The 57,263-nt window shown below is 64.1% G+C and carries 47 protein-coding genes, 1 tRNA gene and 2 pseudogenes (2 of these 50 running past the window's edge); 23 read left to right on the top strand and 27 right to left on the bottom strand.

Features of this window, described 5'->3' with window-relative positions; translation table 11 throughout:
* The 7 genes from atpB to rho all read right to left on the bottom strand — a co-directional run.
* On the bottom strand, positions 1–443 hold the 5' portion of the coding sequence (gene atpB, locus CFOUR_RS04680) for a F0F1 ATP synthase subunit A (RefSeq protein WP_085956616.1). 352 nt of this gene lie to the left of the window's left edge; only the first 443 of its 795 coding nucleotides appear in the window; the start codon lies at positions 441–443; the stop codon falls past the left edge of the window.
* 357 nt (positions 444–800) lie between these two features.
* Positions 801–1,199: a Cg1360 family ATP-synthase-associated protein gene (locus tag CFOUR_RS04675; RefSeq protein ID WP_085956617.1), complete on the bottom strand. Its 399-nt coding sequence runs from the start codon at positions 1,197–1,199 to the stop codon at positions 801–803.
* A gap of 19 nt (positions 1,200–1,218) precedes the next feature.
* Positions 1,219–2,385, bottom strand: a complete 1,167-nt coding sequence (locus CFOUR_RS04670; protein ID WP_085956618.1) for an MraY family glycosyltransferase — start codon at positions 2,383–2,385, stop codon at positions 1,219–1,221.
* A gap of 6 nt (positions 2,386–2,391) precedes the next feature.
* A complete protein-coding gene (locus CFOUR_RS04665; protein WP_085956619.1) occupies positions 2,392–3,048 on the bottom strand; it encodes an L-threonylcarbamoyladenylate synthase in 657 nt (218 codons plus the stop codon).
* Between the two features lie 25 nt (positions 3,049–3,073).
* Positions 3,074–3,910, bottom strand: a complete 837-nt coding sequence (prmC, locus tag CFOUR_RS04660) for a peptide chain release factor N(5)-glutamine methyltransferase (RefSeq protein ID WP_085956620.1) — start codon at positions 3,908–3,910, stop codon at positions 3,074–3,076.
* Positions 3,897–4,976 carry a peptide chain release factor 1 gene (gene prfA, locus CFOUR_RS04655; RefSeq protein WP_085956621.1) on the bottom strand — a complete coding sequence of 360 codons (1,080 nt, stop codon included), beginning with the start codon at positions 4,974–4,976 and terminating at the stop codon, positions 3,897–3,899. The genes prmC and prfA overlap by 14 nt, the downstream gene beginning before the upstream one ends.
* Positions 4,976–6,745: a transcription termination factor Rho gene (rho, locus tag CFOUR_RS04650; protein WP_230471721.1), complete on the bottom strand. Its 1,770-nt coding sequence runs from the start codon at positions 6,743–6,745 to the stop codon at positions 4,976–4,978. Before rho ends, prfA begins: the two co-directional genes overlap by 1 nt.
* Before the next feature lie 262 nt (positions 6,746–7,007).
* Here rho and CFOUR_RS04645 point away from each other — a divergent pair, with 262 nt between their 5' ends.
* Positions 7,008–8,738, top strand: a complete 1,731-nt coding sequence (locus CFOUR_RS04645; RefSeq protein WP_085958311.1) for a long-chain fatty-acid--CoA ligase — start codon at positions 7,008–7,010, stop codon at positions 8,736–8,738.
* A gap of 12 nt (positions 8,739–8,750) precedes the next feature.
* On the opposite strand, the gene CFOUR_RS04640 is transcribed toward CFOUR_RS04645, so the two are convergent.
* Complete coding sequence (locus tag CFOUR_RS04640) at positions 8,751–10,487, bottom strand: vWA domain-containing protein (protein WP_290180112.1); 1,737 nt, start codon at positions 10,485–10,487, stop codon at positions 8,751–8,753.
* 13 nt (positions 10,488–10,500) lie between these two features.
* On the opposite strand from CFOUR_RS04640, the gene CFOUR_RS04635 reads away from it, so the two are divergent.
* From CFOUR_RS04635 to CFOUR_RS04625, 3 genes are all read left to right on the top strand, one after another.
* On the top strand, positions 10,501–10,656 hold the full coding sequence (locus tag CFOUR_RS04635; RefSeq protein WP_290180110.1) for a hypothetical protein: 156 nt from the start codon (positions 10,501–10,503) through the stop codon (positions 10,654–10,656).
* A gap of 269 nt (positions 10,657–10,925) precedes the next feature.
* Positions 10,926–12,071 (top strand): glycerol dehydrogenase, encoded by a 1,146-nt coding sequence (locus CFOUR_RS04630; RefSeq protein WP_085956624.1) that lies wholly within the window; start codon positions 10,926–10,928, stop codon positions 12,069–12,071.
* A 335-nt stretch (positions 12,072–12,406) separates the two neighbouring features.
* Positions 12,407–13,720, top strand: coding sequence for an HNH endonuclease signature motif containing protein (locus CFOUR_RS04625; RefSeq protein ID WP_179154760.1), 1,314 nt, complete (start codon positions 12,407–12,409; stop codon positions 13,718–13,720).
* Here the strand turns inward: CFOUR_RS04625 and thrB are convergent.
* The 4 genes from thrB to argS all read right to left on the bottom strand — a co-directional run bounded on the left by thrB (position 13,717) and on the right by argS (position 19,129).
* Positions 13,717–14,646, bottom strand: coding sequence for a homoserine kinase (thrB, locus tag CFOUR_RS04620; RefSeq protein WP_085956626.1), 930 nt, complete (start codon positions 14,644–14,646; stop codon positions 13,717–13,719). The genes CFOUR_RS04625 and thrB overlap by 4 nt on opposite strands.
* A gap of 13 nt (positions 14,647–14,659) precedes the next feature.
* Entirely contained in the window at positions 14,660–16,012 is a 1,353-nt protein-coding gene (locus CFOUR_RS04615; RefSeq protein ID WP_085956627.1) for a homoserine dehydrogenase, read from the bottom strand.
* An 87-nt stretch (positions 16,013–16,099) separates the two neighbouring features.
* Positions 16,100–17,464, bottom strand: coding sequence for a diaminopimelate decarboxylase (gene lysA / locus CFOUR_RS04610; protein ID WP_085956628.1), 1,365 nt, complete (start codon positions 17,462–17,464; stop codon positions 16,100–16,102).
* Positions 17,465–19,129, bottom strand: coding sequence for an arginine--tRNA ligase (gene argS, locus CFOUR_RS04605; RefSeq protein ID WP_290180106.1), 1,665 nt, complete (start codon positions 19,127–19,129; stop codon positions 17,465–17,467). It abuts the gene before it with no gap.
* 166 nt (positions 19,130–19,295) lie between these two features.
* Between argS and CFOUR_RS04600 the strand changes: the two genes are divergently transcribed.
* From CFOUR_RS04600 to CFOUR_RS04580, 5 genes are all read left to right on the top strand, one after another.
* Entirely contained in the window at positions 19,296–20,966 is a 1,671-nt protein-coding gene (locus tag CFOUR_RS04600) for an L-lactate permease (protein WP_085956629.1), read from the top strand.
* A 93-nt stretch (positions 20,967–21,059) separates the two neighbouring features.
* The gene (locus CFOUR_RS04595) at positions 21,060–21,845 is read left to right on the top strand and encodes a (Fe-S)-binding protein (protein ID WP_085956630.1); all 786 of its coding nucleotides are present in this window, start codon (positions 21,060–21,062) and stop codon (positions 21,843–21,845) included.
* Positions 21,842–23,395 carry a LutB/LldF family L-lactate oxidation iron-sulfur protein gene (locus tag CFOUR_RS04590; protein ID WP_179154761.1) on the top strand — a complete coding sequence of 518 codons (1,554 nt, stop codon included), beginning with the start codon at positions 21,842–21,844 and terminating at the stop codon, positions 23,393–23,395. The genes CFOUR_RS04595 and CFOUR_RS04590 overlap by 4 nt, the downstream gene beginning before the upstream one ends.
* Complete coding sequence (locus tag CFOUR_RS04585; RefSeq protein WP_085956631.1) at positions 23,396–24,070, top strand: LutC/YkgG family protein; 675 nt, start codon at positions 23,396–23,398, stop codon at positions 24,068–24,070.
* A gap of 238 nt (positions 24,071–24,308) precedes the next feature.
* Positions 24,309–24,385: transfer RNA gene (locus tag CFOUR_RS04580), tRNA-Arg, on the top strand.
* A gap of 769 nt (positions 24,386–25,154) precedes the next feature.
* On the opposite strand, the pseudogene CFOUR_RS04575 reads toward CFOUR_RS04580, so the two are convergent.
* Together CFOUR_RS04575 and cmtR are read right to left on the bottom strand one after the other, a co-directional pair.
* Positions 25,155–25,758 (bottom strand): annotated as a pseudogene (locus tag CFOUR_RS04575) (cadmium resistance transporter).
* Positions 25,755–26,114 (bottom strand): Cd(II)/Pb(II)-sensing metalloregulatory transcriptional regulator CmtR, encoded by a 360-nt coding sequence (gene cmtR, locus CFOUR_RS04570; RefSeq protein WP_085956632.1) that lies wholly within the window; start codon positions 26,112–26,114, stop codon positions 25,755–25,757. Before cmtR ends, CFOUR_RS04575 begins: the two are co-directional and overlap by 4 nt.
* A 298-nt stretch (positions 26,115–26,412) precedes the next feature.
* Here cmtR and CFOUR_RS04565 point away from each other — a divergent pair, with 298 nt between their 5' ends.
* From CFOUR_RS04565 to CFOUR_RS04555, 3 genes and pseudogenes are all read left to right on the top strand, one after another.
* Complete coding sequence (locus CFOUR_RS04565; RefSeq protein WP_353959390.1) at positions 26,413–26,754, top strand: Shedu anti-phage system protein SduA domain-containing protein; 342 nt, start codon at positions 26,413–26,415, stop codon at positions 26,752–26,754.
* A gap of 300 nt (positions 26,755–27,054) precedes the next feature.
* Positions 27,055–27,587: pseudogene (locus tag CFOUR_RS04560) on the top strand (YceI family protein).
* Between the two features lie 67 nt (positions 27,588–27,654).
* Positions 27,655–28,479 (top strand): polysaccharide deacetylase family protein, encoded by an 825-nt coding sequence (locus CFOUR_RS04555; RefSeq protein WP_085956633.1) that lies wholly within the window; start codon positions 27,655–27,657, stop codon positions 28,477–28,479.
* Here the strand turns inward: CFOUR_RS04555 and CFOUR_RS04550 are convergent.
* The 6 genes from CFOUR_RS04550 to CFOUR_RS04525 are packed head-to-tail and all read right to left on the bottom strand — an operon-like array spanning position 28,460 to position 37,058.
* Positions 28,460–28,720, bottom strand: coding sequence for a PspC domain-containing protein (locus CFOUR_RS04550; RefSeq protein WP_329955416.1), 261 nt, complete (start codon positions 28,718–28,720; stop codon positions 28,460–28,462). The two genes, CFOUR_RS04555 and CFOUR_RS04550, sit on opposite strands and share 20 nt — an antisense overlap.
* A 59-nt stretch (positions 28,721–28,779) precedes the next feature.
* A complete protein-coding gene (locus CFOUR_RS04545) occupies positions 28,780–29,253 on the bottom strand; it encodes a MarR family winged helix-turn-helix transcriptional regulator (protein WP_085956635.1) in 474 nt (157 codons plus the stop codon).
* Between the two features lie 11 nt (positions 29,254–29,264).
* Positions 29,265–31,919: an AAA family ATPase gene (locus CFOUR_RS04540; RefSeq protein WP_085956636.1), complete on the bottom strand. Its 2,655-nt coding sequence runs from the start codon at positions 31,917–31,919 to the stop codon at positions 29,265–29,267.
* A 3-nt stretch (positions 31,920–31,922) separates the two neighbouring features.
* Positions 31,923–33,095: a metallophosphoesterase family protein gene (locus CFOUR_RS04535; protein ID WP_085956637.1), complete on the bottom strand. Its 1,173-nt coding sequence runs from the start codon at positions 33,093–33,095 to the stop codon at positions 31,923–31,925.
* 56 nt (positions 33,096–33,151) lie between these two features.
* Positions 33,152–33,961 (bottom strand): SWIM zinc finger family protein, encoded by an 810-nt coding sequence (locus CFOUR_RS04530; protein ID WP_085956638.1) that lies wholly within the window; start codon positions 33,959–33,961, stop codon positions 33,152–33,154.
* Positions 33,954–37,058 carry a DEAD/DEAH box helicase gene (locus tag CFOUR_RS04525; protein ID WP_085956639.1) on the bottom strand — a complete coding sequence of 1,035 codons (3,105 nt, stop codon included), beginning with the start codon at positions 37,056–37,058 and terminating at the stop codon, positions 33,954–33,956. The genes CFOUR_RS04530 and CFOUR_RS04525 overlap by 8 nt, the downstream gene beginning before the upstream one ends.
* A 185-nt stretch (positions 37,059–37,243) precedes the next feature.
* Here CFOUR_RS04525 and putP point away from each other — a divergent pair, with 185 nt between their 5' ends.
* The 3 genes from putP to CFOUR_RS04510 are packed head-to-tail and all read left to right on the top strand — an operon-like array spanning position 37,244 to position 39,934.
* The gene (gene putP, locus CFOUR_RS04520) at positions 37,244–38,812 is read left to right on the top strand and encodes a sodium/proline symporter PutP (protein ID WP_085956640.1); all 1,569 of its coding nucleotides are present in this window, start codon (positions 37,244–37,246) and stop codon (positions 38,810–38,812) included.
* 51 nt (positions 38,813–38,863) lie between these two features.
* The gene (locus CFOUR_RS04515; RefSeq protein WP_230471722.1) at positions 38,864–39,418 is read left to right on the top strand and encodes a GmrSD restriction endonuclease domain-containing protein; all 555 of its coding nucleotides are present in this window, start codon (positions 38,864–38,866) and stop codon (positions 39,416–39,418) included.
* Between the two features lie 33 nt (positions 39,419–39,451).
* A complete protein-coding gene (locus tag CFOUR_RS04510) occupies positions 39,452–39,934 on the top strand; it encodes a DUF2269 domain-containing protein (RefSeq protein WP_085956642.1) in 483 nt (160 codons plus the stop codon).
* 131 nt (positions 39,935–40,065) lie between these two features.
* Here the strand turns inward: CFOUR_RS04510 and CFOUR_RS04505 are convergent, their stop codons facing one another.
* Positions 40,066–40,851 (bottom strand): chymotrypsin family serine protease, encoded by a 786-nt coding sequence (locus CFOUR_RS04505; protein ID WP_290180099.1) that lies wholly within the window; start codon positions 40,849–40,851, stop codon positions 40,066–40,068.
* Positions 40,852–40,921: 70 nt separating this feature from the next.
* Positions 40,922–42,979 (bottom strand): DEAD/DEAH box helicase, encoded by a 2,058-nt coding sequence (locus CFOUR_RS04500; protein ID WP_290180097.1) that lies wholly within the window; start codon positions 42,977–42,979, stop codon positions 40,922–40,924.
* A gap of 148 nt (positions 42,980–43,127) precedes the next feature.
* On the opposite strand from CFOUR_RS04500, the gene CFOUR_RS04495 reads away from it, so the two are divergent.
* The 5 genes from CFOUR_RS04495 to CFOUR_RS04475 all read left to right on the top strand — a co-directional run bounded on the left by CFOUR_RS04495 (position 43,128) and on the right by CFOUR_RS04475 (position 47,852).
* Positions 43,128–43,934, top strand: coding sequence for a hypothetical protein (locus tag CFOUR_RS04495; RefSeq protein ID WP_085958540.1), 807 nt, complete (start codon positions 43,128–43,130; stop codon positions 43,932–43,934).
* A 21-nt stretch (positions 43,935–43,955) separates the two neighbouring features.
* Positions 43,956–44,960 carry a hypothetical protein gene (locus CFOUR_RS04490; RefSeq protein ID WP_085958541.1) on the top strand — a complete coding sequence of 335 codons (1,005 nt, stop codon included), beginning with the start codon at positions 43,956–43,958 and terminating at the stop codon, positions 44,958–44,960.
* 28 nt (positions 44,961–44,988) lie between these two features.
* Entirely contained in the window at positions 44,989–45,999 is a 1,011-nt protein-coding gene (locus tag CFOUR_RS04485) for a hypothetical protein (protein WP_085958542.1), read from the top strand.
* Positions 46,000–46,089: 90 nt separating this feature from the next.
* Positions 46,090–46,230, top strand: a complete 141-nt coding sequence (locus CFOUR_RS04480; RefSeq protein ID WP_179154892.1) for a hypothetical protein — start codon at positions 46,090–46,092, stop codon at positions 46,228–46,230.
* A 218-nt stretch (positions 46,231–46,448) separates the two neighbouring features.
* Positions 46,449–47,852 (top strand): amino acid permease, encoded by a 1,404-nt coding sequence (locus CFOUR_RS04475; RefSeq protein WP_101706458.1) that lies wholly within the window; start codon positions 46,449–46,451, stop codon positions 47,850–47,852.
* A 48-nt stretch (positions 47,853–47,900) separates the two neighbouring features.
* On the opposite strand, the gene hisD is transcribed toward CFOUR_RS04475, so the two are convergent.
* The gene (gene hisD / locus CFOUR_RS04470; protein ID WP_085958544.1) at positions 47,901–49,202 is read right to left on the bottom strand and encodes a histidinol dehydrogenase; all 1,302 of its coding nucleotides are present in this window, start codon (positions 49,200–49,202) and stop codon (positions 47,901–47,903) included.
* Positions 49,203–49,327: 125 nt separating this feature from the next.
* Between hisD and CFOUR_RS04465 the strand changes: the two genes are divergently transcribed.
* Genes CFOUR_RS04465 through CFOUR_RS04455 form a run of 3 tightly spaced genes read left to right on the top strand, consistent with a single transcriptional unit; the run spans position 49,328 to position 53,868 of the window.
* Positions 49,328–50,287, top strand: a complete 960-nt coding sequence (locus CFOUR_RS04465; protein WP_085958545.1) for an L-lactate dehydrogenase — start codon at positions 49,328–49,330, stop codon at positions 50,285–50,287.
* 53 nt (positions 50,288–50,340) lie between these two features.
* The gene (locus CFOUR_RS04460) at positions 50,341–50,736 is read left to right on the top strand and encodes a (deoxy)nucleoside triphosphate pyrophosphohydrolase (RefSeq protein ID WP_085958546.1); all 396 of its coding nucleotides are present in this window, start codon (positions 50,341–50,343) and stop codon (positions 50,734–50,736) included.
* 3 nt (positions 50,737–50,739) lie between these two features.
* Positions 50,740–53,868 carry a DUF3427 domain-containing protein gene (locus CFOUR_RS04455; protein WP_085958547.1) on the top strand — a complete coding sequence of 1,043 codons (3,129 nt, stop codon included), beginning with the start codon at positions 50,740–50,742 and terminating at the stop codon, positions 53,866–53,868.
* Positions 53,869–54,450: 582 nt separating this feature from the next.
* Here CFOUR_RS04455 and CFOUR_RS04450 read toward each other — a convergent pair.
* The 4 genes in view from CFOUR_RS04450 to CFOUR_RS04435 are tightly spaced (at most 52 nt apart) and all read right to left on the bottom strand, a layout consistent with a single transcriptional unit that may run on beyond the window.
* On the bottom strand, positions 54,451–54,771 hold the full coding sequence (locus CFOUR_RS04450; protein WP_085958549.1) for a hypothetical protein: 321 nt from the start codon (positions 54,769–54,771) through the stop codon (positions 54,451–54,453).
* A 52-nt stretch (positions 54,772–54,823) separates the two neighbouring features.
* Complete coding sequence (locus tag CFOUR_RS04445) at positions 54,824–55,984, bottom strand: ATP-binding cassette domain-containing protein (RefSeq protein ID WP_290180090.1); 1,161 nt, start codon at positions 55,982–55,984, stop codon at positions 54,824–54,826.
* Entirely contained in the window at positions 55,975–56,673 is a 699-nt protein-coding gene (locus CFOUR_RS04440) for an energy-coupling factor transporter transmembrane component T family protein (protein WP_290180088.1), read from the bottom strand. Before CFOUR_RS04440 ends, CFOUR_RS04445 begins: the two co-directional genes overlap by 10 nt.
* 5 nt (positions 56,674–56,678) lie before the next feature.
* Positions 56,679–57,263, bottom strand: the 3' portion of a protein-coding gene (locus CFOUR_RS04435) for an ECF transporter S component (protein WP_230471796.1). 216 nt of this gene lie beyond the right edge of the window; the window shows 585 of its 801 coding nt (coding positions 217–801); its start codon lies off the right edge, out of view; its stop codon occupies positions 56,679–56,681.

Below are 57,263 nucleotides of genomic sequence, written 5' to 3'. Positions count from 1 at the left end.
TAACGCTTCACACCGGCGTAGATCATCGCGATGTAGGCCGCCACCGCCATGACGATCGGCATGCCGATACGTGCGTTAGGCGAGATGTTCAGGCCCGGGATGATCGTTGCCACGTTCATGAACAGCGTGGTGAAGAAGATGGTGCACAGCAGCGGCAGGAACCGCTTGCCGTCCTTCTTCCCCAGCGTGTCCTCCGCGATCTGGACGCGGACGAAATCGACACCGATTTCGGCGACATTCTGCAAGCCCTTAGGAACCAGCTTCGGGTTCCGGAAGGCAATAACAAAGAGGAGCACCAAGATCGCCGCCATAAACAGGCGGACGAGCATGATGCGATCGAGTGCGAACCACCCATTAGCGAAGTCTTCGCCAATGAGCTGGCCGTACGTCTGCCCCGGGAAAAATTCTGGACCAAGTGAAGGTGCGTGGAATTCACCCTTCATGGCCAAAGTTGTAACGCTCAGCGTTCTCTCCCGTTCTCGGGCCGCGCTCCGAAAAATCGGCGCGCGGTGCGATGGACGTCTTCAACAAAGACTGCCTCCGCGGCGGACTCCGTCGCACATCTGCTTCCGCGGTGACAGGGGATGTCGTTCTTGCGCCGGTTTCCCCTGCTTACGAGGGTTAATATCGACTCAGAACAAACCCAGCGGTTATCCTAACAGGCCGTCCGGAGAAAGTAGGTTTTACCTGTGTAGTCGTCCCCCCGACGCGCCACCCCAGTCACAGCTAAACCACAACTGCCCTGCTCTGAGGTGGTTTCGGGCAGCTGTTAGGTCTGTCACAGGCCCAGTGTGTGGGGGCTAATCCAGGTAGGTGGTGCGGGTGGTGATGGTTCCCCACGTCTCGGCGCCCAGGGCGACCACCAACGCGGCGACCGTCGTAATGCCGAACGCTTGGTGGTCATAGAAGTCGAATCCCTTGATCCACAGCATGAACAGCACGAGCAGTCCGATTTTGAGCAGCCAGCCGCCGAGGACCACCGCCATCGTCGTGTTCGGCGTGGAGTTCGACGTGGCCAGCACGGTCAGCGCTGTCGACAGTACAAAGCCGCCCCCGACGGCCACGCCCATCAGTGTCGCCCAGATGCCGGGCAAGTCGCGGGTCGCGCCCCACGCCATCAGCGAGACGACGGTCAGCGCCACCAGCGCCCAACCCGCCACCTTCAACGCTCGCACGAGTGGGCGGCGGTGGTCGGTCATGGCATTCGCGTCTTTTACTTCAAGCGGTTTCACGCTGGGTCATCCTACCTGCAGGGCCGATTTTGCCCTTCGCAAGCGGCACCAGCGTGAGCAGAAACGCCACCAGCAGCGCCGTGAGACTCAGCGCCAGCGCCACCTTCGTGGGGACGATGGAAAAACTCACGGCACCGAGCGCGACTGCGGAGACCCACATGTACAGCACCAGCACCGTGCGGCGGTGCGTGTGGCCGAGTCGGAGCAGCCGGTGGTGAATGTGGCCGGCATCCGCGGCAAAGGGGCTCTGCCCCCTCGCCGTGCGCCTGACAACGGCCCACACGAGATCCAGCACCGGCAGCGCGATGGCCGCGAGCACCACGATGATCGGGCTCACCAGTGCCACTACATCCGCCGCCCCGTAGAGCGACATGTTGATCTTGCCGGACGCGGAGATAGACGCCGCCGCCAGCAAAAGGCCGATCAGCATGGCGCCGGAGTCGCCCATGAAGATGCGTGCGGGCTCGAAGTTGTGGGGCAAAAAGCCGGCGCAGATGCCCACCAAGATGGCGCAGATGATCGCCGGCGGGTAGGCGGAGACTGCCCCGCCTTGGTCGTGCAGCACCGCCAGCGAGTACAGCAGGATCGCGGATCCGGCGATCATGCCCAGCCCGGCGGCGAGGCCGTCGATGCCGTCGACGAAGTTGACCGCGTTAATCAGCAGGACCGTAAATATTGCGCTGAAGACCATGCCCTGGGCTTGATCCAGGATGAGTGTGGTGCCGCCCTCGCCGAACGGCACGTAGAACACGGTGAAGACGATGCCCAGCGCAGTCATCACAATCGCCGCCGCGAATTGGCCGATGAGCTTTGTCAGGGCGCGCAGCTCGTACAAGTCGTCGACCACGCCCACCAGCACGATGGCCAGCCCACCCACCAGCACTGCGGTCATTTCGGGTGTGAGCGGGGCGAAGCCGCGTGTCAGGGCTGGCAGCTGCTGCGCCAGCGCGTAGGCGGCCAAGAATCCGGTGAACATGGCGAGACCGCCCAGCGAGGGTGTCGGCTGGGTGTGCACGTCGCGGGTGCGGATCTCTGCCACCCTGCCTGTGCGCACGAGCAGGGAGCGCACGGGCCCCGTGGCGAGGTAGGTCACTGCTGCCGCTACGAGCAGGACCAGACCAAGCTCCCGCAGCGGAACACCGGAGGCGTTCATCGGCGGCTACTTCCTCCGCAGACTCTCCGGTTCAAGCCCAAGGACTTGACCGATGCGCTCGGCGGTGATCGCCCCCTCGCGCAGGATCTTCGGCGCGGGCCCGGAGATGTCGATGATCGTGGAGGGTTCCCCGATCTCCGCCGAGCCGCCGTCGAGGTAGATTCCCACCGCGTCGCCGAACTGCTGGCGCGCCTCCGTCACCGTGGTCGCCGGCGGGTTGCCAGAGATGTTCGCGGAGGAGACAGCCATCGGTCCAGTTTCCTGCAACAGCTCGAGCGCGAGCGGCTGGTTCGGCATACGCAGCAGCACGGTGCCTCGGGTGTCGCCCAGGTTCCACGGCAAGCTCGGCGCCTCGGGCACGACGATGGATAGCCCGCCCGGCCAGAACGCCTCCACGAGCGCCTTCGCCGTTTCGGTGAACTCGCGGACCAGGCCTTGGATAGTCACCCAGGAGCCCACGAGCACCGGCACCGGCATATCCGGCCCGCGGTGCTTGGTTGCCAGCAGCGTCTCCACGGCCGCGTTGTTGAAAGCGTCGCAACCGATGCCGTAAACGGTGTCCGTGGGCAGCACCACGCAGCGGCCGGCACGTACGGCGTCTGCGGCCGCGCGCACTCCCTCAGCGCGCTTGTGCGGGTCGAGGCAGTCGTACGTTTCCCTCAATGTTTGCTCCTTGGGCGTCTGGCAGTTACCGGGCCAGCTTACTCGCAGTGACAAACCGGGCCCGCCCGGTGAGGTCGTGCAGCACTTTCGGGTCGGCGAAACCGCCGTCGCGCAGCACCTCCTGCACCGCGAGTGATGTCGTGTCGTCGTGCTCGATGCCGATTACTCCCCCGTCGCGCAGCAATCGCTTGGCGACGGGTACGAGCCCGTTAATCGCCGCCATCCCGTCGTCGCCCGAAAAGACAGCCTCGCGCGGGTCTGCGTAGACCTCCTGCTGCAGCTGCGGCGTTTCGGGCACGTACGGCGGGTTGGTCACCACCAGGTCCACTGCCCCGTCGAGTTCGCGCAAAAGGTCCGGGTCCGTCATGTCGCCGGCGACCACTGCCACCTGAGGCGCGAACTTTTCGACGTTGCTCCGCAAATACCCGCGCGCTTTTTCAGAACGCTCGACCGCGTAAACCTTCGCCTCGGGGCGTGCGCGGGCGATGGTGATGGCGAGCGCGCCCGTGCCGGAGCCGAGATCGACGACAGTGCTGCCGCGCTGCGCCAGCGCCCACTCGGCGAGCACTTCAGTTTCCGGCCGCGGAATGAACACCCCGGGGCCGACCTGAAGGTCGATGCCGAAAAACGGCGCGGTTCCGACGATGTGCTGCAGCGGCTCGCGAGCGGCGCGGCGTGCGATCAGCTCGGCGTAGCGCTCGTCGAAGTCCGCGGTCGGTTCTGCGAAGAGGAGCTGCGTCGGAGCAACGCCGAGCAGGTGCGCCGCGAGCAGGCGGGCGTCCACCTCAGGCGCGGAAACGCCCGCGCCGGCAAGGGTCTGCGCAGCGCGGGCGATGGTCTCGCGGAGGTTACTCGGCTTCAAGGCGTTCCTGACGCTCGTGCGTCTGCAGCGCTGTGATCAGGTCGTCCATGTTGCCGTCCAGCACCGAATCGAGGTTGTTGGCCTTGAAGTTGATGCGGTGGTCCGAGATGCGGTTCTCCGGCCAGTTGTAGGTGCGGATGCGCTCGGAACGGTCCATCGTGCGCACCTGGGACGCGCGACCTTCCGCCTCTTCAGCCTCCGCCTTCTCGCGCTCCAGCTGGTCCAACCGGGCCTGCAGCACCTGCATGGCGCGGGCGCGGTTTTGAATCTGAGAGCGCTCGTTCTGGCAGGTCACCACAATGCCGGTGGGCAGGTGCGTGATGCGCACGGCCGAGTCGGTCGTGTTCACGCCCTGGCCGCCCTTGCCCGAGGAACGGTAGACGTCCACGCGCAGATCCTTCTCGTCAATCTGCACGCTTTCCACCTCGTCGGCTTCCGGGAAGACGTACACGCCGGCCGCGGAGGTCTGGATGCGGCCCTGGGATTCGGTGACGGGAACGCGCTGCACGCGGTGCACGCCGCCCTCGAACTTCAGCTTGGACCAGGCGCCGTCGCGCGACGGGTTCTTGGACTTCACCGCAACCGTCATGTCCTTGACACCGCCGAGGTCGGACTCCGCCACGTCCAGCACCTCCCAGGTCAGAGCGTGCTTTTCGCAGTACTTCTGGTACATGCGGGCGAGGTCGCCAGCGAACAGGGCGGCCTCTTCGCCGCCGGCGCCGGCCTTGAGCTCCATGATCACGTCGTCGCCGTCGTGCTCGTCGCGCGGCGCCAGAAGGTCAGCCAGCTCTTCTTCCAACCGGACAATCTCGCCCTCGAGGCGCTTGGCCTCCTCGGCGAACTCCTTGTCCTCGTTGGCCATCTCGGCCGCCGCCTCGTGGTCCTCCTGCGCCTCGGTCAGCGCGTTGTAGACGTTGATGATCGGCTGCAGCTCGGCGTAACGCTTGGACAGTTTGCGGAACTGGTCCTGGTCTCCGGCGACTTCCGGGTCGCCCATCTGGGCCTGGATGCCCTGGTATTCGGCGACGTAGTCGTCGACAAGCGAAACCTGCGATTTCTCTGCCATTAGGAGTACTCCTCCTCCGTCTCGGCCTGCGCCATCGGCGCGGAGTTGGCCACACCCATGAGGAACTCGCCGTTGGACTTGGTCTTCTTCAGCTGCTTGATCAGCATGTCGATGGACTGCTGCGGGTCAAGCGCGGAGAGGATGCGGCGCAGCTTGTGCATCACGCGGGCTTCCTCCGGGCTCATCAGCAGCTCGTCCTTGCGGGTGCCGGACGGGTTGACGTCCACAGCCGGGAACACGCGGCGCTCAGCGATCTTGCGGTCCAGCTTCAGCTCGGCGTTGCCGGTGCCCTTGAACTCCTCGAAGATGACGGTGTCGCCGGCGGAACCGGTCTCCACCATGGCGGTTGCGATGATGGTCAGCGAGCCGCCCTCCTCGATGTTGCGGGCAGCACCCAGGAAACGCTTCGGCGGGTAGAGCGCGTTGGAGTCCACGCCGCCTGACAGGATGCGGCCGGACGCCGGCGAGGAGTTGTTGTACGCGCGACCCAAACGGGTGATGGAGTCCAGCAGAACCACCACGTCCTGGCCCATCTCCACCAGACGCTTCGCGCGCTCGATGGCCAGCTCCGCCACGGCGGTGTGCTCTGACGGCGGGCGGTCGAACGTGGAGGCGATGACCTCGCCGTTGACGCTGCGCTGCATGTCCGTGACTTCCTCCGGACGCTCGTCCACCAGCACGACCATGAGGTAGCACTCTGGGTTGTTGGTGGCGATCGCGTTGGCGATGTTTTGCAGAATCGTCGTCTTACCGGCCTTCGGCGGGGAGACGATCAGCGCGCGCTGGCCCTTACCGATCGGCATGACCAGGTCGATCACGCGGGTGGTCAGGATCTTCGGCTCTGTTTCCAGGCGCAGGCGGCGGTTCGGGTACAGCGGGGTGAGCTTGTGGAACTCCTTGCGGCCCTTCGCCGCCTCCGGCGTCTGGCCGTTGATGGTGTCCACGCGGACCACCTGGTTGTAGTTGCGGCGGTTGCGGCCGTTGCCCTGCGAGTGGGACTGGCCGTTCGCGCGGACCTGGCCTGTCACCGCGTCGCCGGAGCGCAGGCCGGACTGGCGCACAAGCTTCTGCGGGACGTAGACGTCCGCGTTGGACTGGCGGTAGCCGGTCGTGCGGATGAACGCGGAGCCGTTGGGCTGCACGTCCGCGATACCGGCGACTTCCTGCAGGTCCTCCGGATCGAAGTGCTGCTCGTTGTGGTTGCCGCCGTTGTTGTGGTTGTTGTCCCGGTTGCGGTTACGGTTGCGGCGCCCGCGACGGCCGCGGCGGCCCCCACCGTGGCCGTCCTCGTTGTGGTTGTTGTCCCGGTTGCGGTTGCGTCCACCGCGCTGCTCGTCGCCGCGCTGTTCGTCGCCGTTGTTGTTGTCGCGCTGCCCGTCGCGCTTGTGCTCGGAACGCTCGTCGTCACGCTGCGCGTCGTTGTGCTCCTCGTGCTGCGAGCGCGCGCGGTTGCGGCGGGCACGGCGGGCAGCAGAACGCGAGCCCCCGCGCGAGTCCTCCTCATCGCCCTGCTTCTCCGCCTTCTTCTCTTCAGGCTTGCTTTCAGGTTTCTCCGCCTTCTGCCCTGACTTCTGCTCGGCCTTCTGCTCAGTCGGGGCCTCCGCCGCTGCGGCCGCAGCCTTGCGCGGCACCTGCCCGGTCGTGATGGCCTGGATGAGTTCCCCCTTGCGCAGCCCGGAGGTCCCCTTGAGTCCCTTCTCCGCAGCGATCTTGCGCAGCTCCGGAAGCTTCTTTGCGGCGAGCTCTGCCGCGGTGCCGGTATCGGTCACGTGTGTCCTTTCGTCGCTAAGCCAGCTGCTTATTCGCGCGCGTATTCGCGTTTGCATTCACCGGTAGCGGTCGTGTGCGGTATTTCGGGGTGGGCGTTATTCGCCCGGCCGGATCTCGCGGAGCCGGGGAATCTTTCCTCCCGGCTACACCGCCAGCACCCTCAACCGGAAAAGTCCGGGCGGGTGCATTTCGCACGATCCACGCAGAAGTGTAGCGCATATCAGCACCGTGGATAATCCGGGTCGCGCTAACATGGCCTGCATGCTTTCAACGATGCAGGAGGTGCCGTTCTCCGTCGCCAGAATCTTGGAATTCGGCGCCACCGCCCACGCCAACACCAAGTGCACGACGTGGCGCGCATCCGGCGCGGAGGAGACCACGTTCGCGGAGATCAGCGCTCGCGCCGCGGCGTTCGCGAACGCGCTGCACGACGATCTGGGCATCGACGGAGATCAGCGCGTGTCCACGCTGCTGTACAACTGCGCCGAGCACATCGAGGTCATGTTCGCCGTGGCGGCCAAGGGCGCGGTGTTCAACCCGCTGAACGTGCAGCTCATGACGGACCAGATCGCCTATGTGGTCAACCACGCCGAGTCCGAGGTCATCGTTGCGGACCCCCGCCTGGCGGAAAAGCTGGGCGCCATCTTGCAGTCGTGCCCCACGGTGCGCGCTGTGGCGTTTACCGGCATCGGCCCGCTCGACGGCGCGGCGTCGCACCTGCCCGCCTCCGTTGAGGTGTACAGCTACGAGCAGCTTCTCGACGGACGACCCACGTCATACCCCTGGCCGGAACTGCCCGAAAACACCGCTGCGGCACTGGTGTACTCCACCGCCACCACCGGCGCGCCGAAGGGCGTGGCCTACTCGCACCGCTCGCTGTGGCTGGAGGCGACCAGCCTGCGCGCCACCGATTCGCTGGCTGTCGCCCACGGCGAGACCTTCCTGTGCTGCATCCCGATCTACCACGTGCTCAGCTGGGGCGTGCCACTCGCGGCGTTTCTGGCCGGCACGCCGCTGGTGCTGCCAGATTCGGACATGTCCGCGCCCACCCTGGCCAAACTCATCGCGGGCACCCACCCCCGCGTGGCACACGGCGTGCCCACCCTGTGGATCCAGTTGATGGTGCATTACCTGCACAACCCTCCGGAGCGGATGAGCTTGCAGGAGATTTTCGTCGGCGGATCGCCGGCCCCGCCTGCCCTGATCAAGGTGTGGGAGGAGCGATACGGCGTCGACGTGGTGCACGTGTGGGGCATGACGGAGACTTCCACCGTAGGTACCGTCGCAAGGCCGCCGTCCGGCGCATCGGGCGAGGCACGCTGGGCGTACCGCATCTCCCAGGGCCGCTTCGCCCCGACGCTGCAGTACCGCGTGGTCAACGACGGGCAGGTCATGGCCCCCAACGACCTCACCCAGGGCGAGATTCAGGTGCGCGGCAACATGGTCGCCGCCAGCTACTACCACTCGCCCACCCAGGAGCCCGGCGAGGTCGCCTCCACCTTCCGCGGCGAGGAGGTCAGCGACGAGCGCAAGCACTTCACCGCCGACGGCTGGCTTCGCACCGGCGACGTGGGCACCGTGACCAACGCCGGCTTCCTCACTCTCTACGACCGCGCCCGCGACGTGATTCGCTCCGGCGGCGAGTGGATCTACTCCGCCCAGGTGGAAAACCTGATCATGGAGTCCGACGACGTCATCGAGTGCGCCGTGATCGGCATCCCCGACCAGAAGTGGGGCGAGCGTCCACTGGCCGTGACCAAGCTGACCGCGGAGGTACCGCCGACCGAGGAGACCGCCGCCCGCCTGCGGGCCGGCTTGGCCGACGTGCTGCCCAAGTGGATGGCGCCCGAGTATTGGACCTTCGTCGATTCCATCGACAAAACCTCCGTGGGCAAATTCGACAAGAAGGACCTGCGCAAGCACCTGGCCCGCGACGAGTTCGACATCATTGCCTTGCCCGGCCCGGGCAGCCGGCCGCAGGCGACGTCGTAGCGCAACGTGTGCTTATGCGCGGTTGCGGTTGAGCAGGAGCACCACTGCACCGATCACGGCCAGCAGCAGCACACCGAGACCGCCCAGCAACGGCAGGGACAACCCGCCCGACTTGTCCTGGTCAGATGCGACCTGCTCACTTTGCTCTGCAGCTTCGGTGGTTGCCTCCACCGTCCGCTGCTCACCCGAGGTGCTCGCACCTTCAAACTTGATCGGCTCATCCGACGGCTCCGGACCGTTTTCGTACGTGGCCGTCCAATCCGGGCCACCGTCCACCGGCTCGCCATCGAGCATCACCACAAACTCGTACGGCTGCTCCACGCCTGTGGCTTCATCTTCGCTCTTCGCTCCCATGCCGACGTGCAGGAAGTAGTATCCCTGGTGCGGATTATCCCCGCCGTACATCGTGTGCTGCGCTGGCGAGACTGGGCCGCTTTCCTCTTCCTTGTCGTAGAAGCTGAAGTCTCTTGTTCCAACTTCAAGGCGTGTCGGGTCAAAGATCTTGATCTTCACCGAGTCTGCGTCGTTTGTGACTGACTCCTTGACCTTCATATTCAGCACCGGACGCTGGCCCCAGGTCACCGGGATCTTGTAGAAGCGGTACTCGCCAGGAACGATCTTGTCGGAATAGGTGCCCTCGCTGATCTCCACCGCATCGTTGAAACTGGTGCCGCCAGCGATTTCCTGGCCAGTACCGAACGGGACCTCACCGTCGTACTTTCCGGAGGAGATAGCCTTGTCCGACCATTCCTTGGCTTGTTCTTTTTCTGGGATCGGCTCGTAGAACACGTTGACTTCGACGTTGACGCCGTCGACAAGCTCTGCGCCTGTCTTGTACACCTGCGTGGCTATCAGCCAGTCGCCCATATCGCAGTCATCGGCCTGGTCCTCGCGCGACAACGAAACCCAGTAGGGTTCCATCGCGAATTGTGCGCTGCCTGCGATGTTTGCGCCGGAGAGCTTCGTGCGAGCTTTACCGCAGTTCGGGTCGCTCTCGTTGGTTTGCGCGGTGGACTCGAGAGTAACCTCGGCATCTTGAAATTGCCCGTCAGGCTGCCAGATTGGCGTCATCGTGATCAGCGCCTTATGCCCCTCCGGCACGGAGACGCGGAAGTAGCGGTCGGTCTTCGAGTTCGAATCCGGTGTCACCTTCGTCTGGTACTGGCCCTGACCAAGCCACTTGGCATCCTCCGGCGAATCCGCAAACTCGAACGGCGTGCCTTCAACCTTGTATTTTCCGATGTCACGCTGAGCGAGGAACTTCAACGACTGCGACAGACTCGCCGCATCCTTCGCCTCCAAAAACTGACCATTGCCAGCCTCCGCGATGCACTGCAACTCCTTGCGGGCGGCATCATCAACTTGGAACCCCACCGTGTGGATCGCCAGGTCAACACCATCTTCGGCCAGCTCCTTCGCCACCTCGCACACCGGCGGCGGCGCACAGGAATCGATACCGTCGGAAACCAGAATGATCGAGCGCTGACCTTCGTTGCCTAGTTCTTCTGCGGCCTTGCGCAGCGAATTTCCCATTGGCGTGTACCCCTTCGGCTTTAAGCCGTTAATGGCCGAAGAGAATTTCGCCTTGTCAACCTTGCCCACCGGGACGAGCGTCTCGATATCTTTGCACCCCCGCTCCCGATTATCCGGCGCATCCGACTCATTCGCGCCGTATACCGTCAGCCCCATATTCGCCGTCTCTGGCAGCGATTCCACCAGCTCGTTCGCCGCCTTCCTCGCCGAATCCATTCGGGTGCCCTCGGTGTCGGCTTCAACCATCGACGACGACGCATCCAGAATCAGCATCGCCTTGCTGTCATCCGAGCCGCTACCGGAAGCCGACGAAGACGCTTTCGTCGACGTCGTCGAGGACGACGAAGTCTGTGTCACCGTAGACACCGCTGTCGACGAGGATTGACCCCACGCCACAGGCACCCACGCGCAACAACACGCCACCACCAAAAGCAGCGCGCCAATAGCCCCCGCACCCTTCCTCGAAACCAACAGATTCATCCCAACGCACCCTTCCCTTACGTGTGTGCAGAATCACTTAGGAGAATAAAAGAACTCCACCGCACCTGCACGTTTTGTTATAGCTTCGCAAGGAAAACAATCTGTCCTGTCCGGCCCGGGCAGCCGGCCGCAGGCGACGTCGTCAAGCAAAAAGTCACGGTACGATTGAGGGGCATGACAGCGAAACCAAGCATCTTTTCCAGCCCGTCCCGCTACGTGCAGGGCCAAAACGCCATCCACGAGCTGGGCAAATACCTCAAGCAGCTGGGTGAGAACCCGCTGCTGCTTTCGGACGACACCGTGTGGGGCCTCGTTGAAAAGCAACTCACCGACGGTTTTGAAGAGGTTGGCCTGCCGGTCAACCGCGTTCAGTTCGAGGGCTTCGCCACCGCGAAGCGTGTCGACGACACCGTGAAGCTGATCAAGGACAACAACTACGATGTCGTCGTCGGTCTCGGCGGCGGCTCCGCCATCGACTCCGCCAAGGCAGCCGGCTTTGAGGCGGGCATCAGCTGGGTCTCCGTCCCCACCGCCGCGTCCTCCGACGCCCCGACGTCCACCCTGTCCGTGATTTACACGGAAGACGGCGCCTTCGACGAGTACCGCTTCTTCCCGCGCAACCCTGACCTCGTGCTCATTGACACCCAGCTGGTTGCCAGTGCGCCAGAGAGGTTCCTCGTCGCCGGCATCGGCGACGCCCTTGCCACCTGGGTTGAGGCCCGCGCGACGGCGAAGGGCAACGGCACGACCATGAACGGCGGCCGCCCCACCCGCGCCGGCGCCGCGCTTGCGGAACTGTGCTGGGACATCCTCTGGAACGACGCTTTCGCCGCCCTCGACGCGGTGCGCGCAGGCGTGGTCACCCCGGCACTCGACGCAGTTGTCGAGGCCAACACGCTGTTGTCCGGCCTCGGCTTCGAGTCTGGCGGCCTCGCTGCGGCGCACGCAATTCACGACGGCCTCTCCGCCGCCGAGCAAACCCACGGCCTGACCCACGGCGAGAAGGTCAACATCGGCACCATCGCCCAGCTGATCATGGAGGGCGCTGACACCGAAGAGCTGGAGGACTTCATCGAGTTCTCCACTCGCGTCGGCCTGCCCACCACCCTGACCGAGGTGGGCCTCTCCCCCGAGGACACCGAGGCCCTTGAAGCCGTTGCGCAGGCCGCGACCAGCAAGGACGAGACCATCCACAACATGCCGTTCCCGGTCACCCCGGAGCAGGTAGTTGAGGCGCTGGTCACCCTCGAGTTCACCTCCCGCCGTGTCCGCGAGGAACGCGGTTTGCCGTCTCCGAACAAGTACGAGACCAAGCACTAGCCTTCGCCCAAAGGGGCCGCACGATCGTTTTCGTGCGGCCCTTCTTTGCTGCGCGGGACTCTCAAGCGGTGGTTGAGAAGGTTCTGCAGCTGCAGAATGCTTCCCGCACAATTTTCGAAACTCTCACCCATTAGTTGAGAAGGTTCCGCAGTTGCAGAATCAGCTCAATTTTCCGGGGAGAGAGTCTCAACCAAAGGTTGAGAGAGTTCTGCAGCTGCAGAACCCTGGCTCACATGTTGAATGAAGTGGACACACAAACCCTTTACATCGAACACCTTTTCGCATACACTCGGCGTCACACAGTTCCCGCCCAGCCATCGCACAGGGGTCAGCCGATGACTACAGCCACTGTTCCAATCACCCGCGACACGCCTCAGCTTGTCGACGATCTAAAGAACCACCACCGCCAATCCCACACCCACCGCGCCGACATGCTCGATCTCCTCGGCCAGCTTGACGAGGCCGACATAGCAGCCCAGTACAGCGAAAATTCCACCGCGACCTGGATCAGACGCGAACTCAACCTCCCCACCGCAACCGCATACGAATACGTCCACATCGCACGGGGTTTACGCAGATTTCGGCATCTTTTTGAGACGTTCCGTTCCGGCGTCATGCCCTACTCCACCGTGCGCCTGCTGCTGAAATACATGACCGAACAGAATGAACAGGAGCTCGTCGAGCTCGCGCTCGTCCACGGCTATTCGGAGCTTCAGCAGATCTTCGCGGGGGCCGACCCGGTAGATGAGACCGAGCCCGACGCCCCCTTCGTCACCGCCAATGTCAGAGATGACGGCATGCTGGACTTCCGAGCACTCCTTCCTGCAATGCAAGGCCAGGCACTTCTTGCGGCACTGAAAATCGCGCAACTGGCCAACTACTGCGCCGAACTCCCGGACGCGGACGTCCTGGCAGACCCAGACAAACTCGACGAGATTATCCAGCAAGCCGAGCACCTCCCCGAGGCCTGCCCACCCGACCACACCGAAGAGCCTTCGCGGCCCCGCACAAAAATCGACCTAGATTCCCTTCTCCGCCCGCCGTCTCGCTACGGCCCACCGGAGAAGAAGGACCTCTACCCCGCGTTCATCGCCATGATGGACATGGTCCGCACTAAACCGGCCAGTCCCCTCCGCGCACCGGGCGCGCACGTCAACATCGTGCTTACTGAAGGCGGGGGCGCGTGGATGCCACAGAATATCTCCGCCCGCTCGGCGGAAGTACGCAGCTACATCGCGAACGCCACGGTTCGCATGCACCTGTTGGACAAGAAGGGCCTGACCATCAACGTGGGCCGTGCCCAGCGCTTCGCCACCGACGCCCAGGTCCTGGCACTTCTCACCGCCTGGAACCACCAGTGCGCGATGCCCGGCTGCAGCCACACCCGTTTCATCGAGATTCACCACATCAGAGAGTGGGACGAGGGAGGCAAGACGGACATAGACAACCTCATCCCGCTGTGCTCCAGCTGCCATTCAAAGATCAGCCACAGGCTTGCGCATATAGAGGCGTTCGGGCCGGATCTCTACTTCCGGCTCAAGGACGGCACGCAGTACATCTCCAGGAACCGCTCGCTGCCAACCCGAACGCGCAACTTCACCGGGCCCCTGCGGCCGGAATACCGCACGGGCACCAGCTACGACGACTAGTCTCGCACCAACTCCGCGGTGGCGGGCCCGGCGACATCGAGTTCGATGATGCGTAGGCCGGCGGAGCGTGCTTCGTCGAGAAGCGAGGGCTCCACCTCGGAAGTGGTCAGCACGAGCGCGGTCGGGCCGGCACCGGACAGGTAGGCGGCGTGGCCGCGGTTGCGCAAGCGATTGACCCACTCGGCGGTAATCGGCAGCACGTCGGCGCGGTACGGCTGGTGCAGGCGGTCGCGGGTGCCCTCGAACAGCAGCTCCGGGTGGTGCTGGATGGCCGCCGTCATCACTGCGGTGCGCGAGACGTTGAAGCGCGCGTCGGTGTGGGTGACGTGGCTCGGCAGCACCTTTCGCACGGCATTTGTGGAGGCGTGGAAGTCAGGCACGAGAGCGACAGCCTTGATGGAATCGTCCACCGGGATGCGCACAGCACGGTAGGACGGCTTGGACTGCCCGTCGACGGGAATGTCGGTCCAGGACACCACAGCGCCGCCGAGGGCGGAGGCACCCGCGTTGTCGGGGTGGCCCTCAAACTCTGAGGACAGCTGGACGATCGCGTCGTGGTCCAGCGGCGAGCCTGCAAGCGCGTTCGCTGCGACGACGCCGGCGACGGCCGCGGCGGCGGAAGACCCCAGGCCGCGGGACTGCGGGATGGAGTTGTGGCACACCACGCGCAGGCCAGGTGCGGACACGTCGGCGGCGGTGAGACCGGATTGGATGGCCTTGACCACCAGGTGGGAGCTGTCGCGGGGCAGGTCGTCGGCGCCCTCGCCGAAAATCTCCACCTCGAGGCCGGACTCGGTGACCTCGACCTCGACAGTGTCGTAGATGCTCAGCGCGAGTCCGAGGGTGTCAAATCCCGGGCCCAGGTTCGCAGAAGAACCGGGGACGGTGACTTTGACCTTGAGGCCGGGCTGCAGATCAATGGCCATGGTGCGCCCCCTTCTAGGAATCCAGGCGGATAACGGAGTTGACGGCCAGCACCTCGTCGTGGCCGGTGAGCTGGTCCACGATCGCGTGGAGGTCCTCCTCGCGGGCGGCGTGGGTAACCACGATCAGGTGGGCCTCGTCGCCAGACTCCTCCTGGCGCACCGCCGACAGGGAGATGCCTGCCGTGGCAAAACGCGCGGTGAGGTCCGCGAGCACGCCCACACGGTCGTTGACCGTCATGTTGATGTGGTAGCGCGTGGTCACCTGCTCGAAGGGGACGACCGGGTAGTCCGCATACGGGTTTTCCGCCGGTGCGCGCCCGCCGTGCACCTTGTTGCGGGCGGCGCCGACAAGGTCGCCGAGGACTGCGGACGCGGTGGGGGCGCCACCGGCGCCATTGCCGTAGAACATGAGACGACCTGCTGCTTCTGCCTCGACGAAGATGGCGTTGTAGGACTTGTCCACGGTGGACAGCGGGTGCTCGTTGGGCACCAGCGTGGGGTGGACGCGGGCGTTGACGCCGGTGGTGTTGCCGGCGTCGTCGACGAGGCGCTCGCAGATCGCCAGCAGCTTGATGGTCTGGTTGGACTGCTTGGCGGCCTCGATGTCGTCAGCGGTGACCTTTGTGATGCCTTCGCAGTACACGTCGTCGAAGGTCACGCGAGTGTGGAAGCCCATGGACGCGAGGATGGCGGCCTTGGAGGCGGCGTCGTGGCCCTCCACGTCCGCGGTCGGGTCGGCTTCCGCGTAGCCGAGGCGGGTGGCTTCTGCGAGTGCTTCCTCGTAGCTGGCTCCGGTGGACGCCATCGCGTCGAGGATGAAGTTGGTGGTGCCGTTGACGATGCCGGAGATGCGCTGCACCTGGTCGCCGGCGAGCGAGCGGCGCAGCATGCCCACCACAGGGATGGCGGCGGCGACGGCTGCCTCGTAGTACAGGTCCACGCCGGCGGCGTTGGCGGCATCTGCGAGTTCGGCGCTGTGCGCGGCCACCAGCGCCTTGTTCGCGGTGACCACGGACTTGCCGGCGTTGAGCGCCTCGAGCACGAGCTCGCGCGGGTAGTCGATGCCGCCGATAAGCTCGACCACGATGTCCACGTCGTCGCGGGTGACCAGCTCACGTGCATCGCCGGTCAAGTACAGGCCCTGGACCTCGGGGGCATCTTTGTGCTTGTCGACGTCCGATACCGCCACCCCCTTCACCTCGATAGGGCTGCCGATGCGCTGCTCCAAGCTCGAAGAGAACTCGGAGAGCAGGCGCAGCACCTCAGTGCCCACGGTGCCTTTGCCCAGCACCGCGACGCCTACGGGGGTGCCGATGCCCTTGCCCGGGTAGTTGCCGTTGTACCCCTCGGCGGTGGCGGAAGTCATGATGCGTGTTGCTCCTTCGTCGTGCTTGGCGGGGATCTGCGGTGAACCGCTTGGTCTACTATCGCGCAAACGCGCACCACGGGTCAATTAATATTCGCGCGCAATCAGGTCTTCAACCGTTTCGCGCCGCACCATCGGCGTGACCTCGCCGCCGCGCACGGACACCACGGCGGGACGCCCGAACGCGTTGTAGTTCGAGGCCATGGAGTAGCAGTACGCACCCGTGGCCGCCAGCGCGACCAGGTCGCCCGGGGCGATGTCGTCGGGCCATTTCGCGTCCTCGACGAGGATGTCGCCGGATTCGCAGTGCGAGCCGACGAGGCGCGTGTCGGTGGGGGCACCGTCGGTGAAGCGGTTGACCACGCGAGCGTCGTAAAGCGCGCCGTACAGCGAGGGGCGGATGTTGTCGCTCATGCCGCCGTCGACGGCGATGTAGCGGCGCGAGGTGGTGAACGAGGTGTCCACGTCCTTGATCACGCCGGCCGTGTACACGGTGACCGCGGACGGGCCCGCGATGGCGCGCCCCGGCTCGACCACCACGGTCGGCGCGGCGATGCCCAGCTCGTCCGCGACCTCCTGCACGGCCTCGAGCAGATCGCGCGCGACCGCCGCAACGTCGAGCGGCGACTCCCCCGGCATGTACGCGATGCCGTAGCCGCCGCCGAGGTCGAGGTAGCCCAGCGCCACGCCCTGGGTCCTCCAAATTTCGGCGTAGAGGCTGAGCACTCGCTCGGCCGCCAGCTTGAAGCCCTCGGCGTCGAACACCTGGGAACCGACGTGGCAGTGCAGACCGGTCAACTCGAGCCAGTCGGACGCGATGGCGGCGTTTGCGGCTGCGAGCGCGTCGCCGGTAGCCAGCGAAATGCCGAACTTCTGGTCCTCGTGGCTGGTGGCGATAAATTCGTGCGTGTGCGCGTCCACGCCCGGCTTCACGCGGACGAACACGTCCTGCTTCACGCCTGCTTGCTTTGCGACGTCTTCCAGCTGCGCCAGCTCCTGGTGCGAGTCAATGACCACGTGGCCGACCTTGGACTCCACGCACAGGCGCAAAAAGGCATCGGACTTGTTGTTGCCGTGCACGGTGATGCGCTCCGGCGGGAAATCGGCCGCCAGCGCGATACGCAGCTCGTTTTCGCTGGCGACGTCGAGGGCCAGGCCCTCCTCGTCCACCCAGCGGGCCACGCGGCGGGTGAGAAAGGCCTTCGAGGCGTAGTGCACGTTGCCGGGTGCCACGAACGCCTGTGCCATGTCGCGGCAGCGGGAACGGAAGTCGTCCTCGTCGATGACCACGACCGGCGTGCCGTATTCCGCGGCGATCTCCGTCAGGGGCACGCCGGCGATGGTGACAACGCCGTCCTCTTCACGCTTGGCGCAACGCGGCCACACGTGGGCGGGCAGCTCGTTGAAGTCGCCGTTATCTTCCTCGTACGGCGTGGAGATGAAAACGGTCATTTACATCCGCTCCGGCGCGCTCACACCGATCAGGCCGAGCGCGTTGGCGACGACCTGGCGAGAGGCCAGGGCGAGCGCGAGCCGCGAGGTGTGGATCGGCTCCGGCGCCTCCCCCGCCTTCGGCAGGATCTGGCAGGCGTCGTAGAACTTGTGGAAGGCGCTGGCCAGCTCCTCGGTGTAGCGGGCGATGCGGTGCGGCTCGCGCAGCTCGGCGGCGGCGCGCACCACAGCCGGGAACTCGCCGAGGGTGCGGATCAAATCGCCCTCCTTGTCGTGGGAGAGCAGCGACAGGTCCAGTTCCCCGGTCGAGCTCGGGAGGCCGACTCCAGCGTCGGCGGCCTTGCGCTCGAGGGAGCACAGGCGAGCGTGGGCGTACTGGACGTAGTAAACGGGGTTGTCCGAAGACTGCTTCGTCCACAGATCCAGGTCGATATCCAAGGTGGAATCCACCGACGAGCGCACGAGCGAGTAGCGCGCGCCGTCCACGCCGATGGCGTCCACGAGGTCCTCGAGGGTGATCACGGTGCCGGCGCGCTTGGACATCTTCACGGCTTCACCGTCGCGCACGAGGTTGACCATCTGGCCGATGAGCACCTCGACCGCATCCGCGTCGTAGCCCAGGGCCTGCGCCGCGGCCTTCAGGCGCGCGATGTAGCCGTGGTGGTCCGCGCCCAGCATGTAGATGGCCAGCGTGTGGCCGCGGTCGAACTTGTCGGCCACGTACGCGATGTCGCCGGCAATGTAGGCGGCGTCGCCGTCGGACTTGAGCACCACACGGTCTTTGTCGTCGCCGAAATCGGTGGAGCGCAGCCACCAGGCGCCATCCGCCTCGTACAGGTTGTGGTTGTCCTTCAAGGTGGCAATCGCCTTGTCCACGGCCCCCGACTCGAACAGCGAGTTTTCGTGGAAGTAGACGTCGAAGTCCACGCCGAATTCGTGCAGGGAGGACTTGATCTGCGCGAACATCATCTCCACGCCAGCCGCGCGAAAGGTCTCCTGCACTTCGGCGTCGGTGCCTTCCAGGGCGTGCGGGTGCTGGTCCACGACCACCTGGGCAATCTCGCGAATGTAATCGCCGCCGTAGCCGTCCTCCGGGGTCGGCTCACCCTTCGCGGCGGCCACCAGGGAGCGGGAGAAGCGGTCGATCTGCCCGCCGTGGTCGTTGAAGTAGTACTCGCGGGTCACCTGCGCGCCCGACGCCTCGAGCACGCGCCCCAGCGAATCGCCCACCGCTGCCCAGCGGGTGCCGCCCAGGTGGATCGGCCCGGTCGGGTTTGCAGAGACGAACTCGAGGTTGATCTTCTCCCCTGCATACAGGTCGGAGCGGCCGAAAGCCTCGCCTTCTTCAAGTACCTTCGCCACCAGCTGGCCCTGCGCGTCTGCAGCGAGGCGCAGGTTGATAAAGCCGGGGCCGGCAATCTCGGCGGAATCGATGGCGGGGTTATCCGCGAGGTCGTCGGCAAGCCACCCTGCGAGCTCGCGCGGGTTGGTGCCAGCCTTCTTGGCCACCTGCAGCGCGATGTTGGTGGCGTAATCGCCGTGCTCCGGGTTGCGCGGGCGCTCAACGGTTACGGTCTCGGGGACGACGGAGGCGTCGAGTTCATGGGCGGCGAGCACGCGCGTCGCGGCCTCTTTCACGGTGATAGCGAGTTCAGCTGGCGTCATGGGGCACAAGTCTAAAGCACCCTCCGACACCGCACGCAGCGTGCCCACCGCCAGCGCGGTGCAATAGGTCACACCAAAGCGCCACCCCATTATTAGTCACTTGCGGGCCCCAAGTGGCATATTGTTTCCCTGTCATTGCCCATCCCTGACTCGAAAGAGCCTTCCCATGGACCAATTCCAAGTCTTCACCGACGCAATCGGCGGCAGCGTGGGTCTCTCGGCACTGGTATCTACCCTGCCGCTGCTCACCTTCTTCATCATGCTGCTCGGCTTCAAGGCCCGCGCGCACACCTCCGGCGCGGTCGCGCTGGTTGTGGCACTGCTCGTAGCCATCCTCGGCTTCCACATGCCCACCGCCATGGCCATCTCCTCCGCACTCCGCGGCGGCCTGTTCGGCCTGTTCCCCATCGTCTTTGTCATCCTGACGGCCATCTGGTTCTACCAGATCACCGTCGCCTCCGGCCGCTTCGAGGACCTGCGTCTGGTCTTTGACAAGATGGGCAACGGCGACGTGCGCATTCAGGCGATGCTCATCGCATTCTGCTTCGGTGGCCTGCTCGAGGCGCTCGCCGGCTTCGGCGCACCGGTGGCCATCACCGCCACCATGATCCTGGCGCTGGGCATCCCGCCGCTGAAGGCAGCAACTGTGGTCCTGCTCGCCAACACCGCACCTGTGGCCTTCGGCGCTGTGGGCATCCCGATCACCACCGCCGGCGAGGTCGGCGGCCGCACGGTCGAGCAGACCGAGAACATCGCCGCAATCATTGGTAACCAGACCCCGCTTCTGGCGTTCTTCGTGCCGTTCATCATCGCCATGATCATCGACGGCAAGCGCGGCGTGCGCGAGACCGCCCCGGCGGCGTTCACCATCGGCCTGACCTTCGCGGTGGCCAAGTGGTGGACCTCCCACTACTTCGCCTACCAGCTCACCGACGTCGTCGCCTGCATCGTCGCGCTGGGCGCGGCGTTTTTGCTGCTGCGTTTCTGGCAGCCGAAGGGCATCGAAGAGATGCGCCAGCGCCTTGAGCTGCCGGAGCGCACCGAGGATGCGGAGCTGCCCGGCCACCGTGTGTGGATGGCGCTCATGCCGTACGCGGTTGTGGTGGTCATCTTCGGTCTGGCCAACCTCGGCAGCACCATCCCGGAGTGGCTGAACAAGTTCAAGATCTCCTTCGCATGGCCGGGCCTGGACGGCAAGCTTCTCGACGCCGCCGGGGATCCTGTCACCAGCGACTACAGCTTCGCCTGGATCAACAACCCGGGCACCCTGCTGGTCCTTTCCGCTCTGATCGTGTCCGTCGCCTACATGGTGTTCAACGAGAACGGCCGCTACAGCCTCACCTGGGGCCAGGTGGGCAAGGAGTTCACGGACACGGTGTGGAAGATGCGCTGGTCCGCGCTGACCATCGTGCTGGTGCTGGCCCTGGCGTATGTGATGAACTACTCCGGCCAGACCGTGACCATCGGTGAGTTCTTCGCCAACCTCGGCCCGGCGTTCGCCTTCTTCTCCCCGGTGCTCGGCTGGGTCGGCGTTGCGGTCACCGGCTCCGACACCTCCGCCAACGCCCTGTTCGCCAACCTGCAGGTCACCGCCGCGAACAACCTGGGTCTGAACCCGGACCTCATGCTCGCCGCGAACACCACCGGCGGTGTTGTGGGCAAGATGATCTCCCCGCAGTCGCTCGCCATCGCCGCGACCGCAGTGAACATGGAGGGCAAGGAGTCCGACATCTTCAAGAAGGTCGTCGGTTGGAGCTTCGGCTTCCTGATTGCAGTGTGCGTGATAGTCTTCCTTCAGTCGAACGTCCTGAGCGCCCTTGCGCCGGTCGTTTCGTAACTGAAAACCGAATATCGGAGCCCTCGAGGTCAATCACAGCCTTCGAGGGCTTTTCACTTTCCCTGTGATCACATATTGTTTAGGAGTCCGAACATGCGAGTAGCGCTGTTTTCTACTTGTATCGGCGACGCCCTCTTCCCCGACGCGCACAAGGCATCTGCCCTTGTGCTTTCCCGCTTGGGCTACGACGTTGTCTTCCCCGACCAACAGACCTGTTGCGGCCAGATGCACGTGAACACTGGTTATAAAGAGCAGGCCATCCCGATCATCGAAACCTACGTCGACGCATTCTCGGATCCTTCCATCGACTACGTGGTCGCCCCCTCCGGTTCCTGCGCCGGCGCCGTGCGCGAGCAGCACGTCGAGCTCGCCGAGCGCTTCGGCTCCAAGGCCCTGGTCGACGGCGCGAAGACCGCATCGAAGAAGACCTACGACCTCTCCGAGTTCATCGTGGACGTCGCTGGCACCTACGACGTGGGCGCTTTCTTCCCGCACCGTGTGACCTACCACTCCTCCTGCCACTCCCTGCGCTTCCTCAAGGTGGGCGACCGCCCGACCGAGTTGCTGCGCCACGTCGAGGGCCTGGAGCTTGTGGACCTGCCCAACTCGGAAGAGTGCTGCGGTTTCGGCGGCACCTTCTCCGTGAAGATGCCGGAGGTTTCCTCCGCCATGGTCTCCGACAAGGTCCGCCACATCAAGGACACCCAGGCCGAGTACGTCACCGCCGGTGACTCCTCCTGCCTGATGAACATCGGTGGCGCGCTCTCCCGCCAGCACCAGGGCATCCGCGCGGTGCACATGGCGGAGATCCTCGCCTCCACCAAGGAGCACCCGCTGACCCCGACGTCCGCGGCATACAAGAAGGAGAAGATGCTGTGAAGGTCGCACTCGGTCAACCCACCATGCCGCCGTACGCGAACGGCCCGTCCCACCTGCGCGGCAAGGAAAAGTTCCAGAAGGCTGCGCACCACGAGCTCAACGACGTAACCAAGCGCCGCAACTACCAGTACGCCACCACCACCATCCGCGTGAAGCGCCAGGCTGTGGTCGACGAGGTGCCGGACTGGCAGGACCTGCGCGAGGCTGGCTCCACCATCAAGCGCGACGTCGCCGCCCGCATGCCGGAGCTGCTGGAGCAGTTCGAGGGGAACGTGACCAAGCGCGGCGGCCACGTCCACTGGGCGCGCGACTCCAAGGAAGCCAACGAGATCATCCAGGACCTGGTCAAGGCCACCGGCGAGGACAAGGTTGTCAAGATCAAGTCCATGGCCACCCAGGAAATCGCGCTGAATGAGGAGCTGGACAAGGCCGGCATCTTCGCGCAGGAGACCGACCTGGCAGAGCTCATCGTGCAGCTCGGCGAGGACTTCCCCTCCCACATCCTGGTCCCGGCGATCCACCGCAACCGCGCAGAGATCCGCGACATCTTCGCCGCGAAGATGCCGAACACGGACGAGACTTTGACCCAGGACCCGGCGGAGCTGGCTGAGGCTGCCCGCAAGTACCTGCGCCAGCAGTTCATGGAGGCCAAGGTGGCCATCTCCGGCGCCAACTTCGGTTGCGCAGATACCGGCACCGTCTCCATTGTGGAGTCCGAGGGCAACGGCCGTATGTGCCTGACCCTGCCGGAGACCCTGATCACCGTCATGGGCATTGAGAAGCTGCTGCCGAACTTCGAGGACCTCGGCGTGTTCCTGCAGCTGCTGCCGCGCTCCTCCACCGGTGAGCGCATGAACCCGTACACCTCCCTGTGGTCCGGCGTGACCGAGGGCGACGGCCCGCAGAACTTCCACATCGTCCTGCTGGACAACGGCCGCACCGCAGCCATGTCCAACGAGATCGGCCGCGAGGCGCTCAAGTGCATCCGCTGCTCCGCCTGCCTGAACGTCTGCCCGGTCTACGAGCGTGCTGGTGGCCACTCCTACGGCTCCACCTACCCGGGTCCGATCGGCGCCATCTTGACGCCGCAGCTGACCGGCATCGACTCCTCGGACGACCCGAACGGCTCCCTGCCGTACGCGTCTTCCCTGTGTGGCCGCTGCAACGAGGTCTGCCCGGTGAAGATCCCGATCACGGACATCCTGCTGGAGCTGCGCTACCAGAAGGCGAAGAACGAGCCGAACCACGTGGAGCGCGCCGCGTTCGCTTCCCTGGCCCAGGTCTGGGGCCGCGGCCCGGTGTGGGACAAGCTGGTGCGCATGGTGGCCATGGGCCGCGTGCTCGGCGGCTTCAACGGCAAGATCGAGACCATGCCGCCGCCGATCTCCGGCTGGACCGAGTACCGCGACGTTGCGGTGCCGCCGAAGAAGTCCTTCCGCCAGTGGTGGGGCTCCGAGGAGGCCGAGCGCCTGCTGGCAGAGGCCCGCGAGCAAGGCGTCCCGCGTGATCAGGAGGTCACCGGCAAGCGTTTCGAAGAGGAGAAGAAGTAAATGACCACTCGAGTTACTGGTAACTCCGCTTCCCGCGACACCCGCAACGAGGACGCTAAGCGCGAGATTCTCAAGCGCATCCGCGACGCGCACAAGCTCTCCAACGTCCCCGAGCACGTCGAGGTGGTGCGCAACTACAACACCTCCTCCGACATCAAGGGCGACGAGCTGCGCGAGATCCTCATCGACCGCCTGGTGGACTACAAGGCCGACGTTGTGGAGACCACGGAGGCGACGCTGAAGGACGACATCCTCAAGGTGCTTGCAGACCGCAAGTGCAACGAGATCGTCTACGCCCCCGGCCTCGATGCCTCGCTTTTCGACGGCTTCGCTGGCACCGCGCGCCCGGATTCCAACGACACCGATCCGCGCGAGCTTTCCGACGTCGATGCCGTGATCACCGACTCCCACGTCTCCTCCGCGCAGACCGGCACCATCGTGCTCGAGTCCGGCGACGTGTGCGGCCGTCGCGCCCTGTCCCTGGTTCCGGACCGCCACATCTGCATCGTGCGCCCGGACACCGTGGTCTTCGGCGTGCCGGAGATGATCTCCCGTATCGACCCGGAGCGCCCGGCGACCATGATCTCCGGTCCGTCCGCGACCTCCGACATCGAGCTCGTGCGCGTCGAGGGCGTGCACGGCCCGCGCGACCTCATCGTGATGGTTGTGAAGTAGCCGCTTTCCTGGCATAACGAAACGGCCGGTCCCTTTCGGGGCCGGCCGTTTCGCTGTCATTGTTTCCCGTGTCACGCCGTTCCCGCGGCGCGCACCAATGATTATGGAGCACCGGTGTTGAGAATCCATGGGGTGAGGCTGGGAGTCGCCCTAGGGTTCGTTCGGTTTTTCCTCACCCACTCTCCCGACCCAACCAATTTCATCGCGCGGGCAGCCGAGTGCTAGCCTTAACGGCATTGTCTTCGTAGCTCAGTGGATTAGAGCATCGGTTTCCGGTACCGAAGGTCGCAGGTTCGAATCCTGTCGGGGACACCATGTGAAGTCTCGAGACATCGTTCCTACGGTGTCTCGAGATTTTTTGTTTCTGGCGTGCCCCGGGGTGGGGTGTCTGGTGGTGTTTTGAGGGTTTGTGGGTGCTTGATTCCTGCTGGATTTGGCGGACCGTCGTGTGCCCCAGACGCTTTGGGATTACCTCCAAGGTGGGTTGATGCGGCATGAGCCCGTTGTGGAGCTGCATTGTGGCTTCAGGGAAGCACAGGCAGGAGCCTTTGCTTATCGACGAGCGTTCCGTCGCCGCTCAGAGCCGGTGCGTACGAGGAGCGGAACGATGTCTCACGACATGGCTTTTTGCCGTCGTGGGGCACTTCCGGCGCATTGCTTGCCCACCGGAACGATGTGGTGAGACATCCCCGCAGGACAAACCGGAACGATCTCATGAGACATGCGGAACGATGTCACCGAACCAGACACTGTCGGGGACACCACTTGTGCAGGGGTTTTCACGAAACTGTTCCAATCTTTTCACGAAACCTCCTGCTGGCCGAAGGAAAACGGCCGCGAACGAAAAAATGACCCACTCCGCTCGTTCGGAGGGGTCATTTTTCTTCGTCGCAGCTGTAGTAGATGAACGGTAGAGGCGCTTGCACTCAAAGGCTGTGGCTTCGTTCAACTGGTGGCGCGGTTTTTGCAGCGCTCCATGGCGGTCTTGTTGCTGCGATCACGCAGGACTGGCTGCGGGTAGTTGTTGGGGTCTGAACCGAGAGGGGTGCGCCCGGTCGGGGCCGTTTGGAACACTGCCGCTACGTCAGAGCCCGAAGGCTCCGCCGCTGACGAGGATCACGATGCCGAGGCCGATGAGAACGATGGGAAAGAGGATGTCCTCCCAGCGTTCGAGCACTTCCGCGATTGGGGGGGCGGGTGGCGACGAACTTTGCCAGGGCCACCAGGACCGCAACGAGCGCGAGGAAGATAACGCAGTAGGCGACCACTGCGAGAGGTTCCACGCTAAGGAATACAGGGGTGTAGACACCGATGTTGTCGCCGCCATTGGCAAAAGTGACGCCTGCGACTGTCCCTACGCCGACCTTCTTGCCGGATATCTTGGCCTCGTCGTCATCGTCGTCATCGTCTCCGCGCCAGGCCTGCCATGCGGCCCAGAGGCCGATGCCCAGCGGGATGAGACCAAAGTATGGGATGGCTGCCGGGGGCAGAAATGCTCCGGCGCCGGCGGTCACAAGGATCGCGGCGACGAGGATGCCGGCAAATCCGAGGTACTGGCCGGCCAGAATACGGGCGGTGGTGCCGCTCTGGCCTGCCCCTCGCGCGAAGAAGAGGGAGAGCACGATGATGTCGTCGATGTTGGTAGCTGCGAACAGGCCTATCGCCTGCAAGACCGAGGTGAGGATCATGCGTCCTCCCCAGCTGCGTAGCATCCGGGAAGCGAGCAGGCGGGATCGATGCACGGGGCATCTACGTCTACTGCCAAGGTGGCATCGACCAATGTAGTCAGCGCCTGCGCCAGGTGCGGATCGGCGATCTCGTATCGCGTCCGACGCCCCTCGGGCTCGGAGACGACAATCCCGCAATCGCGCAAGCATGCCAGGTGGTTGGACACGTTCGAGCGTGTCAGGTCCAGATCTCGGGACAGTTCCGCCGGGTAAGCGGGATGGTCGAGCAGGGTTAGGATGATCCGGGATCGAGTGGGGTCGGCCAGTGCACGACCCAGGCGGTTCATCACGTCGAGGCGCGAAGCAATAGTCAGCATGCACTGAACTATACAGCAAGTACTGAACTGATCAAGTTCCGGGTAGTGGTGGAGCTGCGTGTGCTGCTCAAGAGACAGTGGAAGTAGCAGAGATGGCAGAGATTCCGGCAAAGTTGCGAAAACAGCGTCGCCAGCTCGAGATTCGAGTTGCGCACGAGCCTGGCGTAGTTCGCGAGATCGGTTTTCAGGCCCCAATCAATGACCCGAACGGGACAAAAACCGATGGCCTCATCGCCTTGAACCGGGAAGGCTCAAACAAACTTATCTATCTCATCCGCAGCCTCGACTCGATTCCCGTTTGCAAGCGGGGACACCTCGGGGTTCGACGACGGTTCGCGCCGCAAAGGAGAGCCTTACCGGATGGATTGCCGAGAGGGACAGCGAGGGAGGCGACACCGGCGACGGTGCCTACTTGGTCGAGCCGCGCTCGTTTCTGGTGATCGGCTCCATGAGCGACTTGTGCAGCTCGCAAGGAAACCGAATTGACGCGAAGTTCCGTAGCTTTGAAAGTTTCCGCTCGAACCTTAAGTCACCGGAGGTGCTTACCTTTGACGAACTTGTCGAGCGGGCACGCTGGAATGTGGAACTTGCCGAGAGACAAGAAGAGTCGGAAACGGAATTTCCTGACTTCCCGTTCTAAGGAGTGCTCCTGCTCACGATATGTAATTGACTCCTGTCGTGTAACCGGAGGCGGAACCCGGTGTAACCGGAATGTAGCCGTGGACCTGATATAACTGGTCAGGAGGTTTCGTGAAAGCCCCTTTCGTCTCGAGACATCGTCGCAGCGGTGTCTCGAGATTTTGTTTTTCTGGGGGCTGGCGGGGACTTTAGTGCGTCGATAAGCAACTGCACCTGCACACTGTTGACGCGTCACCCACCTTGCAATAACGTCGTCCTCGTCATTTGAGTGACATATCAACAAACAGTTTTAGGAGCAACCATGGCATCCATGACCGGCACGTACAACCTCGACCCCGCCCACTCCTCCGTCGGTTTCACCGTCCGCCACGCGATGGTGACCAAGGTGCGCGGCGAGTTCACCGACTTCGACGCAACCCTGACCATCGCCGAGGATCCCGCCGCCAGCACGGCATCCGGCACGGTGCGCACGGCCAGCGTGGACACCCGCAACGCCGACCGCGACGCCCACGTGCGCGGCGAGGACTTCTTCGCCGTGGAGCAGTACCCGGAAATGGCGTTTCAGGCGAGCTCTTTCGACGTGGACTCGACGGGCAACGGCACCGTCACCGGCGATCTGACCATCAAGGCAACCACCAAGCCGGTCACCTTCGAGGTGGAGACCTTCGGCGTCGAGGAGGCCCGTTCGGCAACACCCGCATCGGCTTCGAGGCACGCACCTCGATCAACCGCAGCGAGTTCGGTATCGATTTCCAGGCACCGCTGAATTCCGGCGGCATGCTGGTCAGCGAGAAGGTCGCCATCGAGATCGAGGGCAGCGCGATCAAGCAGTAGCTTATCGACGCGCGTTCCGCCGCCCCGCCCACTACAATGCCTGACTGTGTTGAGTCGGCGATCTTTCATGTCCGTCACTGCGGTGGCGGGCATTTCTGCGCTTACGGGCTGCGCGACGCCCCGGCAAGAGGTGGTGACGGCCACGGCGACGTCGACCGCGCGCACCACGGTGACAACCGCCCCGCCCGGCCCGCAGCGCTACGCGGACCGCTCCCCCGCTGCGTTCGGCACGTCGATGCCCGGCATCGTCGACACCGTCCCCACCACGCCGGGCCAGCGCACCATCGCGTTGACGTTTGACGCCTGCGGCGGACCGCACGGCTCCGCGGTGGACCAGGGGCTCATCGACGCGCTGCGCGAGTACTCGGTACCCGCAACACTGTTTTTGAGCGCAACCTGGATCGAGGCCAACCCGCAAGCGATGCGCAGCCTGGCCGCAGACCCCCTTTTCCGCCTGGAAAACCACGGCACGCGCCACCTGCCGCTGAGTGTCAGCGGCGCCGCCGCGTACGGCATCGCCGGAACGGCAAGCCCCGCCGAGGCGATCGCGGAGATCGACGGCAACAGGGAAGTACTTGCGGGCTACGGCGTGGAATCCAACTGGTTTCGATCCGGCACCGCCCACTACGACGACGTCTCAGTCGACATCGCCGACGACCGCGGCATCGCCATCGCCGGCTACACCGTCAACGCCGACTTCGGCGCCACAGCGACCGCCACCCACGTGGCGTCCGCGATTGTGCACGCCCCGGACGGAGCGATTGTGCTCGGGCACATGAACCACCCCACCTCCGGCACGGGCCCCGGCGTGCGCGCCGCGCTTGAGCAGCTGCAAGCACACGCCGTAAGGTTCACGTTCCTCGACGGGTCTCTTAGTACTCCGCCGGCATGATCAGCCATGCGATGATGTAGGCCAAAAGGCCCGGCAGGACACCCGCGAGGGCCAGCAGCACGAACACGACGCGCACGATAGTAGCGTCCACGCCGAAGTACTTTGCCAAGCCGCCGCACACGCCTGCGAGGTACTTGTCGGACATCGAGCGCTCCAGGCGCTTCGGGGAGTGATCCGGGGTGTAGTTATTCGGGTAGTACGGGCTCGACATGGTCTCGTCATCCTTTCCTTGCGGGTGCATTTGACCCCATCCAACCCCTACGGCGGTTGCGCTTCAAGGATCTCCGCGAGATTGTGCGGCTAAGTCAAGCGAGGAGGCAGGTTCTCCGCCTTATTCACGTCGGCGAAGAAACCCCGGATTGTTTCGGCGCGAGCCGAGTCGAGGTGGTCGAAAATCAAGCGGCGCACCGTTTCCACGTGGTCCGGAACTGCGTCTTCGAGCCGGGCCATGCCCTCTTCAGTCAGCTCCACCAGCACGCCACGTGCATCGCCGGGGCACTTCCTCTTCGTAAGCAGACCGCGTTTTGCCATCCGGGTGACTTGGTGGGAGGCGCGGGAGCGATCCCAGCCGAGCTCGTCGCAAAGCTGGCGCAGGCGCAGCGTTCGCTCCTCCGCTTCGGACAGTGTGACAAGCACGGCGTACTCCGACGACGAGATGTCGCCGCCCGTCTGCAGGCGTTCATCAATCGTTCGGGAGATTTTGGTAAACCCCGACACGATGGAACGCCACAGTTCTTGCTCGTCCTCGTCCAGCCATCGCGGTTGTGTCGCCATAGACGAGTACTTTAGCCCATTCTGGTGGAAACCGTTTTCAATTGGTCCATGGAATAGGAACGCGCCGCTGTCACGCGATCAAAGCGGTCTGGGAAGCAGGTCAGCACGATGACCTGCGAGGAATTGCCCACCTGAGTAAACAGCGTGTTCATGCGCGCCAAGCGCTCCGGGTCGGTGGCGCCCAACGCGTCGTCCACCACCACCGGAACAGGCGTGGTGGATCCACTGGCAGTGACCAGGTCCGCGATGGCGAAGCGGGTCAGGATGGCCAACTGCTCCTTCGTGCCGCCAGAGAGCTGCTCCAGCGGCACGCTCACGCCGTCGACGGTGCGCTCGCTGACGGTGAGATCCTCGCCGAAGTTGAAGTCCACCGTCGGGCCGAACAGCGTTCGTGCGCGGTTGCGGATCGCGTCGTTGAAAGGCGCGGTGTAGCGGGCGCGGGCTGCGTCGCGGTGGGCGTGCATGGTCTCGCGCAACAGCCGCACCGCTTCGGCGCGGCGGGTGGTGCGCGCCAGTTCGGTCTCTGCGGCGTCGAGCTCCGCGGCGGCGCGGTCCGCCTTCTCCGCAGCGCCAGCCGCAATCTCAATGCGGCCGGTCAACTCCGTAATGCGGTTGCGCGCCTCGGCCTGGCGCTTCTCCAGGTTTGTCAGGCGCGCCTTCGCGCCCTCGAGCATCTGCTGGGCCAGCTCCGGGTCAGCCTGTGCAAGCTGCCCCTTGAGCTCGGCGTGTGCGTGCTCGGCGGCGCGCTCCTGCGTCCCTGCGGCCTCGAGCGCCTCCTCGAGCGCCGCTATGGAAGACGCCTGCTCCGCCTTTTCCAGGTCGGCGGCGGCGTGGCCCGCCTCTGCCTCCTTGGATTCGAGCTTCGTCTGCACGACAGTCAGCTCGCTCGCGGCGGTGCGGTCGGCGTAGGGCTTGAGCGCCGCATCGGCCGCGTCGACGTCCTTCTCGGCGGCATCCATCGCCTTTTGCGCGTCCTTGACTGCGCGCTCTGCCTCCTGCTCGCTTTCTGCGGGTGCCTCCCCGTCGAGTGCGTTGGTCAGCTCCTCCACCTGGGCGGTGAGACGGTCGTGCTCGGCGGAAAGCTCGTCGGCGTCGGTGCCAGCCAGCGCATCATCGCGGCGCTGGCGGGCGGACTTCAGCTCGGCGTCGTGCGCCTTGCACGCGTCGCGGGCGGCACGCGCCTCCTCCACGTCGGCGCAACCGACCTTCTCCAGCGCTCGCGCTAATGCGTTTTCCGCTTTCTCCACCGCGCGGCGGGGATCCTCAGCCCCCTGGGCCGCTCGGAAGACGACGTCGAACTCGCCGAGGGTGATCTGCGTGCCCTCGAACACGGCCACAGTCTCGGTGCCGTCCACTTTTACGGTCTCACCGTCCACCTCGACGCTGTTGTCCTTCGCAGTGATTTCCAGCTTGGCGGAGGCGGCATCGCGCAGGCGGCGCTGCAGGGTCAGTTCGCTTTCCGCTTTCTCCAGCTTGCGGACGTCCTTGTCCGTGACAACCGGCGACGGGGCTGATTTCAGCAGCTCCGTGTAGGCAGCTTCAGCTTTGCCGATGAGTTCGAGTTGGTCGTGGACGACCGTGAGGCGTCGAGAAGCACGGGCAAGATCGCGGACGTGCTCGGCCCGGCGAAGTTGCGTACGGACCTCCCCAACGCGTTGCTTTGCCTGCTCGACGTGCTCGGTGAGCTCGGTGATCTTAGCCCGCTCCGCGTCGCGCGCCTGACGTGCCGGCGCGAGTTTGTCGCGCAGCGCCTGCTCCTCCTCGCGCAGCTTTTTCACGCGTGCCGCCAAAGCCGTGCGCTCGGTGAGGTCCTGCTCGGCTCGCTCGCGGGCGACAGTGGCGCGCTCGAGCTGGTCGCCGGCCGCCTGGGTTTTGTCGAGCAGCTGGCTGGCCTCGGCGTAAGCGGCCTCGCGCTCGACCAACTCCTCGTTCGCCTGCGGCAGGTCCGCATCCACCGCACGGATCTCCTCTTCGCGGCGGGCGACCTCGTCCACGTAGGCGGAAAGATGCTCCACCTCCGTCTCAGCTGCGCGCAGCGCCTCACGGGCCGCGTCCACAGCTTCGGACTGTGCGACGTAGGAGGCTTTCTTCTTGGGCGGGGACGCAGCCGTCCAGTAGCGGGCGTACTCCGTTTCGATGGCCTGCATGAGCTCCGCGTCTTCCTCGCCAGAGTGCTCGGAGCCGGATTGCGCGTCCAGCGCCTGGGAAATCGACGGGATGCCAGCGGCGGCGATGCCCGGCTCCAGGTCGCCTTGGCGCAGGAACAGCGTCTTGGCCAGGCTGGTGTCCATCTGCTCGGAGAGGATGCGGGCAAGCTCGTCGTCCGCCTGGCGGCCGGTGAAGTTCTTGTGCACCGGGGAGAGAATCTCCAGCTCGGACAGTTTGCCCTTCAACCAGCGTTTGTGGATAGAAAAGGTGGTCTCCCCCACCGTCGCGGTCAACGTCACCTCGGGGGATGCGTCGCGGCCGACAGGCGCGAAGACCTTGATCTTCTTGCCGCTGGCGGAGTGGCGCTCCTGCAGCACGGTGTTGATGGCGTCCAAAATTGTGGACTTGCCCGCTTCGTTGTGGCCGTGGATGACAACGACGCCCGTATCGGGTAAATCGCGCAGTTCAAGGTGTTCGATGGCCCGGAAGTTATCGATGACGATGTCGTGGATGCGCATGGCCTAGTCCACCTCCTTGGAAAGACGAAACAGCAGATTGACGGCATCGCGCGCTGTGGCCCGCTGCCCGTCAGCCACAGCACTGTCTGACGATGCCTGCCCCACCAGCTCACGCATCGCCTCCTTAGCAAAGCCGGTGAGCGGGAGGTTTTCCATCTCCTCGTCGCCCGGTTCGAGGTGCAAGCTCATCAACCGCTCCCGCGGATACAGCGCAGCAAAGACCGGCTCCAGCTCTGCGAGCTCGCGCTCGAGCATGCGCGTGTCCTCTAGGCCGAGCGTGCCGGTCAGCGCGTATTTGACCACGGTGCGATCCTTTTCCGGGTAAGCCTTGAGCGCCTCGATGACCTCGGCCACGTCCTCGGCGCCGGCCACCTCCCAAAAACGCGCCTCGAAGGTCCAGGTGCCCACCGGGACCTTTTCCACCTCGACCGCAGAGCGGCCGTCTTCCTTCGCCACCGTGACCACGAGCGCGTTGCCGGAATCCACCTCTCCGCCTGCCACCCCCGGGGTGCGGTCGAAGTAGTCGGTGGTTTCGGGCGCGCCGGAAAACCACACGCGCTCCGACGCAGACAGCGCGGTGGTGGAATGGGTATCGCCCAATGCGACGTAGTCGATCACTCCCTCGGCGATGGCGGTGTCGAGCGAGGCGACGTCGATAAGCGCATACGCTTCCTCGTCCCCGAACCCCTCGACCGCACCGTGGCCGACCAGAATGCGCACGGCCTCGGTGGGCTCAAGATCCCTGATCGCCTTCGCGCACAAATCCTCAGAGGCGTGCTTGGTCAGCAGCGGTGCGCCGACCACCTCAACGCCCTCGCGCACCTGCACCGGAGTGGAATCCGCCAGCACGGTCACTCCCTCGATGCCTTCGGTGCGGTGGAAGATACTGTCCGCGACCAAGGGATCGTGGTTGCCGGGCAACAAGTACACCGGCACCGGCAGCTTTCGCAGCGCTTCCAGGGCGCGGCCCAGCGTGGTGGGCTCCAGGGAGTTGTGCTCGAATACGTCTCCAGCGACGACGATGAATTCCGCGTCCCGCTCGAGGGCAATCTCCCCCAACCGGGTGACGGCGCGCAGCCGAGCGTCGTCGAAACGCGACTGCGCTTCAGGCGACAGGAACTTTCTGCGCATGCCCAACTGCAGGTCGGAGGTGTGGATGAAGGTGGTGTGCGTCATGCCTATACACCTACCACCGCGCCCGACACGGCAGCATGAACATTCGAACACACGATCTAACGTGTGAGTTCGTCGTAGAGGTCCTCTATATCCGCCACTGCCCGCAACTGGTCGATATTGGTGAAGGAGACCGTCTGCATCGCGCGGTGGAGCAGGTCGATGTCCGAGTCCTCGATCATCGGCGCCACCTTCGGGCGGGGCAGCTCCGGCAAGGGACGGCCAGACCAGAAAAACTCGGAGCCCGGCTCCGCGTTTTCCCGCGCGAGGTCCTCCGCCTGGTTGCGCTTGCGGCTTTCCAGATCCTCAAGGCTCAGCCCGCGCATGGTGAAAATCAAGGTGGGGTCGTCGTCCACCAACTCGGCGGCGCGCTGCGCCACGGCGATAGCGTGCTTGCACACGTTCGCCCCGTCGGGGCAATCGCAGGAGAAGGTGACTTCCTGTGGTGCGTCGCAAAGCAAAATGTCCAGCACATGTTCATCCAACGTGCCCGCTTTGGCCGCGGCGATGGACCCTGGCGCGCGCACGATGTCGCCGACCGCCCGACGGATGTCCTCGTACGAGCGGTACGGCAGGTGCATGCCCACCTGAAACGGCTCGTTCTGGCTGCCCACCACCGCCGCACGCACGCCGCCGTGCACGACGCGCAGCTCCACCACGTGGCCGCGGGCGGCGTACTCCGTCCCGCGCTTGACCCGGCCCACGTCGGTTTGGCGCACCGCCGCATTCGCGATGCGCAGCGCCGCCGGCGAGAGGGAACGCTGCTGGAAACTCCGGGTGGGCGCGCCCGTCTCCTCCGCGCTGGAGACCCGCTTGCGCGCGCCGAAGTTGGCGTAGATGACGTTGTCTTCTTTCGGCCGCTCAGTCATGCTGCCCCCTGTAGCTGATCAATTGCGCGAGTTCCTCGGTGCCAAGCTCAGTGATCCAGCCCTCGCCCTGGCCCACCACGGCACCGGCGAGCTGGGTCTTGCCGTCCAAAATGTCCTGGATGGACTCCTCCATCGTGCCGCGGGTGATGATTTTGTACACGGTGACATTTTTGTCCTGGCCGATGCGGAAGGCGCGGTCCGTCGCCTGGTTTTCCACCGCCGGGTTCCACCAGCGATCCAGGTGGATCACCATTGAGGCGGCCGTGAGGTTCAGGCCCGTGCCACCGGCTTTGAGGCTCAGCAGCATCGCGCGCGGGCCGCCGGGCTGCTGGAACCGCTCCACCATCGCATCGCGCGCGGATTTGCCCACCCCGCCGTGGAGGAATGGCACCTCCTCGCCGAGGCGGTCCGACAGGTACGGCTTCAAAATGTCGCCGAAAGCCTTGTACTGGGTGAAGATGAGCACGCGCTGATCTGTGCGAGCCGCCTCTTCGAGCAGCTCCATGAGCTTTTCCACCTTGCCGGAGCGGTGCCGGCCCTTCACCGTGACCGCCGAGCCGTCGCCGAGGAAGTGCGCGGGGTGGTTGCAGATCTGCTTGATGCGCGTGAGCGTGGACAGCACCAAGCCCTTGCGCGCGATCCCCTTGCGATTTTCCAGCTCCGCCTGCATGCCGTCCACCAGCGCCTTGTACAGCGCGGCCTGCTCCGGGGTCATGCCCACCGCGACGACGTGCTCCGCCTTTTCCGGCAGGTCCGAGATGATCGCCGTGTCCGTTTTCAGCCTGCGCAGAATAAACGGTGCGGTCAGCCGCTGGAGCCGCTCGCCCATCTCGTCGGCACGCGCCTCATCCCGGCGCGACTCGATCGTTTTGGCGAAGTGGTTGCGGAAAAACGACTGCGAGCCGAGCATGCCGGGATTGACAAAGTCGAGGATGCTGCGCAGCTCTGAAAGCTTGTTCTCGATGGGCGTGCCGGTCAACGCAATGCGGTGGCGGGCGGGTATCGCGCGAACGCTTTTCGACGACTGCGTGCCCGCATTCTTAATCGCCTGCGCCTCATCCAACACCACGTGGTCCCACTGCACCGCCGCCAAGTCCTTGGCGTCGCGCGCGACCGTGCCGTAGGAAGTGATCACGATATCTGCGCTTTCCGCGGCCGCGAACAGTTCGTCGCCTTTGGGCCTGCCCGTGCCGTGGTGGACGCGCACCTGCATATCCGGCACGAAACGGGCGGCCTCGCGCGCCCAGTTGCCCACCACCGACGTCGGCGCGACGATCAAGCTGGGCCCGCGCTTGGTGCCGTTGGCTCGTTCCACCGCCAACAGGCTGAGCAGCTGCAGGGTCTTGCCCAGCCCCATATCGTCCGCCAGCACGGCGCCGAGGTTGTTGCGGGACATGAAGTAGAGCCAGTCCACGCCGCGGCGCTGGTACTCGCGAAGCTCCGCGGTCACCGTGTCCGGTATCTCCACACGCTCCGGCGCCGGGCGGTCCGTGCCGCCGACCAAGGATGTAAACCAAGGCGAGCCGGTGAACTCGATGGGGCTGTCCGCGCCCGCTTCCAAGGCGAGCTGGCGCAGCTCCGCCGCCGAGACGACGCCTTCGCCCTCGGCCGTTTTAAGGCGTTCGTACTCCGCCTGCGCGGCGGCGGCGATCTGCTCCAGCTCCTCAGCGTCCGTGGAGCCCGCCGCCTGGGCGATGCGGGCGCGTTTGATGGCCGCCTCTGCCGCCAGCTTGGCGTCCTCCAGGGACGTGTCGTGCAGCTTTTCTAGGTACTTGGCGGTTTTGGCCACCTCGCGCGTATCTGCCAGCACCCACTCTCCGCGCAGCTTGACCAGGCCGGATTTGGATTTGACCAGCTCCGACATCTCCGCGTCCGTCAGCTCCACCCCGCCGATGGACAGGCGCCAGTCGTACTTGACCAGGGTGTCGAAGCCCATCATGGTCACGGTGGAGGAATCGTGCGGGTCCGTGTGCTCGCTGACGTTCAACTTCGAAGCCGTCTCCGCGGTCGCCCACGCGCGCGGCAGCATCACCACAAAACCGTTCGCCCGCAGCCGCGGCGCGGCCTCGCGGACAAACTGCACGATCTCCTCGCCGCGCAAGTACACGTCCCAGTCGCCGGCGCTCGGGTCCGTGCCGTAGTCCACAGCGGTGATGAAGCGGCCGTGCTGCGCGGGATCGACGAGCGGGGTCAGCTCCACCGCCTCGGACAGCTGCTCGCGCAGGGCGTCCGCCGTGGCGGAATCGAACTCCCCCAGCCGCACCGGCCGCGGCGAGTCCGCGTTCGAGCGCACCTGCACGCGCACCGGCCACTGAGTGTCCTCCCCCGACTCGTCCGCCGCGTCCGGAGCCTCCGCGATGAACACCAGCTGCAGGTTCACCGCCGTAATCGTGCCGTTCCAATCTCCGATCTGGCGCGCCAGGCTCGCCCCGCCCCGGCGTAGCGGCAGGCTGTGCAGCAGCGACTTCACAAAATCGTGCCACGGGTACGGGCGAGAAACCGATTTGGCTACCGCGCCCTGCAAGCGCGAAGACGCGATCCAGTGCGTGAACGTTTGGGCGCAGTCCTCGCTCAAGTTCGGGTTGTTGATGGTGAGCACGCCTGGGGAGGCGGCGACCATCTCCGCGAGCCAGCTGCGCTCTTCCACCCCGGTGCCCAACTGCCACTGCGCGTACCACTGGTTGTCTTTGTACGGCACGGTGATGCTCACGCGCCCGGCGCGCACGAAACGGGTCAGGCCGTTGTACATGCGCAAAATCCAGTACATGTCCGGCGCGATCGCCTGCCGCTGCGCGGGCGTGGCCGCGGGCGAGTCCCCGTCCAGGTGCGCCAGGTTGTCCAAAAAACGCACCGCGTCTTCCGGGGCGAACTTGGCCACCGGCGCCTTGAGCCGGACCTGCCTGCCCTTCGGGGTTTGCAGCAGCAGTTCGTGGCGGTGGCGGAACCTTTGGCCGTCGATAAGCGAGTGCACAATCGGCGGGAACGTACCGGGCGGCACGTCATCCATGGTCACAATCCGGTGGCCTTGCACGCGCTCAACCCACACCGAAAGCCCGGACTCGTCGAGCCACAGGCCATGGAGAAGGTATTCAGGCATACCCACCCTTATACCACCCACGCCGACACCGTCTCCGCGACCCCGACAACGCGCGCGTTGAGCGTCCGAACACATTTCTTCAGCGTTCACCCAGGAATTTCTGCAGAGCAATACAGCGCCCCGAAAGGATGCGTTACAGTGTGGCGAACTGTGACCGACATCTACATAGATGCAAGGGAGTGCACATGTCCGACAGTTTCTGGCTAGTGCTTGCCATCGTCCTGTATTTCGGGGTGATGGTCGCCATCGGGTTCTACTCGTGGCGCAAAACAACAAAATACGACGACTACGTCCTCGGCGACCGCGGCCTCGGCCCGCTCGTCGCCGGCATCTCCGCAGGCGCATCGGACATGTCCGGCTGGCTGCTCATGGGCCTGCCCGGTGCACTGTTCGTGGCCGGCTTCAGTGAGCTGTGGATCGTCATCGGCCTGTTCATCGGCACTTGGGCCAACTGGAAGTGGATCGCACCGCGCCTGCGCGCCTACACCGAAGTGGCCAAGAACTCGATCACGCTGCCCAGCTTCTTCGAGAACCGCACGCACGACACCTCGCGCGTGCTGCGCTTCACCTCCGCCGTGATCATCATCTTCTTCTTCACCTTCTACGTCTCCTCCGGCATGGTCTCCGGCGGCCGCTACTACGAATCCACCTTCGGCGGCGAATACATTCACGGCGTGCTCATCGTCGGCTCCATCACGGTGCTCTACACCTTCATCGGCGGCTTTTTGGCCGTGAGCTACACCGACGTGGTGCAGGGCGGCCTGATGTTCCTCGCCCTGATCACCGTGCCCATCATGGCGCTCATGGCTCTGGACAACCCGTCCGACATCTTCAGCTGGGCCACCTCCAACCCCTACGGCCCGTGGGAAGACGGCAACCCCAACTACTTCAACATGGTCGCCGGGGTGTCCCTGGCCACCATCGTGGGCAACATCGCGTGGGGCCTGGGCTACTTCGGCCAGCCGCACATCATCACCCGCTTCATGGCGCTGCGCTCCCCGTCCGAGGCGAAGGCCGCCCGCCGTACCGGCTCCATCTGGGTGGCCATCTGCTACCTCGGCGGCATCTTCACCGCACTGGTGGCAACGGTCTACTTCGGCCAGAAGTCCGCGTCCGTAACCGACCAGTCCGGTTACGAGACCGTCTTCCTGGACCTGGCGCGCATCATGTTCCACCCGCTGATCGCTGGCATCGTGCTCACCGCCGTGCTCGCCGCGATCATGTCCACCATGTCCTCCCAGCTGCTGGTCACCTCGTCGGCGCTCATCGAGGACATCTACCGCATCTTTAAGAAGAACCCGAACAACACCACCCTGCTCGTGCTCTCCCGCGCGATGGTCATCGGCGTGGCCCTGATTGGCATGCTGCTGGCGCTGAACCCGTCCGACACCATCCTCGGCCTGGTCGGCTTCGCCTGGGCCGGCTTCGGCGCCGCGTTCGGCCCCGTGGTTGTCGCGTCGCTGTACTGGAAGCGCCTCACGTCTCAGGGCGCGATCGCCGGCATGATCGTCGGTGCCGTGACCTCGTTTGTCTGGGGGTCCGTGGACGCGCTGTCCGGCATCATCTACGAGATCGTGCCGGGCGTCATCCTCGCCACCCTGGCCATGGTCGTCGTCTCCCTTGCCACTCGCCCGAAGGAGGGTGTGGCAGAAGAGTTCGACACCGCCGCGGCAGCCACCGACTACGCGCTCACTCACCCGGACGAGGACTTCGCCGCAGCGCTGCGGAACCGCGGAGGCTCTACCGCAGTCTAAGAAGGTATGCGCCGATACCTTCTTATTCTGTCCGCCCTCACTGTTTTGGTGGTGCCGTTTCCGACGGGGCGATTGCCTAGCGACGTCCCAACGGTGCCCCACCGCACCACCATCCTCGGCTACGACAGAGCCGAGTTCGGCCCCGGCTGGGCCGACGGCCCGGACGGCTGCGACACCCGCGCCGCGGTGATGGCCGCCGCCTTTCATGCCGATTGCGCCCAGCCCTGGCCACAGTGGGGCAATCCCCGAGTTGTAGACCCCTACACCGGGGATTTTCTTGTGCCCCACGAAGTGGAAATCGACCACATCCTGCCCGTCTCCGCCGCCTGGGACTTAGGCGCCCACCGGTGGGATTCCGCGCAACGGATGCGCTTCTACAACGACCCGCGCAACCTCGTTGCCGTGTCCTCCACGGCGAACCAGGCCAAGGGCGACAAGATGCCGTCCGAGTGGATGCCGGCGGCGAGACGGTCGCGCTGTGCGTACGGGCGCCAGATGGCCCACGTGGCCAAGCAGTATGCTCTGCCGCTTCCCCGCTCTGACGTGCGGGCCATCAAACGGTCCTGCTCGGGTGTTGCGGGCCTGATGTCTCGCCGTGTGCTGTGAGGATTTTCCCACCATGCCGTAAGGTGTGGGCACATGACTACGTTCCTTATCTTCCTGCACGTGGCCGCAGCCATCCTGCTGCTCGGCCCCGTCGTTGTGTCCACCTCCATGTTCCCGCGCCAGGCTGCGGAGTCCCGCGCAGGTGGCGAGGAGGCCACCGGCCGCGCGTCCGTGCTCTACCGCATCACCAAGACCTACGGCATGCTCTCGCTTCTGGTCCCGCTGCTCGGCGGTGCCGTGCTGGCGTTCGACTTTGAGGCGTACAAGTCCAACTACTGGTTCCACACCGCCATCGTTCTTTCCGTGATCGCGTGGGCGATCCTGCTGGCCATGGTCATCCCGCAGCAGCGCAAGATGATGGGCAGCCTCGGCGCCCTGCCGGCCGCGGACGCGGACCCGGCCGATGCGACCAATGACTTTGAAAAGTCCAAGGCAAAGGCCACCGCGGGCGCCGGCATCTTCAACCTGCTGTGGATGCTCACCCTGATCCTGATGTTCCTGCCCACCCCGGCGTAGGACGTCACCGGCTCCGTAAAACGAGCCAGATCCAGCTACTAAGGCCCAGCTCTCCGCCCCTTTAACGGCGGAAAGCTGGGCCTTAGTAGCTGGAACCAGCGCCACATCAAGGGGGCGCGCCTAGCAGCCCCCTACTTGTAGCGCAGCGCCGACGGGCCGCGGAAGCCAAACGCGGACAGCGCCCGGAACACCGCGTCCACCGCACCGCGCAGTCCCTCGGCCACCGGCCCGGTCAGCCCCGGGAACAGGGCGCTTTGCCCCCACACGCCGATGAGGCGGGATTCGGGCACGGCGGGGCCGTCGTGGGGCACGACGCCGATGACAAAGTTTCCGCCGCGCAGAAATGGCAGCGGGTTGGACGTCCACATGCTGGAGACCACGCCGATGAACCCGCGGCCCGGCACCCACATCGGCCCGCCCGAGTCTCCAGGCTGGCTCAGCTGGGCGTCGACGAAGAAGGTGCCGTCGGCCGAGCCGGAGAACCGCCCGCAGGTCTGCGCGCCGCGGCTGCGGGAGAAGTAGCAGACGCTTTCGCCGACACGGACGTCGTTGGGGTGGACCCAGGCGTTGCCGGAAAAGCGGTTGCCGCCCACAGCCACGCCTGGGTCCCATTGGATGGCGGCCCAGTCGTTGCTCAGGTGGCCGTCGTAGGCCTTCGAGCGGTACAGCGTGCCCGCCGCGCCGCCGCCGGCAAGCTCCACCCGTGCCTCTTCGCCGCCGCAGTGGGCGGCGATGAGGCTGCGGTGGCGGGCGGGGTCGTTGAACCCCACCGTGCACAGGCCTGTCCCCTGCACCACCACCGCGGCTCCTTGCTCCACCGCGCGCGTCTGAGCCTGGGTTGGCGCGGCCTGCATGCCCAGTGCGACGGCCGCGGCCAGAAGGGTGCGTGTGATTGCGTGCGTGCGCTGGGAAGACATGGCAAACAAAATACCCCGTCGCAAGCACATGCTTGACGACGGGGCTTCGCTTCCCAGCCCTTGCCGGAAACTAGTCGCGGTCGTAGCGGTCGCGTCCGCCGCGGTAGCCGCCACGGCCCCCGCGATCGCCGCGGTCGTTGCGGCCGCCCTTGCCGCCGCGGTAACCGCCGCGACCACCGCGGTAACCACCGCCGCCGCGTCCGCCACGGCCGCCGCGGTCGCGCGGGGGCGCTCCGTGGTCGCGCTGGATGTTGATCAGCTGACCGGAGATGCGGGTGTCCACCAGGCGGTCCAGCACGGCCTGATCCAGGTTCTTCGGCAGCTCCACGAGGGTGAAGTCGCCGCCGATGGTGATGCGGCCGAAGTCCTTAGAGTTCAGCCCGCCCTCGTTGGCCAGCGCGCCGACGATGGCGCCGGGGCGCACGTGCTGGCGCTTGCCCACGTCCAGGCGGTAGGTGTCGAAGTTGCCGGAGTCGTCGAAGCGGCGGCCACGGCGGTCTCCGCGGTCGTCGCGGTCGAAACGGTCGCGGCCGCGGCCGCGGCGGTCGTCGCGGTCGAAGCGGTCGCGGCGGTCACGCTTGTCGCGCGGCGGCTCCTTCATCAGGAACTCATCGCCAGCCAGCGCCTGGGTTGCAAGCGCCGCGGCGATGTCGTCCATGGGCACGTTGTTGGCCGCGGAGTACTCGCGCACCATGGTCTTGAAAATCTGCAGGTCGGTCGCTTCCAGAGACTCGGTGATCGAGTCCATGAACTTGGCCTTGCGGGACTCGTTGACCTCATCGACGGTGGGCAGGTCCATCTCTTCGATGGTCGCGTTGGTCACGCGCTCGATGGAGCGCAGCATGCGGCGCTCACGCGGGGTGACAAACAGGATTGCCTCGCCGGAGCGGCCCGCGCGGCCGGTGCGGCCGATGCGGTGGACGTAGGACTCCGTGTCGTTGGGGATGTCGTAGTTGAGCACGTGCGAGATGCGCTCGACGTCCAGGCCGCGGGCGGCGACGTCCGTGGCCACGAGGATGTCCAGGCGGCCGTCGCGCAGCTGGTCCACGGTGCGCTCGCGCTGCTGCTGGGCGATGTCGCCGTTAATGGCCGCCGCGGAGAACCCGCGGGCGCGCAGCTTTTCGGCGATCTCTTCCGTTTCGTTCTTCGTGCGCACGAACACGATCATCGCCTCGAACTCGGTCACCTCGAGGATGCGCGTGATCGCGTCGAGCTTGTTGCGGTGCGCCGTGAACAGGTAGCGCTGCGTGATGTTGGTGTTGGTGCGCGTCTCCGACTTGACGGTGACCTCTTCCGGGTCGTTGAGGTAGTCGCGGGAGATGCGGCGGATCGCGTTCGGCATCGTCGCCGAGAACAGCGCCACCTGCTTGGAATCCGGGGTGTCCTCCAAGATGCGCTCGACGTCTTCCTGGAAGCCCATGTTGAGCATCTCGTCCGCCTCGTCCAGGACGAGGAACTCCAGGTTGGAGATGTCCAGGGAGCCCTTTTCCAGGTGGTCGATCACACGGCCCGGGGTACCCACGATGACCTGCGCGCCGCGGCGCAGACCGGAGAGCTGGATGCCGTACGCCTGGCCGCCGTAGATCGGCAGAATGCTCACGCCGCCGATGTGGTCGGCGAAGGACTGGAAGGAGTCGGACACCTGCAGCGCCAGCTCACGCGTCGGGGCGAGCACGAGCGCTTGCGGGTAGCGCTTCGCCGGGTCGATTTGGGAGAGCACCGGCAGCGCGAACGCCGCGGTCTTGCCCGTGCCCGTTTGCGCCAGGCCGACGACGTCGCGGCCTTTCATCAGCAGCGGGATGGTCTGCTCCTGAATCGGCGAGGGCTGCTCGAAGCCGACGCGCTTGACGGCCTCGACCACAGCATCGGGCAGGCCCAGCTTTTCAAAGCCATTTTCCGGCTTGGAGGGTTCGGCCGAAGGCTCGTCGTTAAGCTTCAGCACATCATCGTCGTTTTCAATGGCCACGGCATCCGTGGCGCCGGTCTCCTCAGAAACCCCCGCATCCCTGGTGTCATTTGCTACGGCCTCAACGATTTCGGCCGCGACATCCTGCGGGTCTTTCTGGTTTTCCGACAAATTCGTGTCCGGCTCATTCTCGCCGCCGGTGGCGTTTTCGGAAATGCTCATCGTTGGCCCAGCGTACGCCATAACTCGCCGTTGCAGTGATTTGCCGTTTTCGCACTGCGATCTGTTTGACAGCGTTCTATGATGCGTAATGCAAGTCACATCGCCTATCGACGCCACCTCTGCCCCACCCCTCTAAGGAGCCCCGACGATGGACCCCAACTCCGCAGCACACAAGGCCCACGACATCGACATCGATTCCTTACAGGCAGTCCCCGCAGAAACGTTCCTCCAGAGGAAGACACTCGCGATCGCGCTCCCCGGCACGGGAAGCAACGGGTGCGCAATCCCCGCAGCCGCTGACGCACCGTTCCCGTTCGGCATCGACGCCGCCTACTCCGACGGTGAACACTTCACCCTGGAGTACGACCCGATTGTCGGATTTAAGGCCAACGCGACACGAATGCTGCAGTTCGGCGACAATTACGCGGAGCTTCTACCAGGGCAGAAAGTCTCCGCCGGCGGTTTCACTGTCGGCCGGCCGGACCACGACGTCGCGGTGATCGAGCGCGGAGCGCACGCCGCAGCGATCGTCGCCGGAGCAGTGTTCAACTTCAGTCCGATAGTCAGCTTCCAGCGCTACGGCGAACAGCGCCCCAACACCATTATCCGCGGGCGTACCCCGGACCGGTACGACTACAACGCGGCGCCGGAAGGGTTCCTATGCGGGTTCAAGCCCCTGCGCGACGGCGGTATGTCAGTGCCGGTGGCACTGGCGAACAACACGGACTCCGCCGCCGCGCTGCAGGCACTCGCGCAGTACTTCCAGCAAGACCGCGCAACGCTTGGCGACGACTCCTCGCCCGTCGCCTGGACCTCCTCCGACGGCTGGCGCTGCGACTACGACTTCTTCCCCATGCCGCACCACGAGTTCGCTGCAGGCACCTACGCCTACAGCTACCGTCCGGGCTCGGGCGGTGCCGTTGTGATCGACCTGCCGCCCCGTACCCGCGGCTGACCTGTGCAAGGAATGCCCAGCATGACCCGCACACATCGCCGCCACGTCTTTGCCGTCCTCGCCGCGTCCGCGCTTGCACTGTCATCTTGCAGCTCGACAGATCAGGGTGAGGAGCAGACCACCTCGCAGTCTGAGGAGACCAGCCAGACTGAGGGAACCGACACGCAGCTGGGACAGTCCCCGCAATCACCCGCCAGCCCCGATCCCGCGGCGGCTGAAAAGGCGCACGATGTCGACCTCGATGCGCTCAAAGAGGTTTCCCCAGAGCCGTTTTTGAGCGAGCAGATGTACACGTTCGCCTTTCCCAACACTGGCAGTGGCGGATGCGCTATCCCCGAGACCGAGAATGCGATGTTCCCCTTCGGCTGCGACGCAACTTTTTCCGACGGCGCCCGCTTCACCCTGGAGTACGACCCGGTTGTGGGATTCAACAGCAACGAGACACGAACACTGGAGCTCGGCAAAGACAACGAAAACGGCAACACTGAATTGCAGCCGGGAGAAAAGGTTTCCGTCAACGACTTCACCGTTGCCCGTCCGGACCAAGACGTGGTCGTAGTCACGCGCGGTGCTCATTCCTCTGCGATTGCAGGCGGAGAAGCCTTCTCCTTCAGCCCAATCGACAGCTTCCAACAGCGCGGCGAACCACGCGCAGACACCATCGTGCGCGGGCGCACCCCCGACCGAATCGACTACGCCGCCGCGCCTGAAGGTGCACTCTGCGGGTTCGGTGACAAGCCGGACGGCAGCGTGTCAGTGCCAGTGGCACTCGCCGAGAACACCACTTGCGACGCGGCCATGCAGAAGTTGAACGAATACTTCCAGCAGGACCGTGCCATGCTTGGCGACGACTCCTCGCCCGTCGCCTGGACCTCCCCCGACGGCTGGCACTGCGACATCGACTACTTCCCCATGCCCCTAAGGGGCTTTTCCGAAGACACCTACCCGTATTGCCGGCATGAAAACGCCGGCGGCGTGGTCGCAATTCCGGTCAAACCGAACACGCAGCCCGCCCCGCCCCAATAGCCCCATCTGACACGAAGGAATGCTCGACATGATCCGCACGCACCACCGCCACGTCCTTGCCGTCCTCGCCGCTTCTGCCCTCGCGCTCACCGCGTGCTCCTCATCGGAAGAAGCCCAGGAGCAGACCACTGCTACCGGCGCCGAATCGAGCGCCGAGAATGACAAGCCGAAGCGCGGCAAGAATCCTTTCAAGAACGAATTCACCGCCGCAGACTTGGACACGCTGGAGGAGGTTCCGGCTGAAAACTTCACTCCCTCTGATTCGGTTTACAAGGTGGCCTTCCCCGGGTCCGATTTTGGAAATTGTTTCGTCCCCACAGCTGAGGCAATGTCCACGCCGATGGAACTCGCAGAGGACAAGGATTCGAGTTTCCTCTGTGACACCGGCACGATGAACGAGGAAGACAGGCCTGAAGCACTGCGCGACCAGGCAGACCTCTTGCACGCTGGTTTCAAGTACCACCCTGCCGCCGGCTTCCTCACGAAAAAGACAATTATTCCTCGCCCAGATCTGGCCACTGCAGAGCCCACCGGCCTCAACACCGGGGAGAAAGTCACCCTCAACGGTTTCACCATCGCCCGTCCGGAAGACAACACTTTGCTGGTGGTGCGCGGCGAGCACTCCGCTACTGCAGGTGGCGGGAAAACAACGATCACAAGCCCGTATCAGAAGCTCCTCGAAGAAGGCGGCAACTCACTGGACAAGGAACAACCGGCAGAAGAGACCGCGGCCCAAGAGGGCGCGATTTGCGGAAGCTACCCCCACTCGCAGGAAGGCCAGGACGGCGCCATCGTCGGGATCGCGGTGGCCGACGCCACCGACTGCGTCGGGGTGATGGAAACTGCAAAGCTCTACCTCGAGCAGCTTCAAACTGAGACGGGCACCTTGGACTGGACTTCCCCCGACGGCTGGGCGTGCACCGCCGGATTCAAATTCCCTGAAGCGACGGATGACCTGGGTGACCCGATCTGCCAGCGCGAGGGCTCCGGGTCAGCCGCCTTGGCCCTGTTGTTCCCGGAAGACGAGGTCGAGCAATAGCTGCTCGTCCACGGCGACAATCCGCCATCGCGGAAAAACGGTTGCAAAATACGACGCGGCTGTCCGGGAAACCGTGATACATTCGCTGACATGACTTTAGGCAACGCATCCCAGGGACCGACGGCGTTCGGCCCGTCTGCGCTGCCTGCGAGCGCCAAGCAGGCAAACCATCTGGCCCACCGCCATCAGCATCTGCTGCGCGGTGTCGGCCAACTGCTGTCGCTGCGCTAAGCGCCGAGACAGTGTCTGCGACACCATCGCACAAGCACCAACCGGCGACTTAGCGCCAGACCCAGTTACCGCCCGCGCACCCGCACCACAGGTTCGCGGGCGTTTGTCATTGCGCCGAAGAACTGCGAGCCGTGCAAAGCGGGAAGACGTTTTCTCTCCCACCCCGTCCGCGTCCTAATTCGCGCAAACATAAACGAAAAGGCACAGTGATGTCTGTTATGACTGCTCCCTCAGAATCCGCATCAAAGCCCAAGCCGAAGCGCAGCGGCCTCAACGCCCGCCACATCCACTTCATCGCGCTCGGCTCTGCCATCGGCACCGGCCTGTTCTACGGCTCCGCCGGCGCCATCCAGGCTGCGGGCCCATCCGTGTTGTTGGTGTACCTGCTCGGCGGCGCAGTGGTGTACTTCCTCCTCCGCGCTCTCGGTGAGATGAGCGTGCGAAACCCGGTTCGTGGCTCGTTTGCGGTGTACTGCCGCAAGTACCTCGGCGGCTGGGGCGGCTACATCACCGGCTGGATGTTCGCCTTCGAGATGATGATCGTGTGTTTGGCGGACCTGACCGCCATCACGATCTATATGAAGTTCTGGTTCCCCACAACCCCAGCCTGGGTGTGGATCTCTGTGACGCTTCTGATTATCAGCGCGGCGAACTTGGCTGCGGTCCGTCTCTTTGGCGAGCTGGAGTTCCTACTCACATTGATCAAGGTCGGAGCTGTTGTGGCGATGATCGTCGGGGGCGCAGCCATTCTCGCCTTCAACCTCGGCCCAGAACCCGAAACCATGGGCGTGAGCAATCTCTGGAACGACGGCGGGTTCTTTGCAAACGGTCTGTCGGGCATGGCAGCGTCCTTCATCCTCGTCCTGTTCGCATTCGGTGGTACCGAGATCATCGGTGTCGCCGGTGCTGAAGCGGAAGACCCGGACCGTTCCATTCCCAAGGCCGTAAATACTGTCCCGGCGCGAATCCTGATCTTCTATGTCTTGTCCATCACGATCATTTTGATGATCAACCCGTGGCGCACTATCGAAGGCGAGGACTCCCCCTTCGTCCAGATCTTTGACACGCTCGGTGTCAGCTGGGCGGCCGCCTTGCTCAACGTCGTTGTGCTAAGCGCATCTCTGTCCGCCATCAACGCGGACCTCTTCGGCACTGGCCGTGTGCTCGCTGGCCTCGCCAAGGAAAAGCTGGCACCGCGGGCCATGGCAAGAACGTACCGCGATGTGCCTGTGATGACCGTTGTCATGTTGATCATCGCCTTGATCGTCGGCGTGTTCCTCAACCAGCGCTACCCCGATATTTTTGAAACTGTCGCGGCGTTGGCCACCTTCGCCACCATCTTTGTGTGGTTGATGATTCTCCTCGCGCACATTGCTTCCAGACGCAATATCTCCCCTGCAGAGGAGCAGAGCCTGAAGTTTCCGGTGCCTTTCTGGCCGTATGGGCAGTGGTTCGCGGTCGCATTCATCCTGTTCACCTTCGGCACGATGGTGTGGATGGAAGAGTTCCACACCGCGCTCATCGTCGGCGTCGCATTCCTGATTCTGATGACGATTCTCTACTTCGTTACCGGACGCCCGCAGGCGATTGCGGAAGACGAGGTTGAATACGAAGCGAAATAGCACTCCCACCGAGTAAAATCCAGCGCTAGACCTCAGCGCTGGGTGTTCTTATTTGTCCCGCCTTGCGTTGATGGCTTCGCCGTGCGCAGGCAGGCGCTCGGCCTCCGCAAGTGTGATCACAGCATCTGCAACCTCTGCCAGCGCACCCGAGGTGTACTCGACCACGTTGACAGGTTTGAGGAACGTGTGGGTGCTCAATCCCGACGCGAAACGGGCAGTTCCCGATGTCGGCAGCACGTGATTGGAGCCTGCGGAATAGTCGCCAAGCGGCACCGGCGTGTGCGAACCGACGAAAATTGCGCCAGCGTTTGCGATCCGAGCGGCAACCTCACGCGCGTTTCTGGTGTGGATCTCCAGGTGCTCCGGCGCATAGGCGTTGACGACGGCTTCGGCGGACCGGAGGTCGTCGACAAGCAAAATGCCCGACTGGGGTCCTTGCAATGCTTCGCGAACGCGCGTCGCGTTGCGAGTGACGCGATAACGCTCCGCGATTTCTCGGTTAACGGAATCAGCGAGAGCAACCGAGTCAGTAACCAGGATCGACGCTGCTTGTTCATCGTGTTCGGCCTGTGAGATCAGGTCGTACGCGAGGTAGACGGGATCAGCGGTGTCATCAGCGATCACGGCAATCTCACTGGGGCCTGCTTCCGCATCAATTCCCACCACCCCGTTCACGACCCGCTTCGCCGCCGCGACAAAGACGTTTCCAGGACCAGTGACCATATCCACCGGTTCCAATCCGTCGTCCCCGTACGCCAGCAGCGCGACTGCTTGAGCGCCACCGACCGCCCACACCTCGTCAATCCCCGCTAGGGCGCACGCTGCGAGAATCGTCGGGTGCGGCCAACCTCCAAAGTCTGCCTGCGGTGGCGAACACACAACCATCGATTCCACTCCAGCTTCCTGCGCAGGAATCGCATTCATGAGCACGCTGGAGGGGTACACGGCTTTCCCGCCGGGTACATAAAGGCCCACACGCTGAACGGGACGAAACACTTCGGTCACAGTGGCGCCAGGCGCAAGCTCTGTAGTGTGCTCTGCGGGTTTCTGGTCTGCGTGTACAGCACGAATGCGCGCGATTGAGGTCTCCAACGCAGCACGAACCTCTGCGTTCAATCCGCCCACTGCATCTGCAATTACTTCCGCTGGCACTCGAATCTCAGCGGGGCGGACTCCATCGAAGCGCTCTCCGTACTCGACTGCTGCTCGCGAGCCCCGCTCTCGGACTCCTTCCACGATGGGAACGACCTGCGGCACTACGGAATGCACATCCGCGCCCGCGCGTGGCAGCACCCCTCGAAGTTCGCGCACCGACAAAGACCGGCCTCTGAGATCTGTCACAGACAGCATGTTGCTCCCCTTAGTCTCCTACGGAACCTTTATTGCATGGTATCGGTGCTGCTTCGCTGTCGAAGCTGAATTTCTAGCAAACCTTCCGCGCGCACGATCTTCGCTTCTCTGTCACACTTGTACCCATGACCGTGACTCAAGGTAACAAGATCGTTCTCATCGGCGCCGGCGCTGTCGGCACCGCCTACGCCTACGCCATTCTCAACCAGGGATTGACGGACCACCTGGCCATCATCGACCTCAACGAGGACGTCGTGTGGGCCCAGGTGGAAGACCTCAACCACGCCATCCCCTTTTCCGGCCAGCACATGGACGTCACAGTGGGCACCTACGAGGACTGCCGCGACGCAGCGCTCGTGGTCAACTGCGCGGGTGTGGCCCAGCGCGACGGCGAAACGCGCATCGATCTGATCGCCCGCAACGCCAAGATCTTCCAGTCCATCAACTCCCAGGTCATGGCTAACGGCTTCAACGGCATTTACGTTGTGGCCACCAACCCGGTGGACGTGCTGTCCTACATCACTTGGAAGCAGACCGGCCTGCCGTCGAACCAGGTCATCGGCTCCGGCACCGTGCTGGATACCGCCCGCTGGCGCCACAACCTGGGCCTGCACTTCGACATCGCCCCGTCTGCCGTGCACACCCACATCATCGGCGAGCACGGCGACACTGAGCTGCCTGTGCTTTCTTCCGGTTCCGTCGGCGGCGTGCCGCTGCGCGCGATGCTGGCAACGGAGGCCGAGACCAACCCGGAGATCTACTCCCAGATCGACGAGATGTTCGTGCGCACCCGCGACGCGGCCTACGACATCATCAAGCGCAAGGGCAACACCTCCTTCGGCGTCGGCAATGCGCTCGCCCGCATCACCCGTGCAATCCTGCGCAACGAGGACGTGGTCCTGCCCGTCTCCGCGCTACTCGAAGGCGAGTACGGGCTCGACGACCTCTACATCGGCACCCCCACCGTCCTCAACCGCAGCGGCGTACGCAACGTCGTCCAGCTGCGCCTCGACTCCGACGAGCTGGAGAAGTTCCGCCACTCCGCCAAGGCCTTGCGCGAGGTCATCGACCGCGCCGAGTTCTAGGGGCTTTCGCTTATCGACGGCAGCTTCGCTGGGCTGCCGTTTAGTATGGCTACATGCTGAAACGGATTAAGGTCGTCGGGGCTGTTCTCGTGCACGACGGCAGGGTGTTCGCTGCCAAGCGCGGCCCGGGCAAGTCGATGGCGGGCTACTGGGAATTCCCGGGTGGAAAGGTCGAGACAGATGAGACGCCCGAAGAAGCCCTCGCTCGTGAACTCCGCGAAGAGTTGAAGATCGACGTCACTGTGGGTGAGTTCATCGTGACGGCAACCCACGAAGCGGGCACCGCAGTCATTGAGCTTTCGACCTACCTTTGCACGATCATCGAAGGCGTTCCGGTACTCACCGAACACGAAGAATTCCGTTGGCTACCGGTTTCCGAGTTGTCTGATGTCGAATGGGCCCCAGCAGATATCCCCACCGTCGAGCTTTTACGAGAAAGATTCGCGTAAGCCATGACTGTTGAAGATTCCTCCTTCCCGTTAGGTGTTTACGAACTCCCTGTCACCAGACGCGTGCTCGAGCGCCTGGAAGTCACGCAGGCACAAAATGAACTCATCCACGCCGCTCGCGAAACTACGGATTCTGCTCACCGAGATCGCTACGCAGATGCCATCTCACAACTGATCAGCGAGCACCTGACTCAGAAGCTCATGCGGACGGACTCGCCTGCTGAGCGTATTGAACTTATCAACGCCCTTGCCGAACTCATCGACCCAGATGACGTGATTGATTCGGAAGAGCTCCTCCATGCCGTATTCGAAGCTTCGCTTGCGGAACCACCGAAGTTCTCCCCCACGCCGCTCACTGGCGCCTCACTCTTGACCAACGCAAGGACCGATCTCAGCATGTCTGCGGAGATCAAGAGAGAAATCCTTACAGCCGACAGCGTCGACCTTCTCTGCGCTTTCATCAAGAACACTGGCATTGCTGTCATTGGTAAGCAGCTCGAATACCTACGCGAGCACGGAATCCCGCTTCGCGTGATCACGTCCACGTATTGTGGCGCCTCTCAGGTCCAAGCGATCGACAGGCTGGTCAACGAGTACGGCGCTGAGGTGAAGATCGGATACGAATCTGGAAGTACCCGGCTCCATGCTAAAGCCTGGTTGTTCCGCCGCAATTCCGGCTTCGACACTGCTTACATTGGCAGCTCAAACCTCTCAAACTCAGCGCTGATTGACGGCGTCGAATGGAACGTTCGCGCATCAAGGACGACGACGCCCGCGGTCCTGGACAAGTTCGAAGCCGTCTTTGACACGTATTGGAACGATCCTCACTACGCCACCTACACTCCATCCGAAGACCAAGAACGACTCATCGAGGCTCTCTCGCGCGAGCGATCTGGGGGAGGTCGCGACGTCCGGATTGAACTTTCCGGCCTTGACGTCGAGCCGCGGCCATATCAGCAAGCGATGCTTGAAGCGTTGCAGGCAGAGCGCGAACTACATAACCGCCACCGCAACCTCATCATCGCGGCAACCGGGACTGGTAAGACCGTGGTCGCTGCGCTCGATTACAAAGGTTTAGCCGAGCAGTCCCAGAACAAACCACCACTGCTCTTTGTGGCACACCAGCGTGAGCTACTGAAACAAGCGATGCGTACATACCGAGAGGTACTACGGGATCCCAATTTCGGTGAGCTTTTTGATGGCTTGAACACGCCACGCACGGGTACGCACATCTTCGCCACCGTTCAAACACTGCATAAGCATCTCGATGAGTTTGCAACTGATCACTTCCATGTCGTTGTCATCGACGAGTTTCACCACGCGGAAGCATCTACCTACAAAAAGGTGCTTGATTATCTCGCCCCGAAGGAACTTCTGGGGTTAACCGCAACACCAGAACGCGGCGACGGCGTCAACGTTCAACGCTTCTTCGACTATCGAGTCGCATACGAACTGCGACTGTGGGACGCGCTTCAGCTCGGCCTTGTAGCCCCAATGCACTACTACGGAATCAACGACGAGACCGATCTTTCCGGATTGAAATGGTCCCGTTCGAGCCGAGCCTACGACCAGAAGTCATTGTCCGAGTTCTACGTGCACCAAGGCGACTCGCGCGTCAAACTTGTCCTCAATGAGCTTCAAAAGCGAGTCTTTGATCTTTCGGAGCTCAAAGCGCTTGGCTTCTGTGTCAGCATTGACCATGCCCAATTCATGGCTGACCGGTTTAGCCACTTTGGCATTCAAGCTGAGGCTGTCACCTCCAAAACAACCCCAGCTGATCGCGACCGAGCAATCCAGCGGCTGCGCACCGGTGAGCTCAAAGTGCTATTCACCGTTGACCTGTTCAATGAAGGCGTTGACATCCCCGAGCTCAACACGCTCCTGCTACTGCGCCCCACGGAAAGCCCAATAATTTTCTTGCAACAGCTTGGTCGAGGCCTGCGCAAATTGCCCGGAAAAGTCTGTACCGTGTTCGACTTCATCGGAGAACAGCACGAGGACTTCAATTTCGAGCGTCGCTACGGTGCCTTAACCGGCAAACGCGGGAAACGTCTTGCCGACGCCGCCGAGGAGGGTTTTCCTTCGCTCCCTGGCGGTACTCACATTGAGCTGGATCGTGTGACCCAGGAGCGAGTGCTACGCAACGTTAAGAGAGTCTCTCGTAATTCGATCGTGAAAATCCGATCTCTAGTGCAACAAGAGGCGACCACCGATCTCTCCGAGTTCCTCTTTAATACCGGTCTGATATTGGAAGATCTCTACCGCAATAAAACTGATGGTGGATGGACTCGCCTCCTGCGGAGTCAGGATCTTATTCCGAAGCCTGCGTCCCCTTCTGAGTTCGAGGATTTCCTCCTTGGACGCGTTCGCTCCCTACTGCACGTGAATGATCCCGTACGCGTAGACCGCTACCTTGCGATTCTCGATGCCAACGGGCAGTGCTATCACGAAATGTCGACAGCTGACCAAACCTTCACGCAAATGTTGGTCACCCTGATCTGGGCGAATCAGAGTGGAACCCAACCCCCGTCAACATACGACGAGGCTCTCAAGGATTTACGTAGTTGTCCCAGCTTCATTTCCGAGTTGCACCAGGTATTTTCCTACCGGTTGGACCAATCCCGAGTGACCCCAGTTCGTATTTCGGGCCCCGGCGAAGAGGTTTTGTTTACTCACGCCGACTATTCCACAGCCGAGCTCACAGCGGCGCTGCGATCTGCCCCGTTACAAAAGCTTCTTCATCTGCCCCGAGAGGGGGTTTACTACGTTAAGGAAGCGGGCGTCGATTTGTTCTTCGTCACGCTTGTGAAGAAGGAGTCCGACTTTTCCGAATCAACCCGGTACGCCGATTACCCAATCTCACGCGAGTTGTTCCAGTGGGAATCTCAATCCACCACAAAGCTCTCGTCGAAAGACGGGCAGCGCTACATCCACCATGAAGAAAACGGCCACTCAATCTATCTCTGCGTGAGAAACACCAGAGTGAACGCCGCCGGTGTGGCATCGGCATTCACTCTTCTCGGGGACGTCACCCATGTTCGCCACTCTGGGGAAAAGCCCATTCGGTTTGAGTGGCGACTGAACCGTCCGATGCCAGCACAACTCTACGAACTGGGACGCGCGGCGATCTAGGACCCTTCGACGATGGCTGCAGCAGCGGCGCAAAGCTCGGGGTCGTTTATGTACCCCTCCTGGCACCCGTGATGGGTCTGGATCTCGCCCGAGGTGGGATTGCGCTTCCCCGACTCGTCATAGCCGTAGCCGCACACTGCAGCCGGGCCCACGCATTCCTCCTCACCGGGAGCAACTTCAGCCTCAGGCACGGCAAAGTCTCCACATCGTTCCACATCGGTGACCACGCTGCCGTCCGACAACATCGCAGCGTTGTTTTCGTAGCACCGAACAAAAGTAGGTTGAGCAGCAGCCTCGCTTTCCACTACCACGGGATTCGGCTCGGGGCTAGCTGCTGGAGGCACCTGTTCGAACGATTCCTCTGGGGTCACAGTCGATGTCTGTGTACTCGTTGAAGCGGAGCTCGAGACCTGCGTACTGGAAGTAGTAGTTGTCTCACTGCTTGACGTCTGAGTATCGCCCGATTCGGAACTGCATCCAGCAATCAGCAGCACACTGGCGATGACAGGGAATATGGCACGGGAACGCATACTTGAAATCTACAGCTAAAGCAGCGATAAAATGGCGATCTCTCAAAGAGCATCAGAAGAACATTCGACTGAAATGCAAGATTGGGGGCGCTAAGGACAACACTGACAGAGACAGCGCGATGGCTGCAGTCCTCTTGCGCTCGGGGTCGTCGGACCTAAGCGACCTGATCGCCTGACCGGCAAAGATGGGAACGAGAATGAGCGTCGCTAAGGCGAGACCATAGAAGATAAGGATCCAGAGTATCCCGAAAATGAGCTCCGCATCCTCGCCGATAGCGTCTGCGATGGGGCCGGCCAGTAAAAACAGCACCCAGGCGCCCAGGATGACGATGGATCCCCGCAAAGCGAATTTTTCCTTGGAGAGTCTGGCCATATCGCGGTCCTTCTGGCGTCACTGACGATCTTGGACAGCAGTGTAACAGCGGTTAGTCCGTGCTTCTCGGGAGAACAAGCTTGTCCACCGCCGCGTACTCCCTTACCTCCGCGGCGAAGCTCTCGTCGTGGCAGGTGAAGATCACGGCCTGGCCGGATCGGAGGCCGTCGGCGATGAGGGCGTGGGCGCGGTCGCGGGAGGGGGCGTCGAGGCCGACGTCGGGTTCGTCGAGAAGCACGAGCGGACGATTCTGGACGAAGACCTGGGCGAGCTGAGCCAGACGCAGGTGCGCGGCAGGCAAGTCGAGCGGGTGGGCTTCCGGGTCGAGGCCGAGTGCAGCGACGGCGACCGGGTCGCCGACGAACTCCCCCACCGTGGATTCGGCGAGCTGGTCTGCGGCGCGCTGCAGCGCGAGTGAGACGCCGAGAGACAGCCCCGGGTTGCCGTCGAGGCCGGCCATCGCGCGCAGCAGCGTGGTCTTGCCGGCGCCGTTGTCGCCGTGCAGCCACAGCGCCTGGCCCGGGCGCACGGTCAGATGGACAGGACCGGCGGTGAAGGCGGGCTGCCCGGTGGCACGGAACTGCCACCACTTGCGGGGTTTTCCGCCGCGGGTGGCGGTGATCTCGCCGAGGTCGATCGGATTACCGGTGGGCTCCACGCGTGGGGGCAAGCTGGGCTCGTGGGTGGGAAGAGATGTGGGAGACAGGATGCCGTCGATAAGCGAGAGCTTGGCTGTGTTGAGGCGGGGGCGGTTGCCGAGGACCACGATGCGCGACGGCAAGGCTTCGAGTAGGCGGATGATGTGGGTGGCGGAGGTGGGGTCGAGGCCGGCGAAGGGGTCATCGAGAAGCAAAAGCTCCGGCTCGAGGACCGCGACCGCCGCGATAGCAAGACGGCGTGTTTGGCCGCCGGAGAGTTGTGCGGGGTGGCGCTCGGCGAGCTCGGTCAGGCCCGCGGCGCTGAGGATGCGCTCGCAGCGGCGCTGCATCTCCAGGATGAGTGTGCCGCGCTGCTCCAGGCCGAGCGCGACTTCCTCGATGACCGTGTCGCGCAGGTAGGACACGTGCGCGGTGGCGTCCTGCTGGACCACGGCCGCGCCCGCCCACTCGTTGTGCGCCTGGGCGGCGAGTGTGGTCAGGCCCGCGCCCGAATTGCCGATGACCTCGACGGCGCGGTGCCGGTCGAGTGCTTGGGTCAGCGGGGTTAGATCCATAGGACCACCGCCACGCAGGTCAGCGGGACAAGGATGCGGGCGGCGCGCTGGAGGGTGCTGTCGTGCACCGGGCGCAGGACGGTGCGGGGGCCGGTGAGGTCGTAGCCTGCAGTTTCCAGCGCCTGGCCGCGGGCGCCGGCCTGGGTGAGCAGCTCCGTGAGCACGGGCATGATTAGGTGCGGGACGACCGTTTTGGTTGTGATTGGGCGCTTTTTGAGGCGGTTGGCGTCGCGGGTGATGCGCGCCCGGTTGGCGCCCTGGGGGCCGAGCTGCATCGTGGTGCCGGCGATGTAGCCAATGCGGTTGCCGCCTTTTGTGCTCTGCAGGGCCTTGGCCAGATCCGGGGTTCGCGTCCAGGCCACGGCGGCGAGCAGGCACGCGACGAGCGCGGTGAAGCGGGCGGTGAGGTGAGCGGCGTCGGCGAGCCCGTCGGAGGTGAGCAGTGGAGCGATGCGGTGCTCGCCGTAGGGGGCGTGGATGAGCACCATCGACGCGGCGACGGGCGCGGCGAGGATTGCGGTGGCCGCCGCGACGGACGGGTTGCGGGTGCGCCACGTGCCCGCGAAAAGTGCTACGGCGATGACAGCGAGCGAGGCCCGAGGAGTGTTCAGCCCCAGCGCAAGGATCCAGCCCGACGCCCCGATGGCCAAGGCGGTCAGCGGGTTCAGGCGGGACTGGGTTCGGGGCACGGGAACTACTTGGCCTGCGGGGCGAAGGCGGCGACGGTGCGCTTCGGCAACGCCTTGACCGTGAAGTAGGAAACGAGCAAGACAATGACCTTGTCCACCGGGTCCGAGATGAACGCCTGGGTGGTCACAGAGGCGATGAGCGAGCCGCCCATCTCGCGGAACAGGCTGACCAGCGCACCGGTGCCCACGCCAGCGGTGCCGCCGTAGACGTAGGCGGCGACGGGGGCTGCGACCATGCCGCCGACAATGCCCAACACGATGCCGAAGCCGATCACGGTAAAGAGGTGGCGGAACGCGTTGAAGCGGTGGATGAACACGCCTGCGAGCCAGCCGACAAGCGCCGCGCCGGCCGCGAACGGCAGCGCTGCCGGGTTGAGCAGGCCCCACACGACGTTGTTCAGCGCGCCGGTGGCCATGCCTGCAACCGGGCCGGCGAGCGCCGCGACCAGCACGGTGCCCATGGAGTCCAGGTACAGCGGCAGGCCGATGGAGCCGACGATCTCGCCGACGACGGAGTTGATGATGATCGCGATCGGGATCAGCCCCAGCGTGCGCGCGGGCAGCACCGGAATCACGGCTGCGAGCAGCAG

Origin of the sequence: Corynebacterium fournieri (assembly GCF_030408775.1) — a bacterium.
GTDB classification, from domain to species: Bacteria; Actinomycetota; Actinomycetes; order Mycobacteriales; family Mycobacteriaceae; genus Corynebacterium; species Corynebacterium fournieri.
This window is presented reverse-complemented; position numbering and strand designations above follow the sequence as displayed.

Excerpts from the sequence above, each read along its gene's own strand:
- CFOUR_RS04675 (WP_085956617.1), bottom strand. The coding sequence starts at position 1,199 with ATGACCGACCACCGCCGCCCACTCGTGCGAGCGTTGAAGGTGGCGGGT.
- CFOUR_RS04670 (WP_085956618.1), bottom strand. The coding sequence starts at position 2,385 with ATGAACGCCTCCGGTGTTCCGCTGCGGGAGCTTGGTCTGGTCCTGCTC.
- prfA (WP_085956621.1), bottom strand. The coding sequence starts at position 4,976 with ATGGCAGAGAAATCGCAGGTTTCGCTTGTCGACGACTACGTCGCCGAA.
- CFOUR_RS04645 (WP_085958311.1), top strand. The coding sequence starts at position 7,008 with ATGCTTTCAACGATGCAGGAGGTGCCGTTCTCCGTCGCCAGAATCTTG.
- CFOUR_RS04640 (WP_290180112.1), bottom strand. The coding sequence starts at position 10,487 with ATGGATTCGGCGAGGAAGGCGGCGAACGAGCTGGTGGAATCGCTGCCA.
- CFOUR_RS04630 (WP_085956624.1), top strand. The coding sequence starts at position 10,926 with ATGACAGCGAAACCAAGCATCTTTTCCAGCCCGTCCCGCTACGTGCAG.
- CFOUR_RS04625 (WP_179154760.1), top strand. The coding sequence starts at position 12,407 with ATGACTACAGCCACTGTTCCAATCACCCGCGACACGCCTCAGCTTGTC.
- thrB (WP_085956626.1), bottom strand. The coding sequence starts at position 14,646 with ATGGCCATTGATCTGCAGCCCGGCCTCAAGGTCAAAGTCACCGTCCCC.
- CFOUR_RS04615 (WP_085956627.1), bottom strand. The coding sequence starts at position 16,012 with ATGACTTCCGCCACCGCCGAGGGGTACAACGGCAACTACCCGGGCAAG.
- lysA (WP_085956628.1), bottom strand. The coding sequence starts at position 17,464 with ATGACCGTTTTCATCTCCACGCCGTACGAGGAAGATAACGGCGACTTC.
- argS (WP_290180106.1), bottom strand. The coding sequence starts at position 19,129 with ATGACGCCAGCTGAACTCGCTATCACCGTGAAAGAGGCCGCGACGCGC.
- CFOUR_RS04600 (WP_085956629.1), top strand. The coding sequence starts at position 19,296 with ATGGACCAATTCCAAGTCTTCACCGACGCAATCGGCGGCAGCGTGGGT.
- CFOUR_RS04595 (WP_085956630.1), top strand. The coding sequence starts at position 21,060 with ATGCGAGTAGCGCTGTTTTCTACTTGTATCGGCGACGCCCTCTTCCCC.
- CFOUR_RS04585 (WP_085956631.1), top strand. The coding sequence starts at position 23,396 with ATGACCACTCGAGTTACTGGTAACTCCGCTTCCCGCGACACCCGCAAC.
- cmtR (WP_085956632.1), bottom strand. The coding sequence starts at position 26,114 with ATGCTGACTATTGCTTCGCGCCTCGACGTGATGAACCGCCTGGGTCGT.
- CFOUR_RS04555 (WP_085956633.1), top strand. The coding sequence starts at position 27,655 with ATGTCCGTCACTGCGGTGGCGGGCATTTCTGCGCTTACGGGCTGCGCG.
- CFOUR_RS04550 (WP_329955416.1), bottom strand. The coding sequence starts at position 28,720 with ATGCACCCGCAAGGAAAGGATGACGAGACCATGTCGAGCCCGTACTAC.
- CFOUR_RS04545 (WP_085956635.1), bottom strand. The coding sequence starts at position 29,253 with ATGGCGACACAACCGCGATGGCTGGACGAGGACGAGCAAGAACTGTGG.
- CFOUR_RS04540 (WP_085956636.1), bottom strand. The coding sequence starts at position 31,919 with ATGCGCATCCACGACATCGTCATCGATAACTTCCGGGCCATCGAACAC.
- CFOUR_RS04535 (WP_085956637.1), bottom strand. The coding sequence starts at position 33,095 with ATGACGCACACCACCTTCATCCACACCTCCGACCTGCAGTTGGGCATG.
- CFOUR_RS04530 (WP_085956638.1), bottom strand. The coding sequence starts at position 33,961 with ATGACTGAGCGGCCGAAAGAAGACAACGTCATCTACGCCAACTTCGGC.
- CFOUR_RS04525 (WP_085956639.1), bottom strand. The coding sequence starts at position 37,058 with ATGCCTGAATACCTTCTCCATGGCCTGTGGCTCGACGAGTCCGGGCTT.
- putP (WP_085956640.1), top strand. The coding sequence starts at position 37,244 with ATGTCCGACAGTTTCTGGCTAGTGCTTGCCATCGTCCTGTATTTCGGG.
- CFOUR_RS04510 (WP_085956642.1), top strand. The coding sequence starts at position 39,452 with ATGACTACGTTCCTTATCTTCCTGCACGTGGCCGCAGCCATCCTGCTG.
- CFOUR_RS04505 (WP_290180099.1), bottom strand. The coding sequence starts at position 40,851 with ATGTCTTCCCAGCGCACGCACGCAATCACACGCACCCTTCTGGCCGCG.
- CFOUR_RS04500 (WP_290180097.1), bottom strand. The coding sequence starts at position 42,979 with ATGAGCATTTCCGAAAACGCCACCGGCGGCGAGAATGAGCCGGACACG.
- CFOUR_RS04495 (WP_085958540.1), top strand. The coding sequence starts at position 43,128 with ATGGACCCCAACTCCGCAGCACACAAGGCCCACGACATCGACATCGAT.
- CFOUR_RS04490 (WP_085958541.1), top strand. The coding sequence starts at position 43,956 with ATGACCCGCACACATCGCCGCCACGTCTTTGCCGTCCTCGCCGCGTCC.
- CFOUR_RS04485 (WP_085958542.1), top strand. The coding sequence starts at position 44,989 with ATGATCCGCACGCACCACCGCCACGTCCTTGCCGTCCTCGCCGCTTCT.
- CFOUR_RS04480 (WP_179154892.1), top strand. The coding sequence starts at position 46,090 with ATGACTTTAGGCAACGCATCCCAGGGACCGACGGCGTTCGGCCCGTCT.
- CFOUR_RS04475 (WP_101706458.1), top strand. The coding sequence starts at position 46,449 with ATGACTGCTCCCTCAGAATCCGCATCAAAGCCCAAGCCGAAGCGCAGC.
- hisD (WP_085958544.1), bottom strand. The coding sequence starts at position 49,202 with ATGCTGTCTGTGACAGATCTCAGAGGCCGGTCTTTGTCGGTGCGCGAA.
- CFOUR_RS04465 (WP_085958545.1), top strand. The coding sequence starts at position 49,328 with ATGACCGTGACTCAAGGTAACAAGATCGTTCTCATCGGCGCCGGCGCT.
- CFOUR_RS04460 (WP_085958546.1), top strand. The coding sequence starts at position 50,341 with ATGCTGAAACGGATTAAGGTCGTCGGGGCTGTTCTCGTGCACGACGGC.
- CFOUR_RS04455 (WP_085958547.1), top strand. The coding sequence starts at position 50,740 with ATGACTGTTGAAGATTCCTCCTTCCCGTTAGGTGTTTACGAACTCCCT.
- CFOUR_RS04450 (WP_085958549.1), bottom strand. The coding sequence starts at position 54,771 with ATGGCCAGACTCTCCAAGGAAAAATTCGCTTTGCGGGGATCCATCGTC.
- CFOUR_RS04445 (WP_290180090.1), bottom strand. The coding sequence starts at position 55,984 with ATGGATCTAACCCCGCTGACCCAAGCACTCGACCGGCACCGCGCCGTC.